The sequence below is a fragment of the Seonamhaeicola algicola genome, from assembly GCF_007997385.1.
Lineage (GTDB): Bacteria > Bacteroidota > Bacteroidia > Flavobacteriales > Flavobacteriaceae > Seonamhaeicola > Seonamhaeicola algicola.
Genome location: NZ_VOSC01000012.1, coordinates 403,699 through 461,369, shown reverse-complemented (window position 1 = coordinate 461,369; position 57,671 = coordinate 403,699). Strand labels below are relative to the sequence as shown.

The following is a 57,671-nucleotide window of genomic DNA, read 5'->3' as shown; positions in this document are numbered from 1 at the left end:
AATATATTTTCAACTTTTTTACTCTTTTTATTGCAAGCTTATTATGCTGGTTTTGGTAATATGGATTACACACTAGAGCGCCACTTTAAATATCAAGAAAGTATTAAGTTTGTGCGTAAAAACCGTGGTTTAGCTATTGGCAACGGTATAGTATTTTTATTGTGTTTATTGATTCCTGTTGTTGGTGTTATTTTAGTGTTACCACTATCAGTTACAGCAGCCTCTACCAAAACTATTCAAGCATTAAATAACAACAAACCAGAACATGTTGTTTAATTTTGATGCTTTTGAAATACACGCTATAAATATCAAAGATGCTTGGTCTATATGTAATTTTGCTGTTGCAAACGAAGATAGATTAAAACGCTTTTTTCCTATAACCCTTCAGCAAAATTTAACCCCAGAACTTTCTGAAATCTTTGTAAATAAAAAGGAAAAAGAACATGCCACTAAGTCTGAATTTTTATTCACTTTAAAACCCACTAATTCCAAAAAAATAATAGGCCTCATTTATTTAAAAGAACTTAACTGGCAAACAAAACAAGGTGAATTCGCCTATGCCATAGATTATAATTTTGAAGGCAAAGGTATCATTTCAAAATCGGTTAATTATTTATCGCAATATGCTTTTAATGAACTTGGTATTAAAACCCTTCAAATTATAGTACACAAAACCAATTTAAGTAGTGTTAAAGTAGCAAAAAACTGTAACTTTATATGGGTTAAAACTTTAGAAAATGCATACACGCCTCCTGGTGAAAACCCTCTAAACATGGAGCTTTATCAATTACAAAAGTTATAACCTACATGAATATTATTGAAAAATACGATAAACCATTTCAATACGGCGCACTGGCATTAAACCTTGTTATGGCCTACCAGTTTTTTATGCTTTGGTACCAGCCTACACCAAATGATATTGAAAAAATAAGCTCATATATTACACTCATGCTTTTTGAGTTTGTGCTGGTACACTCTGGTATTTTTATGGCTGTAATGCCAAAAAAATTATCATTATTTATATTCGTGCCTTTTTATGGTATTTTTGCACTAGCTTTTAATAGTTTTTCAAAAGACAATACTATTTTAATTCTCTATTGCTTTGTAATTTTAAACCGTATGCGTTTTGCTTTTTCAAACGTACCATTACAAATTAAAGCCAGAGTTATTTTTAATGCCATATCATCAATGGGCATTTATTTTGTATTGATTTTTGTGGTGTTAATACTGCAATCATCTATACCTTTTTTAGGTTTAACACCTGCTTTTTTAAATGAAACCAACTTTTTAAAAAATATTGATGCTACTGGCGAGTTTATTGAAAAACCACACGTTACCATGTGTTTTGGCTTTTTATATTACATAGGGCTTTCGTTGGTTGAAGTTTATTTTTTAAGAAAAAAACCACCCGAAAAAACCATTAAAAAATTCGAAACATTAAAAAATATTAAGTCTTATAAAGTTTTTAAAAACAAAGAACGTATTAGATAATGAAAGATAAATTTTACAAATACATACAAAATTTACAAAACACAATTACTGCTGGTTTAGAAGCTATTGACGGTAACGCCAAATTTGAAGAAGATATTTGGGTAAGACCCGAAGGTGGCGGCGGTCGTACACGCGTCATCCAAAACGGAAATGTGTTTGAAAAAGGCGGTGTAAATATTTCTGGTGTACACGGTAAATTACCAGATAGTATGCAAAAATATTTTGGCGTAGAAGATGCCGATTTTTTTGCATGCGGTTTAAGTCTTGTAATTCATCCAAAAAACCCAATGGTACCAACTGTACACGCAAATTGGCGTTACTTCGAAATGTATGATAAAACAGGAAATATAGTTGACCAATGGTTTGGTGGCGGACAAGATTTAACGCCTTATTACTTGTTTGAAGAAGACGCAAAACATTTTCACCAAACATGTAAAACCGCTTGCGATAAACACAATACAGCATTTTACCCAAAATACAAAGCCCGTTGCGATGAATATTTTCACAACACACATCGTAACGAAGCACGAGGTATTGGCGGATTATTTTTTGACTACTGCAAAGCAACAGATGAGATGAGTATGGAAAACTGGTACGATTTTGTAACCGAAGTTGGCAATAGTTTCCTTGAAGCTTATCTTCCTATTGTAGAAAAACGCAAAGAATTACCATACACAAAAGCACAACGCAATTGGCAAGAAATACGTCGTGGTCGTTATGTCGAATTCAATTTAGTACATGATAAAGGGACTTTGTTTGGCTTAAAAACAAACGGACGTATAGAAAGTATTTTAATGAGTTTACCACCACATGTACAATGGGTTTACAACCATAAACCGGAAGACGGTAGTGAAGAAGCAAAATTAATTGAAGTATTAAAAAAACCTATAGAATGGGTGTAGAGTTTTTGTAAGCAACATTTAACTTTACACTTTTAACTTTTTAACTTAAAAGCATGTATCCTTTAAGAAGAAACAGAAGATTAAGAACTAACGAAGCCATAAGAAGCTTGGTTAGAGAAACCATTATAACTCCAAACGATTTTTTAGTACCACTTTTTGTAGTTGAAGGCAAAGGTGTTAAAGACGAAATTGCGTCTATGCCAAACTACTATCGTTATAGCTTAGATTTACTAGAAAACGAAGTAAAAGAACTGTGGAAGTTAGGCTTAAAATCGGTATTACTATTTGTAAAAGTGCCCGATAATTTAAAAGACAACAAAGGTGCTGAAGCTTTAAACCCAAACGGATTAATGCAACGCGCCATTAAAACCGTAAAAAATGCTTGCCCCGATATGTTGGTAATGACTGATGTGGCTTTAGATCCATACTCGGCATACGGACATGACGGTATTATTGAAAACGGACAAATAGTAAACGATGAAACTGCCGAATTTCTTGCAGAAATGAGTATTTCACACGCCAAAGCTGGTGCCGATTTTGTAGCACCTAGTGATATGATGGACGGACGCATTCTTACCATTCGCGAAGCCTTAGAAGATGAAGGATTTATTAATACAGGTATTATGAGCTATTCTGCTAAATATGCATCTGCCTTTTATGGGCCATTTCGTGATGCTTTAGACTCTGCTCCTGTAGATATGGTTGATATTCCGAAGGATAAAAAAACCTATCAAATGGATTTTGGTAACCGCTTTGAAGCCATTCGTGAAACCGAAATGGATATTGATGAAGGTGCCGATATTGTTATGGTTAAACCAGGTTTATCGTATTTAGATATTCTGCGTGAAATAAAAAATGAAGTTGATGTTCCTGTGGCTGTATACCAAGTTTCTGGCGAATACGCCATGATTAAAGCTGCTGCCGAAAAGGGTTGGCTTAACCACAACCAAGTAATGCTAGAAACCACCATGGCTTTTAAACGCGCCGGTGCCAATATTATAGCCAGTTATTTTGCAAAAGATGTAGTAAAACTAATTAGTTAATAAAAAATTTAAAGCACTATAAAATTTTTTAAGGTTATAAATTTGATTTTGTAAATTAGCCACAAACAAATCAAATTCATGGCCTTACTTATTTTTTACGGCGTTATATCCATTTTCTTTTCCTTTTTATGTTCTATTTTAGAAGCTGTTTTACTAAGCGTAACCCCAACATTTGTTAATGTTAAAAAGAAAGAAGGTAAAGCCTATGCCTTAGAGTTAGAAGCCTTAAAAAAAGATGTAGACCGCCCGTTAATTGCAATATTAACACTAAACACTATTGCACACACTGTTGGGGCAATTTTGGTTGGTGTACAAGCCAAAGTAGCTTATGTTGAAATGTACGGAAGCCAAACAACATCTATTTTTGGTATAGAATTTACTGAAGAATTAATGGTTGGTGTTGTGTCTTCAATAATGACAATTTTAATTTTAGTTGCTTCTGAAATTATTCCAAAAACCATTGGAGCTACCTACTGGAAAGGGCTTTCTAACTTTACAGCAAAAGCTTTAAAAATCTTAATATTCCCATTAAAATGGACAGGCATTTTATGGTTATTACAACTTACAACCAAATTAATTGGCGGTAAAGGGCACCATGGCAGTGTTTTAAGTAGAGAAGATTTTCATGCCATGGCAGATATGGCTCATGAAGAAGGTGTTTTTCAAGAATCTGAAAGTAAAGTAATTAAAAACCTTTTAACATTTAAAGAGGTTAAAGCTAAAGATGTAATGACACCTAGAACGGTAATGAAAACCGAAAGTGAAACTACCACTGTTGAAGAATTTTTCAACAGAAATTTAAATTTAAGATTTTCTAGAATACCCGTATATATTGATAATGAAGATAACATTAAAGGCCTTGTTTTAAAAGATGAAGTTTTTAAAGAAATGGCTCTTAATAATGGCGAAAAAAAATTAGCCGAAATTAAACGAGATATTATTATTGTAGACCGTGATATGCCCATACCTAAACTGTTTGAAAACCTTGTTGAAACCAGAAACCACATGGCATTGGTTGTTGATGAATACGGTACAGTAAGCGGCTTAGTTACAATGGAAGATGTAATTGAAACCTTATTAGGACTTGAAATTATGGACGAAAGTGATAATGTTTCAGATTTACAAGTACAAGCCCGAAAAAACTGGGAAGCCAGAGCTAAAAAACTAGGCATTTTAAAAGACGAAGAATAAAACATAATGGAAAGTTGTATCATCAAATCGCCTTTGGGTTTTACCAAAATTATTGGCAATATTGATGGTATTTCATCAGTTACTGTTTTAAATTCTGAAGAAACTATTACAGATGTAATTCCTGAAACCCTTGAAGATTGTGCTACACAATTAAACGAGTATTTTAACGGTAATCGTAAAAATTTTAGTTTAAAACTAAACCCCGAAGGCACACCGTTTCAAAAAAACGTTTGGCTTGCTTTACAAAATATTCCTTATGGTAAAACCGTTTCATATTTAGAGTTATCTAAACAATTAGGCGATGTTAAAGCTATAAGAGCCGTTGCTAATGCCAATGGAAAAAACCCAATTTGGATAATTGTACCTTGCCACAGAGTTATTGGTTCTAACGGCAATTTAACAGGATATGCTGGCGGATTACACAGAAAGCAATGGCTTTTAAATCATGAAAATCCGTTTAAACAACAAACACTATTTTAAATGTATCAAAAACTAGTAAAAATATTAAGACGTTTTTTTACCGATGCACAAATTTACAAGTATGGCTTTAATTGGTCATCAATGTATAAACGTACTACCGGAAAAATTATTCGGGTTTCTGATGATTTAAGACGTGTAACCGTAAAAATACCTATTAGCTATAAAAACCGCAACTACGTAGGTTCCATTTTTGGTGGTAGTTTGTTTTCTACCACAGATCCTATTTTCATGATTCAACTTATAAATATTTTAGGCGATGATTATGTAGTTTGGGATAAAGATGCCACCATAAAATATAAAAGACCCGCAAGAGAAGATGTTTATGCTAAATTTTTAATTTCTGAAAGTGAAATAACTCAAATAATTAAAGATGTAGCCATAAATAACGAAACAGACTTTGTAAAAAAACTAAATATTGTTACTGAAAACGGTGTAATTATTGCCGAACTTACCAAAACGCTTTACATAGCAAACAAAAGCTACTACAAAGCCAAACGCAAACAAAAAGCGCAAAAAAAATAGCCTATTATTATGCGTGCATAATTTTTTAGTATATTTAGTTATTCCTAAAACTATTAACTAAAATGAGATTTATAAAAAAACTAATTAAATGGTTTCTTGTTTTTTTAGGCTTGGTAATTATTGTGCTTTATGCTACTGATACAGATTACCTAATAAAAGCCGTTAGAACTATCTATTTAACAGGACATTCAACAGCTTATTTAGAAGACTATAAAAAATTTGATAACCAACCCATAGCCATTGGTACACCACAACCGTGGCCAAATCATAAAAACTACAACACGGTTAAAGAAACAAGCACACTAAACAATATAAACAAAGCAAACGGTACCATTGCCTATGTTATCATTAAAAATGATAGTATTTGGTTTGAAAACTATTATGACGGTTTTAACGAAAACTCAAAGTCTAACTCATTTTCTATGGCCAAAAGCTACGTTTCAGGACTTTTAGGTAAAGCTATACAAGATGGTTACATAAAAAATTTAAATCAGCCTGTTAGTGATTTTTTACCTACGTTTAACCAAGGTTTAGCTGCAAAAATGACGGTAGGTCATTTATCAAGTATGGCATCAGGCACCACCTGGGATGAGCAATATTACTCACCGCTTTCAATTGTAACACGTGCCTATTTTGATGACGATTTAGAAAAAGTAATGCTAGGCCTTAAAATGGAAAAAGAACCTGGTAAAAGTTTTAAATATTCTAGTGGCGATACGCAAATGCTAGCCATGGTTATTGAAAAAGCTACAGGTAAAAAACTGTATAATTATTTAACTGAAAGCTTTTGGAAACCACTAAACTGCGAAAACCAAGCCCTTTGGCAAGTAGATAGTGAAAACCATGATTTAGTAAAAGCCTATTGCTGCATTGCCAGTAATGCCAAAGATTTTGCACGTTTTGGCAAACTTTATAAAGATCATGGCAAATGGAATGGCAAACAGGTTTTAGACTCTGCTTTTGTAGCAAAATCATTAAAACCCGTTTACCCAAATGGTAATGTTTACGGTTACGGTTGGTGGTTACAAACCATAGGAAACAAACACTTTTTTATGATGCGTGGGCATTTGGGCCAATACGTTATTGTAGAACCTAATGATAATGTTATTATTGTAAGACTTGGCCACTCAAAAGGCGTAAATAATGTTGTAGGACATTTCACTTCAGATATAAATACGTATATTGAAGAAGCTTACAAAATGCTTGGTGAATGATTAGCAAAATTAACCTTGAAAACATACTTTTTTTAGATATTGAAACCGTTCCTGAACAACCCCATTTTTCAGATTTAGATGAAGAAAAACAAGCGCTTTGGGAACAAAAATCAAAATATCAAAGAAAAGACGAGTTTACACCCGAAGAATTTTACGAACGTGCTGGTATTTGGGCTGAGTTTGGTAAAATTGTTTGTATTTCAGTTGGGTATTTCAAAATGCAAGGCGACATCAGAAAATTTAGAGTAACTTCATTTTTTGGTGATGAACCCAAAATACTTCAAAATTTTAAAAATTTAATTACAACACATTTTAGCCAAAATAAGCATTTACTTTGTGCTCATAACGGTAAAGAGTTTGACTTTCCGTACATTGCACGCCGCATGATTATTAATAATATTGAACTACCGTATAAACTCAATTTGTTTGGTAAAAAACCTTGGGAAGTTCCGCATTTAGATACTTTAGAACTCTGGAAATTTGGCGATTATAAAACCTACACATCATTAAAATTATTAACCAATGTTTTAGGTATTCCTTCACCAAAAGACGATATTGATGGCAGCGAAGTTAGAGGTGTTTACTACGAAGAAAAAAATATTGATAGAATTATTACCTATTGTGAAAAAGACACGATAGCAGTTGCTCAAATTTTCTTAAAATTTCAAGGTGCTAATATATTAACCGATGATGAAATTATTCATATTTAAAATTGCAAGTTAGCAACATCATTTTATGAAAAAAACACCTATTTTATCAATTAAAAACCTATCTATTTCCTTTGGAAAAAATGATGTAATTCATAACATATCATATAATCTATATGAAAATGAAATTTTAGGTATAGTTGGAGAATCTGGTTCGGGTAAATCGGTATCATCATTAGCTATTTTAGGCTTGTTACCCAAAGTCATTTCAAAAATAACATCGGGTAACATTTTTTATAATGAAACTGAAATAACAACACTTTCAAACAAAGCTTTTCAAAATATAAGAGGCAAAAAAATAGCTATGATTTTTCAAGAACCTATGAGTTCTTTAAACCCAACAATGACCTGCGGAAAACAAGTTGAAGAAATTTTGTTTCAGCATACTACATTATCAAAATCTGAAATTAAAACCGAAGTTATTTCGCTTTTTGAAAAAGTAAAGTTACCAACACCTCAACGCGTGTTTTCATCATACCCGCATGAAATATCTGGCGGACAAAAACAACGTGTTATGATTGCTATGGCCATTGCCTGCAAACCTGATATTTTAATAGCCGATGAGCCTACAACAGCACTTGATGTTACGGTACAAAAAGATATAATAAAACTGCTAAAAAGCCTTCAAAAAGAAACAAAAATGAGCGTTATATTTATAACGCATGATTTGGCTTTAATTTCTGAAATTGCCAATAGGGTTTTGGTAATGTATAAAGGCAATATTGTTGAAGAAGGCAATGTTACAAGCATTTTTAATAACCCGCAACACAATTATACTAAGGCACTTATAAACGCGCGCCCTTCATTACATACTCGGTTAAAAATATTACCAACTATTCAAGATTATTTGAGTAATACTATTGTAAAAACTGAAATTACAACCGAACAACGTAAACTTCAACATAAAAAATTATACAACAAACCGCCACTTTTAGAGGTTATTAATGTAGAAAAAACATACATGTCAAAATCTGGATGGTTTTCAAAACCTACAACATTTAAAGCGGTAAACAATGTTAGTTTTAAACTGTATGAAGGAGAAACTTTAGGGTTGGTTGGCGAGTCTGGTTGCGGAAAATCTACTTTAGGCAATGCTATTTTACAATTAGACAAAGCTACTGCTGGCCAAATAATTTATAAAGGAACAGATATTACAAAGCTCTCTAAAAGTGCTATAAAAAAGCTGCGAAAAGATATTCAAATAATATTTCAAGATCCTTATTCATCATTAAACCCAAGAATACCAGTTGGTGAAGCTATTTTAGAACCTATGAAGGTTCATAAACTTTACAATTCTAATAAAGAGCGTAAAGAGAAAGTTATTGAAATTTTAAATAACGTTGGGTTAAATGAAACACATTATAACCGTTATCCGCATGAGTTTTCAGGTGGGCAAAGGCAGCGTATTGGTATTGCGCGCACAATTGCTTTACAACCCAAACTTATAGTTTGCGATGAGTCTGTATCTGCTCTAGATATATCAGTACAAGCACAAGTTTTAAATTTGTTAAATAACTTAAAAGAAACCTTTGGCTTTACTTATATTTTTATTTCGCATGATTTAGCAGTTGTAAAATATATGAGCGATCAACTTTTGGTAATGAATAAAGGTGAAATTGAAGAACTTGATGATGCTGATGTAATTTATAACAATCCGCAAACAAATTACACTAAAAAATTAATTCATGCTATACCCAAAGGGTTATAGCATGAATATTTTTTTTGTTAAGTAAAACAAACTTTTAAAAAACCTCAAATTATCTTGAAGCGTTTCCTTTATTTTACTTTCGTGAAATGAAGACGACTCTATAGAAGCCGCCTCTGCCGTTGGCAGTTCAGGTAGATTTGGTTCCATATTTTTGTAGGTTAAGTTCATGATAGATTTAGGAACAAATTCAAATATTTATAATGGTTGATTTGGTTTTGCTAATATCAAACTTTTTTTCAAAATCATAGCCAAAAAACATATTTTTTCGATGAAATACACAAATACTATTCTTTTTGTAAGCTAAAAGCTATTTTAAAGTGTAATACATGTAACATAAAGTAAGTATTTAAATAGTTATCTTTGAGTAATTGAAAAATATATAATTACTAAAACCACCAACTAAACATATTAAACTAAGCCTATGAAAAAACTTTGGCAACCCTCTAAGTTATTTAAAGAGCATAGTCATTTACAAACCTACTGTAACTGGTTAAAGGACCATAAAAATTTAACATTTGACAGTTATGAGCAATTATGGCAATGGTCTATTTCAAACACCGAAGCTTTTTGGGAAAGCCTGTGGTATTATTTCAAAATAACATCGCATACGCCTTATAAAAAAGTATTATCTGGTTATAATATGCCAAATTGCAAATGGTTTGAAGGCGCTACTTTAAACTATAGTGAGCATATTTTTAAACAAATACAACCCAACAAAACAGCAATATTTTTTAAAAATGAATTAGGCAAACAAACTAAAATTACATGGGCACAATTAAAAGAAAAAGTAGCCGCCATGGCAAGCTATTTAAAAACCTTAGGCGTTAAAAAAAACGATTGTGTTGTAGCATTTTTACCTAATGTGCCCGAAGCCACCATAGCTTTTTTAGCCACAAATGCTTTAGGTGCTGTATGGTCTAGCACTTCACCAGATTTTGGTACTGAAAGTGTTGTAAACAGGTTTTCTCAAATTAAACCTAAAGTACTTATTGCTACTGATGGTTATACTTACAACAGCAAACCTTTTGATAAAACCAACACTGTAAAAGCAATTATTGCAGCATTACCAACACTTAAAAAGGTAATTATTCAGCCTTATTTAAATGAAAATGCTTTAAATTATTTTGATGAAAATTGTGAAAACATAAACACCATACTTAACAAAAAGGGTGAAGAATTAACCTTTACTCCCGTAGATTTTAATCACCCAATGTGGGTACTATACTCATCGGGCACTACAGGTTTACCAAAAGCCATTGTACACTCTCACGGAGGTATTTTACTTGAGCATTATAAATACATGGCTTTTCATAACAATGTACATGAAAACGAACGCTTTTTTTGGTTTACAACTACTGGTTGGATGATGTGGAATTTTTTACAATCGGCATTACTTATGGGTGCATCAATTGTATTATACGACGGCTCTCCAACATACCCTAATTTTGATGCGCTTTGGACGTTTACAGACAATTTACAGATAAACCATTTTGGTACCAGTGCACCTTATTTGGTTGCCAACATGAAAAAAGAATTGACTCCTAAAAAAACACATAAATTAAATACCTTAAAATCTATTAGCTCAACGGGAGCACCATTACCTACAGAAGCTTTTCATTACGTATATAACAACATTAAACATGATGTTTGGTTATGCTCAATGGCTGGTGGCACCGATGTTTGTACAGCATTTGTTGGTGGCACACCTTTTTATGCTGTACATGCCGGAGAAATTCAATGTAGGGCCTTAGGTGTTTCATTATTTGCTTTAGATGATTTAGGTAAACCTATTGAAGATAATTTAGGAGAAATGGTAATAGACAAGCCTATGCCGTCAATGCCTATTTACTTTTGGAATGATAAAGATAACAGCAGATATAAAGCCAGTTATTTTGAAGATTACCCAGGCAAATGGAGACATGGCGATTTTATAAAAATTAATTCGGAAACCAATGGGTTAATTATTTACGGGCGCTCTGATGCTACATTAAACAGGCACGGAATTAGAATTGGCACTAGCGAAATTTACAGCGCCGTTAACAAAATAAACGCTATAGAAGATGCCTTAATTATTAATCTTGAATTAGAAGGTGGTAAACACTACATGCCATTATTTGTAAAGTTAAAACAAGGTTTTAAATTAAATGATTCCGTTAAAAAAGATATTTGCAATCAGTTAAAAAACGATTATTCGCCCCGTCATGTACCCGATGAAATTATTGAAGTAGCAGATATTCCATACACCATTAGTGGCAAAAAAATGGAAGCGCCTATTAAAAAAATTCTATTAAAAATGCCCGTAGAAAAATCAATAAACATTGATGCTATGCGCAACCCTGAATGTGTAGATTTTTATATTGATTTTGCTAAAAATATATAAAAAAAGCGCTCTTTTTAAGAGCGCTTTTTTTAAAACCCATCTAAATCATCAGGTAAATCTTCTTTTACAGTATCTTCATCGGTTGTATTAGTATCTATTTTAGAACAATCAACCACTATTGATAAGTTTTTTGGAGCTTCAAAAGGTTCTTTAGAAATATCTAAAGAAGCATCGGCATAACAACTTTTCATGTAAACACCCCAAATAGGTAATGCCATTGCAGCACCTTGCCCATAAGTAATGCTTGCAAAATGAGCGGCTCTATCTTCGGCACCAACCCAAACACCTGTTACAAGGTTTGGCACCATACCCATAAACCAACCATCACTTTGGTTTTGTGTAGTACCCGTTTTACCCGCTATTGGGTTTTTAAACTCATACGGATAACCTGTTACAACTTCTCTATAATCTGCTCTATATGAATCGGCACCTTTTGTTCTTAATCTGGCACCAGAACCATGTTCTGTTACACCTTCCATTAATTTAACAGCCACATAAGCTGTTTCGGCGCTTAAAACATCACGTGTTTCAGGTTTAAATTGATATAGTATAGTACCATTTTTATCTTCAATGGTTGTTACCATTACAGGTTTTGTATAAACACCTTTATTAGCAAAAGTTGAATAGGCACCTACCATTTCATAAACACTTAAATCTGGTGTACCTAAAGCTATTGAAGGTACTGCAGGAATATCAGATTCTATACCTAATTTTCTTGCCAAATCAACTACAGGTTGTGGTCCTACTTTATCAATTAACCTAGCTGTAATGGTGTTAACCGAATTTGCAAGAGCATTTTTAAGTGTTCTTGATCCGCCATAATCATTTTCACCACCTGAGTTTCTTGGGCACCATTCTTCAGGGTTTCCAAATTTATTAGCTTCAATACAAAAGGGCGTATCAGGAAATTCATCGCAAGGCGAATAATGTAATTGGTCTATAGCTGCTGTATACACTAAAGGCTTAAATGTAGAACCTATTTGGCGCTTACCTTGCATTACCATATCATACTGAAAGTGCCTGTAATTCATGCCACCAACCCATGCTTTTACATGACCTGTTGTAGGATCCATAGACATCATACCGGTTCTTAAAAACGATTTATAATAACGCATAGAATCCCAAGGTTTCATAATGGTATCAACCTCAGATGGATTACCTTTATCCCATTTAAATACCGTCATTTTTGTTGGTTTGTGAAATGATGCTTCAATATCTTTATCAGATTTTTTTAAGTCGTATTTTAAATGTCTCCAACGTTCAGATTGTTTCATTGAACGTTTCATTAAAGCTTCAATTTCAGAATTATCAAGCTCTAAAAACGGTGCTGTTGGGTTACGTTTTGGTGTGTTTTGATGAAAAAATTCTGCTTGCAGCCTTGGCATATGTTGTTGTACAGCATCTTCAGCATATTTTTGCATTCTAGAATCAATGGTTGTATAAATTTTTAAACCATCGGTATATAAATTCCATTTAGAACCATCTGGTTGCGGATTATTTTTTATCCATTCCTTCATAAAACCATCTAAATATCCTCTAAAATATGTTGCTAAGCCTTCACGGTGCGACTCTGGTGAATAATTCAAATCTAATGCTGTTTTTTGAAGTGAATCTTTAAGTGTTTCATCTATATAATCATACTTATACATTTGTGATAAAACCACATTACGTCTGTTTTTAACACCTATTGGATTTCTATGAGGCCTTGGATTGTAAAGTGATGAGTTTTTGAACATACCCACCAACATAGCAGATTCTTTTAATGTTAATTCTTTTGGTTCTTTACCAAAATAAATACGCGCAGCACTACGAATTCCATCGGCATTATTACCAAAATCATAAATATTAAAATACTGTGCTATAATTTCTTCTTTGGTATATTGTTTTTCTAAACGGATAGCTATAATCCACTCTTTAACTTTTTGCAAAATTCTTCCAATGGTATTTTTTGAGCCTTCACCATGAAATAATTGTTTAGCTAATTGTTGTGAAATAGTACTGGCACCACCGCCACTACCCATTTTTACCACAGCACGTAAGGTACCTCTAGCATCAACACCCGAGTGTTCTTTAAATCGAACATCTTCTGTAGCTATTAGGGCATCAACTAAATGTTTTGGTAATTCATCATAGCCAATAGGTGTTCTGTTATCGTTAAAATAGAATTTACCAAGGGTTTGCCCATCAGCAGAAATAATTTCGGTAGCTAAATTGGTTCTTGGGTTTTCTAAAACAGTGTGATCTGGCATTTCACCAAACACACCCCATGATGCTAATAAAAAAATAAGAATTACTGATAGCGCTCCGGCTGAAAACAGCATCCAAAACCAACGTATGTATTTAGAAAAATCTGGTGCTGCTTCTTTTTTGTTTTGATTTTTTGTTGCCATAACCTAAGTACGTAAAATTATAAGTGCCTTAAATATTGATAGTTAATTTGAGTTTGGGTTTTCAATTCTAAATCCAACATCGGTAATACCATCTAAACTTACCACGCCATTTACTTTACCATTTTCTCTCATAGCGTGTTGTATGTTTACCGTGTATGTACCGGTTTCGTTAAATATGACGTTTTCTTTATACCAAAGTTTGTTTTCTTTAACATCGGTATAACCAGTGCCTAAAAACTTACCGCTAGGATCTGCCATTCTATACTCTAAAGTATCTTTTATGGTTTTTCCATGCGGAAAAATCATTTCTACAATTACATGTAAATTACTGTATTTGTAGGCATTAGTGTTTCTTAAATTTACAAATAAATTATACTTGTTTGTGGTATCGGGTGGCGTAATTTTAAAACTCACAATAGAATCTTTATGCCACGAATTGGGAATAGGTTTATAGCTATCAAAAACACGATTAGTATCGCATGAAATCATTAAAACAGAAACAATTAATAAAAATAACCAACTATTATTTTGCCGCATTTTTAGTGTTTTGGTTTTGAGGTTTTCGTTTGTTTTTGTTTCTATTTCGGTTACTATTACTTTTATTGCCTCTATTAGTGTTTTTAGTTTGATTGTTACTATTATTGGCGTTATTAGCGTTGTTTTTGTTGTTATTATTCTTTCTATTCCTATTGTTTTTACGTTTTCTTTTGGGTTTTGGATTATCAAAACGTGTTAAACTATCTTGCCCAACAACATTTTCAAATTCTGTTTTTGTATCTTCAGGAATATCGGCTGCATATTCTTCAAGGCTTGCAACCGTATCATTTTTTTTATTTAAGGCAATTATTTCTTGTACTTGGTCTGTGGTTAATTTATGCCACGTAGCCCATTCACCTTCATAGGCAAACCACATGTGTTTTTTAAAAATATCGGTTTTTTGGCAAACAGCTAAACCTTTTTCGGTTTTTAGTTTAACATCGGTTTTTGGAAAATCTTTTAAAGCATCTAAATACGAATCTAACTCGTAATTTAAACAGCATTTAAGCTTACCACATTGGCCTGCTAACTTTTGCGGATTTAAAGATAATTGTTGATAACGTGCTGCCGATGTACTTACCGAACGAAAATCTGTTAACCAAGTTGAACAACACAATTCGCGCCCACAAGAGCCAATACCGCCAAGTCTTGCGGCTTCTTGCCTAAAGCCCACTTGTTTCATTTCAATACGTGTGCGAAACTCTCTTGCAAACACTTTAATTAATTCTCTAAAATCTACACGCTCTTCAGCGGTGTAGTAAAATGTAGCTTTACTAGCATCACCTTGAAATTCAATATCAGAAATTTTCATTTCTAACTTTAAATCTATAGCAAACTGGCGTGCTTTTACCTTCATAGGTTCTTCTCTGTCACGCGCCTTTTGCCAAATATCAATATCTTTTTGTGATGCTTTTCGGTATATTTTTAAGCCTTCTTTTGTATTTACGGGTATGTTTTTACGCTTCATTTGTACGCGCACCAACTCGCCTGTTAGTGTTACCATACCAATGTCATGCCCTGCTTTTGCTTGGGTTGCTACAACATCACCAATACTTAGTGTTATATTTTCCGGATTATAATAATACTCTTTACGGCCGTTTTTAAAACGCACCTCCACCCAATTAAATGGTTTTTCGCCATTGGGCAATGTCATATTTGAAAGCCAATCAAAAACCGTTAGTTTGTTACAACTATCGGTTCCGCAAGTACCATTATTTTTACAGCCTTTTGGTTGGCCATCTTTAGTAGAACAGCTTGTACAAGCCATAAGTTTATATATTGAATTCGTTAATAAATAATTTATTACGAATGATGGGTTTATAATTTATTTATTTTATGCTGAAGCACTTATGATAATTTAAACGTGTTTTTTAAAGTAATATTTCAAAACTACGCTATTACCGATGTAAAGATAAGATTATTATAATTAAAATAAAGCCTCTTAAAAAAGAGGCTTTATTTTATTTTTTAAAAAGATTGGTAATGTTTCTTAAGTCTTTTTTAAAAGGTAGGTGGTCTGCACGTCCTTTTTTAAATATATCGTTACTATTACCTTGGCCTTTGCGTAGAGCTTTTTGCTCTTCATAGGGTAATGCGTGTATTTCTTTGCATGTGGTAGAGCAGCAATTATTCATTTCGGCTTTACAATCATCACACTGAATAAATAATAGGTGGCAGGCATCATTGGCGCAATTGGTATGCACATCAGCAGGTTTACCACATTGGTGGCATTGTGCAATAACGTCATCACTTATCTTTTCAGCTCTTCGTTCATCAAACACAAAATTTTTACCAATAAATTTATTTTCTAATTCGTGCTCTTTTACTTGTCTGGTATATTCAATAATGCCACCTTCTAACTGAAATACGTTTTTAAAACCTTTGTGTTTAAAATAGGCACTGGCTTTTTCACAACGAATACCACCCGTACAATACATAACAAGGTTTTTATCTTCTTTGTGTTCTTTTAAATCGTCTTCAATGATGTCTAAAGATTCTCTAAAGGTATCAACATCGGGTGTTACGGCATTTTTAAAATGGCCTATTTCACTTTCGTAATGGTTACGCATATCAACCAATACCGTATTATCATCTTCTATAAGTTCATTGAATTTTTCGGCACCAACATGCTCTCCTTTGTTGGTTACATCAAAGGTATCATCATTTAAACCATCAGCAACAATTTTATTACGCACCTTCACCTTCAGCTTTAAAAAAGACATGTTGTCTTGCTCAACAGCAATATTTAATCTGATATCTTTTAAAAAATCAATGGTATCTAAATGAGCCTTAAACTCATTAAATCTATCGGCGGGTAATGATAATTGGCCGTTAATACCTTCGGTAGCTACATAAATTCTACCTAAAACATCTAATTTATCCCAAACTAAAAAAAGTTGGTCTCTAAATTCTTGAGGGTTTGTAATTTTGGCATATTGATAGAAAGAAAGCGTTAAGCGGTCTTTACCGGCTTCTTCAATTAACGCTGCTCTTTCTTTAGCGCTTAATTTATTGTACAGTTGCATGCTATACTAATTTTTAAGGTTAAAGTCGCACTATTGCGATATAAAGATTTTTATGAGCCGCAAAGGTACATTTTTTAAGCAAAAAAGGTAATTTACAATCTAAAAAAAGCACTTTAAACCTATATTAAAGTGCTTTTTAAATTTAGAATAGCGTTAGTTTTGTTAGTAAAAAAACATGTTTTTCATAGCATTGTTTTTCCCGCTTTTAATGTAGATGCAAATTGTGGAAAAAGGTTGCGTTATAAAATTGTATTGTGACAAAAGATGTAGTATTTTAGCATACAATTTTTTAGATTTAATAGAAATGAGCAGCGAAAAAGAAGCAAAATTAAAAGCACTAAAACTTACACTAGATAAATTAGATAAAGCCTACGGAAAAGGTACCGTAATGAAAATGAGTGATGCCGCAGTAATAGATGTTGATGCTATTCCGTCTGGCTCATTAGGCTTAGATATTGCCTTAGGAGTTGGTGGCTACCCTAGAGGTCGTGTTATTGAAATTTATGGGCCAGAATCATCTGGTAAAACCACATTAACTTTACACGCTATTGCCGAAGCTCAAAAAGCAGGTGGTATTGCAGCATTTATTGATGCCGAACATGCTTTTGATAGATTTTATGCTGAAAAACTAAACGTTGATATTGATAATTTAATAATATCGCAACCCGATAACGGTGAGCAAGCCCTTGAAATTGCCGATAATTTAATACGTTCAGGCGCTATTGATATTGTGGTGGTAGATTCTGTAGCAGCATTAACACCTAAAAGTGAAATTGAAGGCGAAATGGGCGACTCAAAAATGGGCTTACATGCACGTTTAATGTCGCAAGCATTAAGAAAACTAACAGCTTCAATTAGCAAAACTAACTGTACTGTTATTTTTATTAACCAGTTGCGCGAAAAAATTGGTGTTATGTTTGGTAACCCAGAAACCACAACAGGTGGTAATGCCTTAAAATTCTATGCATCGGTTAGGTTAGATATTCGTCGTTCAACACAAATAAAAGATAGCGCTGGCGAAGTTTCTGGTAATAAAACCCGTGTTAAAGTAGTTAAAAACAAAGTAGCACCACCATTTAAAATGGCCGAGTTTGATATTATGTATGGCGAAGGCGTTAGTAAAGTTGGCGAAATTTTAGATATTGCTGTTGATAATGAAATTATAAAGAAAAGTGGCTCTTGGTTTAGCTACGGCGATACCAAATTAGGCCAAGGTAGAGATGCCGTAAAAGCCTTAATAAAAGATAATCCTGAACTTATGGATGAACTTGAAACTAAGGTTAGAGAAATTGTAGCCTCATAAAAATATTTTAAAAATCCCGATTAATTCGGGATTTTTTGTTTCGCATACGCAACCATTCAATATTACCAGCATCTAAAGGGTATAAACATGTATTTAACCCTAATATTATTTGCTATGAAAAGAGTTATTATGCTATGTTTAACACTCGTGCTTTTTGCATCGTGTAGTGTTAACGATGACGATAATTTAAACTTTAGTTTTGAAATTTTACCTGTTGAAAGTGTAGATATACCTGATGAGTTTGTTCTAGGCGAAACATACCCTATTACAATTTCATATTACAAACCCACTACATGCTACGCATTTAACGATTTTTATTATTTAAAAGAACTTAATGAACGTACTGTTGCGCCTATAAACTATGTGTTTGAGCGTAACAACTGCGAACCATTAGAAAACGAACTTGTTGAAGCCACCTTTAATTTTATTGTAACAAGCAATGGCTCATACATTTTTAAGTTTTGGCAAGGTGAAGATGATAACGGTGAAAGCCAATACTTAACCATAGAAGTACCTGTTGTAGAATAAAAATAAGTACTAACTAATACGTGTTTAAAATTGAGTTTAAACCAACTCATAGAAAATTGTAAACGCAATGATACTAAAGCACAAGGAGAATTATACAAACTTTTTGCAAGTAAGTTATTCTCTTTGTGCTTAAAGTATTCACGTAACCATGCCGAAGCTGAAGATAATTTACAAGATGCGTTTCTAACAATTTTTAATAAAATAGAACAATACAAAGGCAAAGGCTCATTTGAGGGTTGGCTAAAACGTATTACAGTTAATACCGCGCTACAACGCTACAGAAGCCAAAAAGTTTTTGATATTGTGAATGAAAATACTGTTGAAGATGTAGAAGTTGATATTGAAGAAAGCAACTATTCAATAGATTATTTATTGCAAATAATACAAGAATTACCAGACAGATATAGATTGGTTTTTAACCTTTACGTACTTGATGGCTATTCGCACAAAGACATTGCTGAGATGCTTAAAATAAATGTAGGCACCTCAAAATCTAATTTAGCACGTGCTAGACAAATTTTAAAAAAGAATATTGAAGATTATAAAATATCTGAAAGTGTACAATCATTATAAAAAATGAGTGATAAAAAACATATAGACAGATTGTTTCAAGAACGCTTTAAAGATTTTGAAGCGGCACCAAGTGATGCCGTTTGGAAACATATTGAAGCCAATTTGAACAAGAAAAAGAAAAAACGCATTATTCCAATTTGGTGGCGTTATGCTGGTGCCGCAGCACTTTTGTTACTATTACTTACCATTGGTTTTTTAACAAACAGTAATAAAAATGAAACACCTATAAAAGTTGTAGACACTGAAAAAACTAATAACAACAGCAACACACCTAAAACCAAAACACCGGCAACAAACACCCCCAACACTAGTATAGCAAACACAAATGATGAAAATGCGGTTGATAAAATGCAACCATCAAATAATACTTTAAAAAACAATTATAATAGCAATAAAAATACCCGTACAAAAAACAATATTACTTCAACCAAAAGCAGTGTTAGTAAAAAAGGTAACCTTACTAAAAACAAACAAGTAATTGCTAATAACACTACACCGCAAACCACTAAAAACAACACGCATGTTGCTAGTAGTAATGTTGTTGAAGAAAACAAAACAAAAACACTTCAAAACAATACTTCAAAAACAAGTAATATTAACAACAAAAACATTGCTAAAGCCAAAAAAAGTTCCGAAGAAAATAATACAAAACTTATTGTTGAAAATACTTCAGAAAACAAAAAAGAAACATTAACCATTGAAGAAGCTTTAGAGAAAAATAAAGAACTTTTAACCAAGGAAAACAACAAAAAAAGATGGCAAGTAGCCGCTAATGCAGCGCCTGTTTATTTTAATACTTTAGGAGAAGGCTCATCAATAGATCCGCAATTTACTAACAACGCAAAAAGTGGAGAAATTAATATGAGTTATGGTATTACTGCTAGTTATGCATTTAATGATAAAATAAAAATTCGTTCAGGTATTAACAAAGTAAACTTAGGGTACAACACCAATGATGTTGTGTTGTTTCAAACAGCAGGTATTAGCGCACAAAGTTCATTTGCAAACGTTAGTTCAAACAACAATAGCAATCGTGATTCTGATGTTGCTAATGTAGCCTCAAGTAGTGTTTCTATAATTAGCCAAACCACTTTAAAAAGTGTTCCAGAATCTTTTATAGCTTCTGAAACAACATTAAACCAATCTTTAGGCTACATTGAAGTGCCTTTAGAAATTCAATATGCCTTAATAAATAAAAAATTTGGAGTTAATGTTATTGGTGGTTTTAGTTCATTTTTCTTAAATGATAATAGTATGTATTCAGAGTCTAATACCGGGCAACGCATACTTTTAGGCGAAGCAACAAACCTTAATAAAATTAGTTATAGTGCCAATTTTGGGTTGGGTTTAAATTATAAATTTTCAGAAACATTTGATTTGAATTTAGAACCCATGTTTAAATATCAAATAAACACATTTAATAATACTTCTGGTAACTTCACACCATTTATAATTGGTGTTTATACCGGATTCGCCATTAAATTCTAGGTTTTTGGTTAGATCTGGGTAATGGTTTATTAAGCTCAAACTATTACCTAAAAAGCTGCTTTAAAATTTTGAAGCAGCTTTTTTATTAAACGCTTCTAGCTGTTTTAAAATAACATTTCTTGCGTTGGCATTCAATGTTTTAGTATTTTCAGTTGTTAAGCCCTTTGTATTAATAAATGTATGTATTTTAACACGCATTTTACCGGGGCTTCCACTAAAAAAAGTATACGAAAATCGTTTTTTATTATCAGCAAAAGTTAAAGGAACAATTGGTATTTGATGGTTAATAGCTAGCCTAAAAGCACCATCTTTAAACGTATCTAATACAATATCTTCTTCGGGCACGCCTCCTTCAGGAAAAATGCAAATACTTAAGCCTTGTTTTAACCTGCGTTGTGCTCTTAAAAACACGGCTTTTCTACTTTCAGGAGAGCTTCTATCAACTAAAATACAGGTGCGTTTATAAAAGAAACCAAATAACGGAATTTTAGCTAATTCCTTTTTTCCTACAAACACAAACGGGTTTTTAACCGAAACTAACATTAACATGATATCGGCCATAGATGTATGGTTAGCAATAAACATATAACTTTGGCCCTTTTCTGGAATTTGTTCTTTTTGAAAAGATGTTTTAAAACCCATACCTATTAAAATAAACTTTGCCCAAAACCTAGCAAGTTTAAAAAAATACGGATACCACGATTCTTTACTAATAGACAATAACAAAAAAGGAAACAATACTACTATGGGTAAAGCCACCAAAATGTAAAACCAAATACGGTAAAGTGTCCAAAAAATGTATTTAAATAACTTCATAAGTTTCAAAAGTACATAATTGTATTGAGCAATTCTATTAAAAAATTTACCTTTGCAGCTTCATAAAAAGTAAACCATGGCAAGAATACTAACTGGCATACAAAGTACAGGAACACCACATTTAGGTAATATTTTAGGCGCTATACTACCCGCAATTGAAATGGCACAAAAGCCCGAAAACGATTCGTTTTTATTTATTGCAAACTTGCATACTTTAACGCAAATTAAAGATGCTGAAACGTTACGCACCAACACCTACTCTGTTGCTGCAACTTGGCTAGCCTTTGGCTTAGATGTTGAAAAAACAGTATTTTACAGGCAAAGTGACATACCACAAGTTACTGAATTATCATGGTATTTAAGCTGCTTTTTTCCGTATCAGCGTTTAACTTTAGCACACAGTTTTAAAGATAAAGCTGATAGGTTAGAAGATGTAAACTCTGGGTTGTTTACATACCCAATGCTTATGGCTGCCGATATATTATTGTATGACGCCGAAATTATTCCGGTTGGTAAAGACCAATTACAACATATTGAAATAACCAGAGATGTTGCTTCTAGGTTTCATAGCAAAGTAGGCGATGTGTTTGTTTTACCTGAAGGAAAAATACAGGAACAAACCAAACTTATTCCTGGTATTGATGGTGAAAAAATGAGTAAAAGTAGAAACAATACCATTAATATATTTTTAAATGATAAGAAGCTACGTAAGCAAATTATGAGTATTCAAACAGACAGTACACCTTTAGAAGAACCTAAAGATTGGAGTACTTGTAATTGTTTTGCTATTTACAGTTTACTGGCTAATGAAACGCAAATAAACACCATGAAGGCCAATTACGAAAACGGTAACTATGGTTACGGACACGCAAAACAGGCATTATTTGAGCTTATTATTGAGAAATTTGCCACCCAACGCGAAAAATACCATTATTACATGGAAAATCTTGATGAATTAGAAAAAGCATTAAACATTGGTGCTGAAAAAGCTCAAGTGGTAGCTAATGCCGTTTTAAGTAAAGTTAGAAAAAAAGTAGGGTATTAAATAACCTCAAATAGTTTTCCTGGTAGTGGCCTAACAACCCCTTTTAACTCCATATTTAAAAGCGTGCTTGATACTTTAAAAATGGGTAAATTGCAGTTAAGCGCAATAATATCTAACTGCTCTTTATTATTATTTTTCAGGTAATTATAAATTGTCTTTTCAGTAGCATCAAGCTCTACAAAAAGTTGTTTTTGCACAGGCGCAGGTTTTTGCTCATTTTCAAGTTGCCAGTTTAATAAATATGGCACATCTAAAGGGTTGGTAAGCATGTGTGCCTTTTGGTATTTTATTAAGTTATTGCAGCCTATACTTTGGGCATCGGTAACTCTGCCCGGAACCGCAAAAACATCACGGTTGTATGAGTTTGCAATATCGGCAGTTACTAAGCTTCCTCCTTTTTCGGCAGATTCAATAACTATAGTGGCTTCACTTAATCCGGCAATAACTCTATTACGTTTTAAAAAGTTATTTCTATCAAAAGTATCAGTACTCCAAAAATCAGAAAAGAAACCGCCATTTTTTTCCACTTCCGTCATATATTTTTTGTGTACTTTGGGGTAAATTTGATTAAAACCATGTGCTAAACACGCTACCGTTTGTAAATTATTTTTAATAGCAGCTTTATGTGCTGTAATATCTGTGCCGTAAGCAAAACCAGATATAATTACGGGGTTGTATGGCTTAAGGGTTTCAACTAAACGCTCACAAAATTCAATACCTTTAGTCGTTATTTTTCGGGTACCAACAATACTAATTAAACGTTGGTTTTCTATATTTATATTGCCCGCTTTAAAAAGTAGAATTGGCCCATCAATACAGTGCTTTAATTTTTCCGGATAATTATCATCTTCAAAATAAAGCACATTTATATTATTATTTTTTATAAAGGCTATTTCTTTTTCAGCCTCTTTTAAATGTTCAGAGTCATGAATACTTGCTATTGTAACGCTTCCTATGCCATCAATTTTAAGCAAGTTTTGCTTTTTTTCTTTTAAAACTGCCTCCGCAGAACCACAAATTGAAATGAGTTTTTTAGCGGTTACATCGCCAATATTGGGCACATGCTGTAAAGCTAACGTGTAAAGCAAATTATTATGAGTCATTGTATGTATTTGATTATGAATTCAAAATAAAATATTTTTTTTTATGTTAATAAATAGTTAACCCTAAATTTTAAATAGCGGCATATTTTTTTAATTTTGTTTCCATGCAACTTGAAACCTACATTAGCGATTTACTTTACAGATATGAGTGTGTTACAGTGCCTAATTTTGGTGCATTTATAACACAACGCGTATCTGCACACATTGATGAAACAAACACTTTTATTGCACCTAGCAAACGTATTTCATTTAATGAACAAATTCAAAATAACGACGGACTACTGGCGCATTACATTGCCGATGTAGAAAAAATACCGTTTGAAGAAGCTAATAAAAAGGTTGAAAAACGTGTTAAATTTTTAAAATCGAATTTAACGCAAGGCGAAATACTTACTTTTAAAAACATTGGCGATATTGCTTTAAATAATGAAGGTAAATTGGTGTTTGAACCAACCTATAAACTCAATTATTTAACCGATGCCTTTGGTTTAGCCGAATTTGAATCGGCTGAAATTAGCAGAGAAGTTTACAAAAAAGAAGCTGAAGCTATTGAAAACGTAGTGCCAATTACGGTAACTACTGAAAAACGTAAATCTAAACCGTATTTAAAATACGCCGCTGTTGCTTTAATAGCATTAACACTAGGTGGTTTTGGTGTTTATAATAATTACAACCAAATAAATAACCACAATAAAATAGCCCAAGAAGACGCTATTGAACAGCTTGAAGGCCAAATACAACAAGCTACTTTTAACTTAAATACCTTACCAGCTATAAACTTAAATGTAAGCAAACAAACTGGTGGTTACCACATTGTTGCTGGTGCGTTTAGAGTTGAAGAAAACTGCAATAAAAAAATAAAACAACTTAAAGCTGCTGGTTTTAAAGCCCGCAAAATAGGTGTAAATAAATATGGTTTACACGAAGTTGCTTATGGTAGCTATGAAGATAGATTAGAAGCGCTACAAGCCTTAAGGCATATTAAAACCAACCACAATAAAGATGCTTGGTTAAAAGTAGACCCAAGTGTTAGCACTTTAAAATAACTACAAAAACTTCAGGTAACTACTGCTACGCTTTAGTTTCGTTTTAATTGTTTTATAAATCATTAAAATGATAGTACCTTTGCATGCATTAAAATTAAAGTAATGAACGCAAAAACGCCTGAACAATCTAAAACCATACTTACAGATTTAGTTTTACCAAGTGAAACAAACCCTTTAAACAACTTGTTTGGTGGTGAACTTTTAGCTAGAATGGATAGGGCTGCTAGTATTGCTGCAAGACGCCACAGTAGGCGCATTGTGGTAACAGCATCTGTTAACCATGTGGCTTTTAACAGAGCGGTTCCGGTGGGAAGTGTTGTTACGGTTGAAGCTAAAGTGTCTAGAGCGTTTACATCATCAATGGAAATTTATATTGATGTTTGGACTGAAGACCGCGAATCTGGTGAGAAAACAAAAGCCAATGAAGCTATTTATACTTTTGTAGCGGTTGATGAAACAGGGCGCCCTGTGAAAATACCTGAAATTAATCCTGAAACTGAACTTGAAAAACAACGTTTTGATGCTGCTTTACGCCGTAAACAATTAAGTTTATTATTAGCAGGCAAAATGAAACCTAATGATGCTACCGAGTTAAAAGCATTATTTGTTTAGTGTGAAGTTTAGGCATACCTTTTTATTAATTATACACTATTTAATTTCTTTGTGCGCCTGTAAATTATTCTTACGGATGTTTTTTAAAATGCCGTTGTTTTAACTGCGTTAGGGATTGCAGTGGTATCCTTTTTAAAACATTAGCTAATGCGCTACTATTATTGCTATTAAAATGGCTTTTTAGTTTAATAAACTTACCTTTTTTAATACGGTTTTAAAAAGATTTAACGTAAAGCCCGACCCCTTGCGGGTAACGCCCAAATACATATGTTTTAAACCTTTTTGTAAAACCAAGGTCTTAATAGTTGTGTAACCCAAATACATTTTACTATGAGACATTTTGTTATTTTAATTGTTACTGCGTTAATGTTTAGTGCCACATCTTGCGCTACGCATGTGCAAACACGCCGCCCAAATACAAGCGTTACGGTTGTTAAAACACCACCTAAACATTATAAAATTGTAACTGTTAGAGGTAAACGTTATTATTTTTGGAACGGAAATCATTACATAAAAACGAGAAGAGGCTACGTTTTTACAAGGATGTAATTTTACATAGCGTTAATCCAGTGTGCGGGGTTTTCTTTGTTTAGGCCTTTTGAAATAATGAATCCTAAAATTGTTTCGCCATTAGTTGGGTTTGTAAACACCTCGCCTATGGCTTGCTTTGTAGTTACTTTGTCGCCTTTTTTAACGTATATTTTAGAGAGGTTTTTATAGTAAGTCCAGTAATTACCATGGCGTATTATTAAAATGGGGTTTACGTTACGTATTTTAAGTATTTCATGAACCTCACCATTAAAAACGGCACGTGCGGTGGCGCCTTTTTCGGTTGAAATACGCACGCCGTTACTGTTTATTGTTAAAGACCTATCTATTGGTGATGGTTGGCTACCGTAACGCAGACTAACTACACCACGCTCTACTGGCCAAGGTAGTTTGCCTTTATTGGCTACAAAGTTTGAGGCTAACTTTTTTTCTTCGGGTGTGAGTGCAAAACTTTTAGAGCTGGCTGCTTTACCTGCTACTTTGTTAGATTTTGCTATGGCTGCCTTTATAATTTTGTCTATTTCGGCATCAATTCGTGCAGCTTCACGTTCTTTTTGACGTATTTGTGCGGTGTATTTTGATAAGTTTTTTCTAATAGATTGCATTAAATTTTCATGCAATGTACGTTCTGCTTCTAATGTTTTTTGTGTAACTCTATTTTCGGCAATTAGTTTGTTTTTTTCTTCTTTTTGCTTTATTAAATTGGTGTTTAGGCTTTGTAACTCTTCGGTTTTAGCTTTTATTTCTTCACCCTGTTGTTTTTGGTGATTGGTGTATTGCTTTAAGTATTGTAACCTTTTATAGGCTTGTTTAAAGTTATTTGAAGAGAGTAAAAACATTATGCGACTGTGTTGATTTTTACTTTTGTATGATTTTACAATCATAGACGCATAGTCTTCTTTAAGCTGTTTTAACTCGTCTCTTAAATTTGTTATTTTTTTTTGATTACTGTTTATTTCGTGTGTTATATAATTGGCTTGTTGGTTGGTAACTTTAATTAAATTATCTAATACGCTAATTTTATAACTAAAAGCCTCAATTTGTGAAAGTTCAGATTTTTCTTTTGATTTATTTTGGGCTCTTAACTGTGTTATTTTTTGTATTTCGCGACGTAATTCTTGACGTCTGGTTTCAAGTTCTTTACGTTTATTATTTTGCGAAAACGCTCCTATACCGCACAACAAAATGCTTAGTAAAATAACTAATTTATAAAACGGAAGTTGCTTACCCATTAAAGCTCAATTTCTTTATATCCTGATGGTATTTTAAACGGAAAACGTAAATCTTCGTTTAAAGTTACATTTTTAAACTCCAAATCTACAATAAGTTCTTGGTCTTTTTCTAAAGCTATTACTTTTACTTTTTCTGGTAAAATTTGATTGTTTACTTTTTGATACGTTAAATAATCTATTTGTAAGTGCCTAAACTTTTCAGGTTGTGATATTTGTTGCGATTTTAATTTGAATAATGCCGGATCTAACAGATAAAAAATCTCGAATAAATTGCGTTGTTTTTTTGGTTGTAATACATACGCACTATCTTGTATAGATACTTTATAATTATCTTCTTTTAAATTATAAATGGCATTGCCTAATAGTAGGTTTTGTACCTTTTCAAAGTTTAATTCTGTACCCAATAATTTACTTAAATAAGCATAATCACCTTCAAAATATGTTTTATCTAACTTGTTATAAAAACTAACCTTTTGTGGTGTTACCATAGCTTTTACTACAGAAAACGTGGCACTTAACCATAATACTTCGTTTTTTTTACTTCTGAAACTAACGGCGTGTGTTTGTGATTTTGAACCCTCAGTGTATGTAATTTTTAATGTAGATTTTAATGTTTTATAATCTGCATGTTGTTTATAATGTGCTTTAATTAGTTGTTTAGCTGATAAATTATAATTAGCCTCGCCACCACTTACTGTTTTGGCAGATTTACAACTAAATAACATTGCCATAATAAGGACAATAACTATTTGGGTACGTAATTGCATTAATTTGTGTTTTGTAATTGTTTTGCCTTATCACTAAACGTTTTTGCTTTGGTTGTATTGTTTAAAAGTGTGTAGGCTTTACTTATTTGGGTATAAAAATCGGCTTCCATTTTAGTATCATCAATAATATAATCTAAACCAATTTCTAAAGTATCAATAGCATTTTGTGGTTTGTTAAGCGCATTAAATGATACACCATTTACTAAATACAATATAGGTTGTGATGGGTAATTATTTAATGCCTGAGTACTTTTAATATTAGCTAAATCAAATTTATTTTCATCTAAATACAAAAGCAATACTTTTTTTAAAACGCTAAAATTATTAGGTTCTAGCTTTAAAGCACTTTCAAAATTTTGTAAGGCGGCAGCTTTATTATTATTTGCCAAATAATATTGCCCTAACTCAATTAATGTTTTGCTGTTATTTACACTTTCAACTAAGGCAGTAGCTTCAACCAAATCAGATTCGTATTCCGGATTTTGGCTTACAAAGCTTACAAAATCTGTAAGTACTTTTAGTTTAGCATCGGGCTTTATTTGTGTGCTTTTAACCACTGTTTTCATGGATGCTATGGCTTTTTCAGCATTATTTTCATCTAAATAAAACTTGTATAAAGCCAAATGTACCAGCTCAGACTCTGGTTTTATTTTTAATAGCTCTTTAGCTGTTTCAAAAGCCTTTTCTTTTTGGTTGTTTTCACTGTACCTGTAAATGAGCGCTAGGTAATTAGCTTCTTTATTAGGGTTGTTATCAACACGTTGCTCAAGATTTTCAATTTGATCTTGTTTGCGGCCAGTAAGTTGGTAAATTCTGTTACGCATAACATCTCTAGACATGGCAATACCGTGTTTAGCATCAAGCTCATCAAGAATTTTTAAAGCATCGTCATATTTTTTCATTCTTAGGTAAAGTGATGCTAAATCTTCTTTATAATCTGGGTGATACTCAACTAATTGTTTAACTGTTTTCATAGCTTTTTCATATTCATTTTGGGCTATGTAAAACCCGTATAACTCATCTAAAAACCACTCGTTATCAGGGTCTTTGTTTACGGCTTTTTTTAATGCTTCTTCGGCACTACCAAAATTTTTGAGTTTGTTGTAGCTTTTGCCAAGTTCAAAATATAAAACTGGTACTGAAGCGTTTAAATCTATGCATTTTAAAAGTGCTTGTACCGCCCTATCGTAGTTTTCAATGCCTTTTTGTTTCATAGCCTCATAAAACTGCTCTTGAAAAGCATCTTCAACATTACCTAAATCATCATCAGGTGTTTTGTTGAAATCTACTTGTGCCATTGAAAAATTAGGGATAACAAAGACTCCAAAAAGAATGATAACAATATGTATAAATCTTCTAATCATAAACTTTTTTCATTAACAGGTCATCAGTTACTTCTAATTTTTCAAGAACTTCAATACTTTCGCATGCATTTCTCATAGTGTCCCTGTAGGTGTTAGCTTCTATGGGAAGGTTTTTTCCTGCGTTTTCAAAGGTTTTGCTATCAGGCCATTGTGCATAAGCAATAAAAAGTAAAGGCTCTTTTTTATGCAATCTAGAGCCTAAACTTCCTTCATACTGATATATTAATTTAGTTAATGCACGCCAAGACTCTAAAAAAGATGACTCTTTATTAGACTTTACTTTAAAAGCGTAAATAACTATATACATATAAAAATTTCTATTCTAAAACGGAATAATCTCCAATACTAATACTAGTAAAATTTCCGTTATATTTTACATTATTGCCAATCATGGCGTTATCTAAATTAGCATTTTTTATAGAAGTATTGGTTTGAATTAAGCTGTTTTTAACAGTTGAATTTTCAATAACCGTACCATTACCTATTGATACATGCGGGCCAACTGTGGTATTTTTTAAAACAACGTTTTCACCAACAAAACAAGGTTCAATAATATTTGAATTTTCTAGTTTTACTGAAGAAGCCACCAATTGTTCTTCACCATCAGATTGTAAAAAGTTAAGCATTTTACCGTTGGTTAGTACTGTAATTTCTTTGTTTCCGCAATCCATCCATTCATCAACGGTACCGATTTTAAATACTTTACCATCGGCCATCATACGTTTAATACCATCATTAATTTGGTATTCGCCACCATTCATAACGTTTTCATCTAAAACTTCTTGTAGTTTATTTTTTAAAACGGCAACATCTTTAAAGTAATAAATACCAATAACAGCTTGATCACTTACAAAGGTTTCAGGTTTTTCAACAAGTTCAACAATTTCGTTATTATTATTAAGTTTTACTACACCGTAAGCTTCGGGGTTTTCAACTTGTTTTGTCCAAATAACACTATCGGCTTCAGTATCTAAATCAAATTCAGCTCTAATTAAAGTATCGGCATAAGCAATTACTGCTGGCCCTGACAATGATGGTTTAGCGCACATAATGGCATGCCCTGTACCAAGAGGTTTATCTTGACGGTAAATAGAGGCTTTGGCACCTAAACCTTTGGCTAAGGCTTCTAAACTTTTTACAACATCATCACCAAACCAAGCCGGATCACCTAATACAAAAGCTACTTCATCAATAGGCTGTTTTAAAACTTTTGCAATATCTTTTACCAAACGGTGCACAATTGGTTGACCTGCAACCGGTATTAATGGTTTTGGTACTGTTAAACTATGTGGTCTTAAACGGGAACCACGACCCGCCATTGGAACTATAATTTTCATGATAAGTTGATTCGGTTATTTGTTTATATGTTTATTCGTTTACTTCGTTCCGGTACTTCCAAAACCTCCTGACCCTCTATCTGTAGAAGATAATTCTTCTACTTCTAACCATTCAGCACGTTCATGTTTGGCTATTACCAATTGTGCAATACGTTCTCCGTTTTCAATGATAAAATCTTCATTTGAAATATTCACTAAAATAACGCCTATTTCGCCTCTATAATCGGCATCTACGGTTCCAGGAGCATTTAGTACTGTAATACCTTTTTTTGCTGCTAAACCGCTTCTTGGGCGCACTTGTGCTTCAAAACCAATAGGTAACTCAATAAATAATCCTGTTTTTACAATGGTTCTTTCTAAAGGTTTTAACGTTATAGATTCATTTATATTTGCTCTTAAATCCATGCCTGCTGAAGCAATGGTTTCATAATGTGGCAAATTATGATTCGATTTATTAATAATTTTTATCTGCATGTTATCTTTTTAATAATTGTTGTATTTGCTTTTTTTCTGAAAACCAAATAACAGTCAAAAATACAATTAACAGAGAAACTCCCACAATATAATTGGTTCTAAATTGATAGAACGACAATGCTGAAAACACTATTGAAAGTGACAAATACAGACTAATTTTTTTGAGGTTATACGGTATTGGGTAATATTTTTTTCCGAAGTAAAAAGATAATAACATCATTATTGCATAAGCTGCCAAAGTAGCAACTGCTGATGCTTTATAGCCATAACTTGGTATAAAAGCAACGTTAATTATTAGTGTTACTAAAGCACCTGCAATAGAAATATAGGCTCCAAATTTGGTTCTATCAGTTATTTTGTACCATACGGATAGGTTATGGTAAATACCTAGGCAAAAACTTGCTAGTAGTAAAACAGGTACTATCCACATAGCCTCCCAATAGGCAGAATCTCCAATAAAAATTACTTTAAGTACATCTGCAAACACTACAACACACAACAAAATTAGAGCGCCTAAAGCCACAAAAAACTCTAAAATTTTAGCATAATTTTTCTGCGGATTTGCAGTTTTTGCATGACTAAAAAAGAACGGTTCAATACCTAACCTATAGGCCGTTGCAAACAATGTCATAAACAAAGCTAATTTATAGCATGCTGAGTACATACCTATTTGTGTTTTGGCTATACTTTGAGGTAATAAATTATTTAGTAAAATTCTATCAAACGTTTCATTTATAGAAAAAGCTACACCTGCAATTAAAATAGGAAATGCGTATTTGAGCATATTTTTCCAAAGTCGCACGTTAAATTTATACTTAATTTTGAAATAAAAAGGTAACATTAAAATTAACGTTATGCCGCTTGCTATTAAATTGGCTATAAAAATGTAATTAACTTCAAAATTGGGCTTATAAATACTTGCAAAGAAATTACTTTTTTCAGCTAAATTTTCTAACCAAAGTAAAAAGAAAAGATTTAAACCAAGATTAATAGCAACATTTAATATTTTAATTAATGCATACCTAATAGGTTTAGCATTAGCACGTAACCATGCAAATGGTATTATTACCAAAGCATCAAATAACAAAATCCATATAACAAGGTTAATGTAATCTACTTTAATATCAACCAAAGTACTTATTTGATTCTGAAATAGAAATGCTAGTACAAAAAATACTAATGAACTTAATATTAAAGATACAGTAGATGTACCAATTACTGTTTTTTTATCGTCTTTATTAAAAAATCTAAAAAAAGCAGTTTCCATACCATAGGCTAAAATAACATTGAATAAAACAAAGTAAGAATATATTAAAGACACAACTCCATAATCTGCTACTGTTTTAAGCACATTAGCATCGGTATGTAGTCTTACCAAAAGAAAACTTAACATTCTTGGAAGCACTGTTGCTAAACCATAAATAAATGTTTGTTTGAATAATGTTTTTAATCCGCCCAAAAAAATGTTCTTTAATATGCCAAAATTACGTTTTTAACATCTGCTAAACAAAGATAAACTATTGTTACATACGTTGGTTTAATGAGCTGTTTGTTTGCCTTTTATTTACAATTATTTTAAAGTATTTAGTTTTATTTCCTTTTTTATAGCTTACTATACACTCATTAGCTTTTAAATTAAACGGAAATGATTCTTTTGTGCTAGTTTTTGGTAATGTATTGCCGTATTCTGCCATAGGTTTGGCACTCATAACAACATCTAAAGGTTTATTATTCTCTGTTTTAAGGGTTGCTTTGTATGTATTATCAGTTAATTTTAATTGTGTTACTTTATTTTGAAAATAAACACTATCTAATTGTATTGCTTTATTGTTTTCAACAATAATATATAGATTAATGCCAGAACCTGTAAATCTTGCTGGGTTTGACCACGTTTTATAATAAGCTTCTTTAATAAGTAATGGCGCTTTATTACTAATATGTTTTGTTGTTGTGCATTGAGAAAAGCTCATTATTGTTATTGTAATTAAAATAAAACTTAATATATATTTTAGTGTTTTCATGATGCATGAGTTATATGTTTAAATATAATAATTACAAAATGGATGCCATAAAAAAAGCCCTACCAAATTTGGTAAGGCTCTTTATACTGTGTGTATTCCTGCTTTGGCTTTGGCTTCATTCAGCGACCGCTACAAGAATGATAAATTATTAATTATTCAAAGCTTCTGCACCACCAACAATTTCTAATATTTCATTAGTAATTGCAGCCTGACGCGCTTTGTTATATGTTAACTTAAGTTGATCTCTTAATTCTGTTGCGTTATCAGTTGCCTTGTGCATAGCAGTCATACGTGCACCATGTTCACTTGCAAAAGAATCTCTAATACCTTTGTATAGTTGAGTTTTTAAAGACTTTGGAATTAACTCTTCAACAATTTCAACTTTTGAAGGTTCAAATACGTAATCTAAATTAGTGTTTGCATCAGCTTCAGAAACCACAGGCACTATTGGTAAAAACTGTTCTGTAGTTACAATTTGTGTAGCTGCATTTTTAAATCTGTTATAAACTATTTCAATTTTATCAAATTGGCCTTCAACAAATTTATCCATTAAAGTTTGTGCAATTTCAGCAACATTATCAAAAGTTAAATCTTCAAAAACAGTACTATGATTAGCTATTATTTTATTCGATTTTTTAAATGCATCATTAGCTTTTTTACCAACTGCAATGTATGAAACCTCTTGGTTTGCGTAAGTTTCATTAGTTAATCTTGTAACTTCTTTTACAATATTTGAATTAAAAGCACCACATAAACCTCTGTTTGATGTTATAGCTACAATAAGTACTTTTTTAACATCGCGTTGTTCAGCAAATTTGCTTCCAGAATCTGCATCTAAAGTAGCGCTTAAGCTTTGTAAAAGTTCTGTTAACTTATCAGAATAAGGACGCATTGCTGTAATAGCATCTTGAGCTTTCTTTAACTTTGCAGCCGATACCATTTTCATGGCACTGGTTATCTGCATTGTTGAAGATACCGATGATATTCTGTTACGTATTTCTTTAAGATTTGCCATATTTTCCGCTCCCAACCTTTCCTTTGGAAAGGTATTGATTAGTTAAAATATTAAATAAACCTCTTTTAATATCTCCCCTAAGGGGAAATTAAGAGGGGATTAAGCTTTATATTTTCCTGATAAATCTTTAGCCACAGCTGTTAAAGTATCTGTAACTTCATCAGTTAATTTACCTGCTTTTAAAGTATCTAAAACGTTTCTATGTTTTGTGTTTAAGAATTCAATATAATCTCTTTCAAATTCTTTTACTTTTTCAACAGGAACATCTTTTAATAGGTTTTTTGAACCAGCATAAATAATAGCTACCTGATCTTCAACTGTAAACGGATCGTTTTGCGCTTGCTTTAAGATCTCTACGTTACGTTTACCTTTTTCAATTACGTTTAATGTAGCAGCATCTAAATCTGAACCAAACTTAGCAAACGCTTCTAACTCACGGAACTGTGCTTGATCTAACTTTAAAGTACCTGATACTTTTTTCATTGATTTAATTTGAGCAGAACCACCAACACGAGATACAGAGATACCTACGTTAATTGCAGGACGCACACCCGAGTTGAATAAATCAGACTCTAAGAATATTTGTCCGTCAGTAATAGAAATTACGTTTGTTGGAATATATGCTGATACGTCTCCCGCTTGTGTTTCAATAATTGGTAAAGCTGTTAAAGAACCGCCACCTTTTACAATTGGTTTTAAAGACTCTGGTAAGTCGTTCATGTTTTTAGCAATTTCATCATCAGCAATTACTTTTGCAGCACGCTCTAATAAACGCGAGTGTAAGTAGAAAACGTCACCTGGATAGGCCTCGCGTCCTGGTGGACGACGTAATAATAAAGACACCTCACGGTATGCAACGGCTTGTTTTGATAAATCATCATAAACAATTAAAGCTGGCCTACCAGTATCTCTAAAATACTCACCAATTGCAGCACCTGCAAACGGCGCATATACTTGCATTGGAGCAGGATCTGATGCGTTAGCCGCAACAATTACTGTGTAAGCTAAGGCTCCTTTTTCTTCTAATGTTTTTGCAATACCTGCTACTGTAGATGCTTTTTGACCTACGGCAACATATACACAGAATACAGGCTCACCTGCATCATAAAATTCTTTTTGATTTAAGATGGTATCAATACAAACTGTAGTTTTACCCGTTTGTCTATCTCCAATTACCAACTCACGTTGCCCTCTACCTACAGGAATCATAGCATCAATAGATTTGATACCTGTTTGCATTGGCTCATCAACTGGCTGACGGTAAATAACACCTGGAGCTTTACGCTCTAAAGGCATTTCGTAAAGGTCTCCACCAATAGGGCCTTTACCATCAATTGGGTTACCTAATGTATCAACAACACGTCCTACCATTTCTTCTCCTACTTTAATAGAAGCAATTCTTTCAGTACGTTTTACTGTTGCTCCTTCTTTAATTTCTTTAGAAGGACCTAATAATACTACACCAACGTTGTCTTCTTCAAGGTTTAATACAATACCTTCAAGACCATCTTCAAACTCTACTAACTCGCCATATTGCGCATTAGATAATCCGTAAACACGTGCAATACCATCACCAACAGTTAACACAGTTCCTACTTCTTCTAATGAAGCAGATGCTTCAAATCCTGCTAGTTGTTGCTTTAAGATTGCTGATACTTCAGCTGGTTTTACTTCTGCCATCTTTTTATTTATTTTAACCCTTTGACGTTGCTATGGGCAAGTTTAATTTAATGTAAATTCTCTTTTTAATTTGTTTAATTTGTTTAGTACACTAGCATTAAATTGCTTGTCTCCTATACGTAATATAAAACCACCAATAATGTTTTCATCTACAATGTTTTCTACTTCAACAGCTTTACTGGTAAGTTCTTTAATTTTTGCTAATACTTTTATTTCAAGATCTTTAGTCATTGGTACAGCCGTTGTTACTTGTGCAACTTCTTTACCATTTAACTCATCAAATAATAATGTATATTTTTGAGCTACGCTTTCTAAAATATCAATACGTTTATTAGCTATTAATATGTTAAATAACTCAGAGCTAATGTTATTTATGCCTGAGAAAATTTGAGTTAAAGCAGCTTTTTTAACTTCTGATTTTATTACTGAACTTTTAAGTACAAGGCTTAACTCTTCATTTTCTGAAATGGTTTTTGCTATAGCAACCATATCATTGTTTACAGCATCGGCTGCTTTTTGATCGGTAGCTAAACTAAGTGCCGCTTTTGCGTATCTTACTGCTGCTCTAGACATATCTTATTTTAAACTCTTTCCTTTAGAAAAGAACTTTGTTTTTAATTAATAATTAGTTTAAAGTTGCTTCACCTAACATAGACTCTACTAATTTTACTTGCTTGTCTTTGTTAGATAATTCTTCGCGCACTACTTTTTCAGCTATTTCTATTGATAAGTTTGCTACTTGAGATTTTAATTCTGAAATAGCCGCTTTCTTTTCTGTTTCAATAGTAGCTTGTGCTTGCTCCATTAATTTTGCAGCTGCAGCATTAGCTTCTTCTTTAGCGTCTTCAATCATTTTATTTTTCATCTCACGTGCTTCTTTAAGCATTTCGTCACGCTCTGCTCTAGCTTCATTTAATAACCTTTGGTTATCTGCTTGAAGATTTTGCATTTCTTTTCTAGCATTATCAGCTTCATCTAATGCATTTTGTATACCTTCTTCACGCTCATTTAATGAGTTCAAAATAGGTTTCCAAGCAAATTTGAACATTAGAAAAAGTATAATTCCTAAAATTAAAACTTGCATAAAAAATAAGCCTGGTGAAAAATCGTTTAATAACTGCTCCATTATCTATGAATTAAATCTTTACTTTTTTGTGTTGTTTAATTTTTTAAACACTTCCTGCAACCAACCGTTGCAGGAAATTGTTTGTTGTTTTGCTTACCGAAAAATTATTTTCCTAAGATTAAAGCACCGAATGCTAAACCTTCTAATAATGCTCCGATGATGATCATCGCTGTTTGGATTTTACCAGCAGCCTCTGGTTGACGAGCAATACCTTCCATTGCTTTACCACCAATTTGACCTAAACCGATACCTCCACCGATTACTATTAATCCTGCTCCAATTAAATTGTACATACTAATTGATTTATATAATTAAACAAATTCTTATTAAAAATTAATGCGCATGCTCATGGTCATGCTCTTCTACTGCCATACCAATAAATAGTGCTGATAGCATTGTAAAAATAAACGCTTGTAAAAAGGCAACTAAAATTTCTATAACAGATATAAATAATGTTAACAATAAAGACATACCTGTTGATGCTACTGGCCCAAACTGGTTTTTTAAAGTTATCATTAATGCTATTAAGCTCATTACAACAAAGTGACCCGCTGTTATATTTGCAAACAAACGCACTAATAATGAAAATGGCTTAATTAAAACAAAACCAACAAGCTCAATTAAGGCTAATACTGGTCTTAATATTTTTGGCACACCAGGCATCCATAGTGTGTGCGCCCAAAAGTCTTTACTTCCGTTAGTTAAATAAATTACAGCTGTAAATATTGCTAAACATGCTGTTACTGCAATTTGCCCTGTAACATTAAAACCAAGTGGTGTTAACCCTAATAAGTTTAATATCCAAATGAAAAAGAATACTGTTAACAAATAAGGCATGAATTTTTTATACTTTTTCTCACCAATGTTTGGTCTTGCAATATCATCTCTAACATACAATACTAATGGCTCTAACAAACGCCCTACACCTGTTGGTATAGCACCTTTTTTGTAACCTCTAGCTAATGAACTAAACCCAAGCAACATTAACAAGCCCGCTAACAACATACCAAATACACTTTTAGTTATAGAAAAATCTAAAACTTTGTGTGCATTTGTTGCATGATGATGAGCATCAAAAACAACGTGGTCTGCACCTTCATTTAATTCATAAATTTTACTGTGAATTTTAACCAATTTTACATCACCTTTTTCAACAATAACATGGCCGTCATCATTATGATGAAATTCTGAAGACATGAACGTTTTCAAGCCTTTGCTTGTCCAAACAATTACCGGTAACGGAAAACCAACATGCTTACGCTCACCTGCATCATTTGTATATGAATACAATGCAAAGTCATGCGAATCTGCTAAGTGATGTTTAATATAAGCGTTAATGGATTCTGGTGTGTTTACCTGTCCTTCTTTTGTGTCTGTTGAGCCACCTGAAGCAGCAAAACATGTTAATGAAGAAAATACTACAGCTAGTATTGTAAAAAATTTGATAGATTTTGTTGCTATCATCATACCTTTAGTTATGGTCCTTAAATTTTTCGTGCAAAGGTACACAATTAATTATAACTACAAACCCTTTTTAATCTTTGTTTTTTTTTGGTTTATTTTTTCTGAATCTATTTGTTATTTAATAGTTTAGAAATAGCAACTGTTTCGGCAATTAAAAAAAGAAATAACGGAATTACTAATGAAAATCTTTCGGGCTTGGTTAAAGGCTCATTGGTAAATATAGTAGACTGAAAAATAAGTACAAAAAAACCTATTTTTAAAAATATTGATGCTAAAAATGCGTAACCTGCTTGGTTTGGTAGTTTTGCTGATACAACTTCAACAATACTATACACAAAAATGGCAGATACCGCATAGTATAAATACACCTTAAGTAATGAAAACACTAAAGCAATTTCATTGGCATTTAACACATAACTATGTATAAAGTAAAAAGCAATAAATAGCACTACTATGGCTAAAGCAAAAAATGCTACACGCTTAATCATTATTTTTATTTGATATTTTGGTTACTTGAATTATTACAGATATCATGGCAAAAAAAACTGCCACAAGTGTAACTATTTTTGTGTATAATGCGTTGTTATTTGGAAATTTAACATCTAACCAGCCACCTAATTTTGAGCCTAAATAAATTGTTAAGCCCATTTGAATGGCCATTGTGGTAAACCTTAAATATACATTAAGCTGTTTTTTCGGTTTTGGATTTTTGTCCACCGTTCATATCTTTAACCGTTCCTTTCATTGCACAGGTTACGTTAAATGTAGCGCCTGGTTCTACGGCTAGTTTTCCTGCAATAACTTCGCCTTCAATAAGTGCTGTAGATTTTAATGTTAACGTACCAGACAATGCTAATTTACCAGAAAATTTCCCTTCAAAATAAGCATCAGTACCTTGCAATGTACCTTTAATAAAACCTGCTTTACCAACTACTATTTTACCTGTAGTTTTAATATTACCCTCAATAAGGCCGTCAATTCTAAAATCTCCTTCACTGCTTAAATCACCAACTATTTTTGTGCCTTGAGCAATAATATTTTGACTAGATGTGCTTTCTACCATTTTATTTTTTTTATTTTCTGAAAACATAAAACTGCATTTAGTTATTATATACGCTTAAATAAGTATTTAAGTTTTTATGAATTTGTATTATTTGATAATTTGCTGATGCCATAGCAATATAAGGTTGTTTTATTTTTTTAGCATCTTCTTTAGTTAATAACTGATTAAATGTTTTGGCTACTTGCCCGTTTTTTAAACCATGAACCACTACAAAAGTTGTATTAGAGTTATAAACATCAATTGACGATGTTAGTTTGTAATACTTAATATTTTTAAGCACCTCATTTAAGGTTTTTTGAAATGTTTGCACCGTTTGGGGTGTACTATTTTCAAATTTAAAAATAACTTTGTAATGGCCAGATAAATTGTTTGTTTCATCAACAAACGCTTTATTTTCTATTTTGGGCAACACGTTGCTTTCAATATCTTGCGCGTGTAAACCTTCGGGCGTATTAGCATAGGTTACTGCTATGTAATTAATAGCTTTTTTATAGGCTTCATAACCGTTAAGCCTACCTAAAGCAGTTGCTTTTAAAAGCTCAAACTTTGGCACAATAGCATCGCCATCATATAAATTAATATATTCTTCGGCTTTTGAAATTACGGTTGCATACGCTTGGTTTCCATGCTTTTCATATAAACTTTCGTATAAACTTTCTGGACTGTTTTTATCTTTTTCTGACAGTAAATCAGGATTCATTAAAATAGTTGCGTATCTAGATTCTGGATATTTTGTAATAATATCGTTTTTAGCAATTTCGGCTTCGTCATGTTCACCTAAAGCTTCATAAATTTTATATAAATTATATTTTGAAGGAAGCACCAAACGCTCTTCAGGATTACTTTGTAACAGGTTTTGAAACTTACTTTTTGCCAGTTCAAACTCTTTAAATTTTTCCTTGTAAATTAAACCTAGTTGGTAGTATGCATAATTGCGTTCTTTTGAAATACTATCTATTTCTTTAGCTTCTGAAGGTATTTGTGATACATAAAACTCTGGATTGTAACGCGCCTCATCAGTTGTTGCTACCAACGCATTATTACCAGCGGTTGTATTTATAGCACCGCCTGCACCACTTTTGTTAGACCAACGCCAATTGTCTTCTAAAGCCCTGTTACCCCAAATTTTTACAAACTCATTTTTACCAAAAGCTACCGTTGTTGGGTTATAAAAATAAAAAATAGCGGCTTGCCCTGGCAATCCACCTGGACCACTTGGGCGAATACTATTGTTTGAAGTAATTAAACCACTATTACGTTGTAAGGCTTCTTGTTTTTCAAGCGCTTCTTTTTCGGCTTCGGCTTGTTGTTTTAATGTTTCAATGTAAGCTTCAAAATAAGCCGTTTTTTCGGCAGCTGTTAAGTTTACCAAATGTAAAATACTATCGTTTACTTGTGCAATGGCTTCGTAGTGAATAACATCATCTAAATTATCTCTTTTACGTTTAATTACACGGTATGGTTTAGAGTTTAAAACCAAATTAGCCATGGTACTATCATAATACAAACCAGCATCTTTATATAAAGATTTTTCAAAATGCATATCGCCTAATATTTGATAATTTCTGGCGTTTAATATTTTATCTTTTGATTTTTCTTGCAATGACTTATTGAAATATTTTGATGCAATAGAATCTGATTGATGTTGTAAATGAAACGCTCCTATTTGATGATATATTTTATCTAGAAACGGCCTGTTTTCTCTGTTTTTTTCTAAATCTGAAAGCAATTCTAAGGTCTCAAATTTATTATCGGTTTCAGCATTAAAGTTTTTAACTTTTTCTAAGTGTGCCGAAATCATGTAAATTCTGGGTGTTCTTCGGTTAAGCTCAATAACTTTATTGAAAGCTATGTTTGCGCTATCTTTATAACCTAACTGATTGTATAATTGCCCCTGAATAAACCTATAACGGCCACGTTCATCATTACTTTTTGTGGCATTGGCAGCAATTTCAAGTTGCGTTATGGCACTATCTACAGATTTTGTGTTTATATAAGCCTGCGCTAACATTGATGTAGCATCGGCTAAATCTTGCCCTTCTAAATCTTCTTGATATAGCAAACGCTTTAGATTTGTTATGGCAAGTTCATTATTATCTAACCTAATGTTTGTTTTTTCTCTCCAAACTTTGGCTTGGTTTATTTTATCACTGGCAGGATATTTATATAATATGTAATTAAAAGCCTCTAGTGCAGGTATAAAACGCTGATCAAAATAACGTGCTTTACCTAAAAGTAAATATGCCTCATCCATTTGTGGGTTTTTTTCTTTACCCTCAATGTTCATGCTATGCTTTTGTATGGCTTTTACCGCTTTTTCTTCGGCTCTTGTAAAGTCTTGATTTTTTGATTGCCCTGGCAAAATAACCTCATCAGATATTTGCATACGCTCAATGGGCAGTACATTCCAATAATCATCAAAATAACCTTGATTTAAACTATTTCTACCTTGCTCTAAAGCATTGTACCCATTATAAAGCGCATTAAACTCTGCCGTTACAGCATGAAAGTTTCTACTAATAAATTTGTCTTTTTTTCTGGAGCAACTTACTATTAAAAAAACCGCTAGAAAAAAGACAGATGTAACTTTATAAGATGTGTTCACCGTTGGTTATTTTAGTCTAAATACATAACTAATTTACATAGCTATTATTATATGATAGACGTAAAAATAAACATCTTTTCTAATAAACCTATAAATAATACTAAAGTTCTAGCCCGCAAAGTGTGCTTCTAGTTCTTTTAGGGTAGCTTCACTGGTTTGTATGTCTTTTACAATTTGGCCTTTTTCTAACACCACTATACGCTCGCAAACATCGGTAACATGTAGTAAATCATGACTAGAAATTAATACAGTCACACCTTTTGTTTCGGCTAAATTTTTAACAATGCCTTTTAAGCGTATTTGTGTTGTAGGATCTAGGTTTGCAAAAGGTTCATCTAAAATAATTACTTCAGGATTTCCTATTAAAGCAGCTACTATTCCTGCTTTTTTTTGGTTTCCTTTACTTAAATCTCTTAAATATTTTTTTTGCCCTAAAATTTCGCCGTGAAAGAAATCTTCATACTGAGCCACCAATGCATCTACATCTGCTTTGTTTTGCCCTCTTAATTCGCCTATAAAGTAAAAATACTCTTCAGGTGTTAAATAGCCAATTAAAAAGCTTTCATCAATAAACGCCGATGTAAAAGGTTTCCAGTCTTCGCTTTTATCAACTTGCATATTATTGTTTATAATATGCCCTGTTGTTGGTTGTATTAAATCTAGCAGCAAACTAAAATACGTGGTTTTACCTGCACCGTTATTACCTACAAGACCAAAACTTTGACCTTTGGGTATTTCTAAAGTTTCAATATTTAAAACCTGTTTATTATTATATTTTTTTGAAAGGTTTGATGTAGTTATCATAGTTAGTTTGTATTAACTTTCTTGATTAAATGCAGCAATCATTTGGTATTTTGATGCTGTATATTTTTTTGTAATAAGTTTCATTAATTTTGGGTGTAGCACAATGCCAATTATACCCATAACACCAATAACAGTGCAAGCAACTTCAAAATTTATTAGAAAACAAATAAGTGCAAATAAACCCAATGGCAAAAGCAATAATGGTATACCAATAAGCCATTGTACTGCACCTGTGCCTTGGTAATTAAACGCTGCCTTTTGATCTAAATTTATTTTTTTCCTATTAAAAGAACCTCCCCACATTATTACATGCGTATTAACCCCAATGTTATAAATAGCCGCCACAAAATGCGCTATTAAAACCTTATACCCAAAGTAAACATAGGGTATGCCTAATACAAAAAGTGCTACAACACTAAAAGCCATTAAAGTAAATTTAGATTTTAAGTATTGTTCATATTTAATATTTTGGCTCATTAACAATTTGTAATAACCGCTATCCCAGGCGGGAATAAACTGCCCAAAACTTATTAAAAATATACCTGTAGAAAATACACCAATAAGCATAAAAAACCACGTGGCGTTTTGATATACTGGCTGCGGATAAAAGAACAAACCATATAACAAGCCCATAACCAAAATCCAAACAGATGATTTTGTGCGTTTATTACGCAAAATCATTTTTAAATCTAATTGAAGAAAAGGCGCAATATCACCAAAATTTTTAGTCCACTCTAAATTTGCAGCATTTACTTCTTTTATTTTTTCTTTTAAACCGCTATCTAAAAATAATTTTTTGTGAAGCAAATTAAAGTTAATACCATACACTACGCCTAAAATTACAACGGGTGTTATTAGGTATAGTGGATTGTGAGCAATACCCATTACTGCAGATGACAGTAAGCTTGATAAGTTAATAATATTAAAATGATTTAAGCCAAAAAGTACACCTGTTAATATTATTATGGGTAAAAAAGACAGTTCGGTTTGTGCCGATAAACTTTCTAAAATAAAATTTAAAAAATTGTTTATTAAAATAACAAGTATAAGTACTAACCACCAAACAATAACAGTTTGCACACTTTCATTTCCATTAATCATTAATGTTATACCAAAAGGAATTATGGTTAATAATGGCAAAAAATTAGCAAATGATACTATAGACTTTTTTAAAACATAGTTTACAATACTGCTGCGTTTTATTGGTGTTGTTAGCAACGGCTTAACGCTCATTACAGGCAACTTTTGGAAAAAGAACCTAAAGAGTAAATCGGCTAAAATCCAGAAAAATATAAAACTATTAAATGCTACAAACGGACTTATATTTGGGTGTGTTTTACCAAGAATTTTAATCATGAAAAAACCAGCAAACGAAAATATAATTGCAAAATACAACAAGAAAAAACCCATGAGTATTTTTATAGCAATACTTTTACCTAAAGTAGCCGACCTAAAAAATGCCTTCCACTCTAAGTTTAAAAAATGTTTTATCATAGCTTAATTATATTTTTGTGCAATAGCTTGTAAATCCATTCCCCATGATTGCCCAACCATCATAGCTTTTTGTGTTAAGCCCAATTGCTTTTCGGCAAGTTTTTTACCCAATTTGGTATTGTAAAATGCGGTTAGTTCTTGTATGTCTTCTTTAGTAAACTCTTGCATGTATAAATCGGCTAATTTTTCATATAAACCACCTAAAGTTGCAGTAGCTTCTTTGGTATAATCGGCCTTTTTATCATCACTAACCATTACACCTATTTGGCTAATAGCGTTTTCAAAGGCTGCACCAGCACCTGTTAGTTTTATAAACTCTATAGTTTCGTTTTTAAAAGTTGTAGTATCTTGGGCATTAACGTGAATTGATAATGCTAAAAAAAACAGGCAAATAAAAATAGATTTTTTCATGAGTATTATATGTTAAAATGTTAGATGTATAAGGTTAGTAAGTCTTTTTTAGTAATTGTTACAAGTTTAACTGTTATTTACAAATCTACTTAGTTATTTTTGTACAAAAAATATAAGCATGTCATCATTTCATTCACTTAGCATAAAAAACATAATTAAAGAAACCGCTAACGCCATTAGTATTAGCTTTAATGTTCCTGAAAATTTAAAAGATACTTTTGCTTTTAAAGCAGGCCAATACATTACTTTAAAAACCACAATTAATGGTAATGAAGTAAGACGCGATTATTCTTTATGTGTTGCACCAAACAGTAATGAATTAAAAGTTGCTGTTAAAGAAGTGAAAGATGGTACCTTTTCAACATACGCAAACAACCAGTTACACGCTGGAGACACACTTGAAGTAGCACCACCAAACGGCCGTTTTATATTTGAGCCAAATAACAAAACCACAAAAAACATTGCCCTTTTTGCTGCCGGAAGTGGCATTACTCCTATTTTAAGCATCATTAAATGTGCTTTACAAGAAGAGGTTAATAGTAAAATTATTTTGGTTTACGGTAACAAAACCACTCAAGACACCATGTTTTTAAATGAGCTATTAGAACTTCAACACGCTTATAAAAACCGTTTTTCTATTCAATTTGTGTTTAGCCAAAAGGATGAAGAAAATGCCCTTTTTGGTCGTATTGAAAAAAGCACCGTTAACTACGTTATGAAAAACAAGCATAAAGATGTTGATGTTGATGCGTTTTACCTATGCGGTCCAGAAGCTATGATACATACCGTGAAAGATGTGTTAACGGAAAATGGTATTGATAACTATAAAATTCATTTTGAATTATTTAAAGCCGCCAAACCAGAAGCTAAAAACGATACTAATGTTTCTAATGGACATACCAAAATAACGGTTATTGTTGATGATGAAGAAACCACTTTTGAAATGCCACAAAAACAAACAATTTTAGAGGCTGCTTTAGATAATGATTTAGATGCCCCTTACTCTTGCCAAGGCGGTATTTGCAGCAGTTGTTTAGCTAGAGTGAAAGATGGTGAAGCAACCATGCGACAAAACAATATTTTAACAGAAAATGAGGTTGCCGAAGGTTTAATTTTAACCTGTCAAGCGCACCCAACATCAACTTCTATTGTAGTTGATTATGATGATGTGTAATTAAACCAAAACACTTTTTTACTACTTTTCTTTCAAAAAACATTACCCTAATGCTAAAATAGAATAGCATTAGGGTAATATAGCTTATGTTTTCATGAGTTCTATATTTTAGCTTAGTATTTATATTTTTTTAATAAAATTAGCTACATGTAAAAATTTTAGTTACTTTTAATTTCATAAAAGAAACTTGTTTCAAATTTGAACCACAAATAATTAATTACTTTTAAATAAAAAGGAAAAACCTATTTAATAAATTAAATTCACAAAAAAAACAATTTATTAAAACCACATTCTTATATTTACGTAGTTATTATTTGTAATTACACATGTTTTTAAGTGTATTATTAAATTATAAACAAAAACAAAAACAAAACTTAAACTAAGCTATTATGACACTACAATTAATTATGCCTGTAAAAGCAAGCAAAGAACAAAAAAAGAAAACGTAGTAAATAACGTTTCTTCTAAAAAAACACTTATGCTTTAAGTGTTTAAAATTTACCACAAACATTTAAGTATCACTAATACTTAGCAAAATATACGCTACCCTTTTTTAAAGGTATTTTGTGCGTATACCTAATTCAATTTAAACTAAAATAATTATGAAAAAACAATTTACTAAGCTATTTAGGATTGGTTTGTTTTACGGACTAGTTCTAGCCCTTATGAGCTTTCAGGAAATTTCAGCCCAACAAACAGTTAATGGAACTGTTGTTGATGAAGCTGGAGTTGGCATACCTGGAGCCAATGTTATTGTAAAAGGTACAACTAAAGGAACAGTAACAGATTTTGACGGTAATTTTAGCATTAGCGCTTCGTCTTCCGATGTGCTCATGGTATCATTTTTAGGTTACATAACTCAATCTGTACCTGTTGGAAACAAAACATCAATTAATGTTACATTAGCCGAAGATGCTGCTCAACTTGATGAAGTAGTGGTTATTGGTTACGGTACTGCCAAAAAAAGTGATTTAACAGGTGCGGTATCTCAAGTAAGCGCAAAATCATTTGAAAAACAACCGTTAACACGTGTTGAAGATGCTTTAGGCGGTAGAGCTGCTGGTGTTACAGTTGCAAGACAAGGCGGTGCACCTGGAGCCGCTGTAAAAGTTCGTATTCGTGGGGTTAACTCTATTAACGGAGACAACAGCCCTTTAGTAGTTATTGATGGTATTATTGGTGGAGATTTAAGCACCTTAAACCCAAATGACATTGCAAGTATGGATGTATTAAAAGATGCTTCAGCCACTGCAATTTATGGTTCTAGAGGTTCTAACGGTGTTATTATTGTTAGTACAAAAAAAGGTAGAGGTAAAGCTAAAATTGATGTAGACTATTTTACAACCGTAGCATCAGTTCCTGAATATTTACCAACACTTGGTGCTGCAGATTTTGCACGTTTAGAAAATGCCAGAAGAACTCGTGTAAACGGAACACCAATTTTTTCTGATGGTGAAATTGAAGCATTTGATATTCTTGGTGGCACTAATTATCAAAGAGAATTATTTCAAACAGGCATTTCAAACAACGCTCAACTTTCTGTAAGTGGTTCTGAAGGAAACATAGATTACTTCCTTTCAGGTAACTACGTAGACCAAGAAGGTATTGTAAAAAACACAGGATATGAAAGATACTCTTTAAGAGCTAACATTAATGCAAAAATTAATGAAAAATTAAAAGTTGGTTTAAACACTTTTGCTACGAGAGCAACTATTTTAAATGATTTAACAACCTTAAATCGTTTTCAAGGAAGTTTAATAGTAAAAGCACTTTCATGGGACCCAACCACACCAATTTTTGATCAAAACGGTAATTACAACAGGTTTTCAACACAATCTTTAGCATCATTAAGTGCTAATCCTATTGAAGATATTAATACTACCAATGTACAAGGCATTAATGATAGGTTAAACGTAAACGTTAATATTAGTTATGATATTACTGACAACTTAAACTATACATTATTAGCAGGTGTTTCAACTATAAATAATGATACTGAAACATATAGATTAGACCACCCCTTAAATGACGTTGGCTTTAATTCTGCAAAAAACACAAACCACCAAATTAGTAATATTTTAACTTGGCAAAAAGTTTTTAATGATAAGCATGATGTTAAAGTTACTGGTGTTTATGAGTTTTCAGGAAACGAATCTAGATTTAACAGTTACGGCGCAAACAATTTATCTATTCCATTAGGTTTTTACTTTGCTGAGTTAGCAGCTGCTACCAACATAAACAATGCCTTTGGTAATTCATCTATTGAATCTGTAATGGGTAGGTTAGAATATATTTTTAACAATAACTTTTATGTAACTGGTACTTTTAGAGCTGATTCTTCATCAAAATTCCGCGACGGTAACCGTACAGGGTACTTCCCATCAGTGTCTGCACGTTACAGTTTAAACAACTTGCTAGATAACAATACTGTATTTACTGGTTTAAGTTTAAGAGCTGGTTGGGGTCAAGTTGGTAATCAAAACATAGCAAACTACTCAACATATCCATCAGTAGAAGTTACAAACGCTAGCCGTTATGCCTTTGATGGAGCTACTGTATCTGCCGGTTCAGCACCCGGTAGTTACGGAAATCCTGATTTAACTTGGGAAACCACAACCCAAACCAACGTGGGTATAGATATTGGCTTGTTTAATGGCAGAGCTAATCTAACACTTGATGGTTACGTTAAAAATACTACTGATTTACTTTTAGATGTTCCTGTGCCAGATACTAATGGCGGTGGTTTTATTCGTCAAAATATAGGTGAAGTTGAAAATAAAGGTATTGATGTTACTTTATCTGGATCTATCATTCAAAATGAAGATTTTGTTTGGGATTCGTCCTTTAACCTTTCTTATTCAACAAACGAAGTATTAGATCTTGGTGGTGTTGATGACATACAAGGCACTTTTGACAGTGTTGATGGTAAAAGCAGAACTTGGAATAGAATACAAGTAGGCGAACCTTTAGGACAATTCTGGGGAGCAACATTTCTTGGCACTTGGAAAACATCTGAAGCTGCTGAAGCAGCAGAACTTGGCTTAATGCCTGGTGATGCTAAGTATGCCACTGATGAAGAGGGTAACATTACATTTGGCGCTATTGGAAACGGTACACCTACCACCTCATGGGGTTTTAATAACACATTAACTTATAAAAACTGGGATTTAAACATTTTATTTCAAGGTGTTGCTGGTTTTGAGGTATTAAACGCTGTTCAAGGTATTCTAGTTGGTAACACTGGTAATCAAAGAAGTTTTTTAGCAACTGAACAATTAAACCAATGGACTTCAACTAATGAAACAAATATTCCTGCTGGCGGAGAAAACGAAATTGGTTCTACCAGATACGTTGAAAAAGGAGATTTTGTAAGACTTAGTAACCTTTCTTTAGGCTATACTTTTAATGATGTAATTGAAGGTGTAAACTATTTAAAAGTTTATGCTTCAGGACAAAATTTATTTCTAATTACAGATTACAGCGGTTATGATCCTGAGCACACATCTAGACCCGCTAATAACGCAGGAAATGTAGACGTTGCTGCTGGTATAAACGTAGGTGCCTACCCTAACCCAAGAACATTTTCATTTGGTGTTAAAATAGGGCTATAATATCAGTTTAATTAAATTAAAAAAAGTATATATCATGAATAAAAAAGAAATATTAAAATGGCTAAAGCCCACATCAATACTTATAGCATTTGCTATGGTATTTACGGGTTGTGCCGATTTAGAAGAGGATCCAACCATAGACTACTCATTGGCCCCTGGAACCTATAGCCAAATAGCAGAGTTAGAACTAGGTGTAACAGGTATTTATGGCCGATTAAGAAATGCATCACAATGGTCTACATTTTTTGTACACGGTTGGGCTGGTGATGATATTACAACGCATAAAGTAAGTAATAAAGCTGACTTTAGAGAATTTGATCAAAGACAAGTGTCTGCAACAAATGGGCGTATAGCAAACAACTGGCGCGACATTTACGCTATGGTAAGAGCTGCTAATGCCGTTTTAGAAGGTATTGAAGGTGTTCAGTTCACAGATGCAGACAAACAAGACAGGTTAATTGGTGAAATTTACTTTTTAAGAGGTGCTATGTTTTTTCATTTAACACGCATGCATGGTAGAATTCCGCTGCCTTTAACTTCTGTTCCTGATTTTGAAATAGGACTTGCAACACAAGAGGAAGTATACCAACAAATTGAATCTGATTTACTTCAAGCAGAAATTTTACTACCTGAAATATATCCAGGTGTTTTAGATGGTGCTCCAAGACCAAATTCCGGTTCAGCAAGAGCATTTTTAGCACGCTTATACTTAGACTGGGCTGGTTTTCCTGCCAAAGACAACTCTAAATACGCACTTGCAGCTTCAAGCGCTAAACAAGTAATAGATAACGCCGCAACACATGGTTTTGGTTTAGTAGAAGATTTAGAAGATTTATGGTTGCTAAATAATAGATTTAATGACGAAAGTATATGGACAATTGCTTACAATGCCGATAACAATTTATTTAATCGTAAATACGGAAAACTGGGCAACCCTTCCGATTTAGGCGGATGGCAAGAAACTTTTGCCGAAATACGATTTTTTGAAGACTTCCCTGAAGGCCCTAGAAAAGAAGCAACTTATAGAACTGAACATGACTGGGAAAACTTTACAGACCAACAAACACCAGTTTTCAAAAAAATTGCTGGTCCTGCAGGCGATATACCTTTAACTGATTTTAATACTGATAGAAATGACTTTATAATGCGCTACGCCGAAGTACTTTTAATTTATGCTGAAGCCTCTGGTCGTTCAGGAAATGTAACACCTGCTGCATGGGAAGCTTTAAATAAAATTAGAAGAAGAGCAGAAGGTTTACCATTTAACACTCCAAACCCATCAGTTGATGTTACAAGTGGCGATATAGCTGAACTTGCATTTACAGAACGAAAATGGGAATTTGCCGGAGAGTGGTTGCGCTGGAATGACTTAGTAAGAATGGAGCGTGTACAAGATGCACTATCTAACAGAAACCCACAAAGTTCATTTAACAGCCAAGGGCAATTACTACCTGTACAAAACGCCATTTTAGGCTCATTAGGTACAGATAACTATTTTGCTCCTGTACCAGCTAATGAAGTATTATTAAATCCTAATTTAGGAAATTAAACATTAAAAACTACAAAAAAGCGGTAAGCAAAACTTACCGCTTTTTTTATTCTTTTTAAGCAATATTCACTTCATTTTAAATAGTAAAAAAAGTATATTCGTTATCAAGCTTAAAACATAAAACTTCGCCATGTTTACACTTAAAAACACCCCCTTTAGCTATAATTTAGTTATATCTATTTTTGCTTTATTACTTACAGCTTGTAACCAAAAACATACATCGGCTAAATTAAGCTCTGTAAACAAAAAGCTTTTTTCTGTTTTACCATCAAAACAAACAGGTATAACTTTTGTTAATAAACTAACTGAAACTCTAGATCATAATTACTATCAGTACAACTATTTATATATAGGTGGCGGTGTTGCTGCTGCAGATTTTAATAACGATGGATTACAAGATTTATTCTTTATTTCTAACAGCAATGAAAATAAACTATACCTAAATAAAGGCAATTTAGCATTTGAAGATATTACTACAAAAGCAGGCATTATTAAAACTGAAGGGTTTAATACTGGCGTTTCTGTTGCCGATGTGAATAATGATGGTTTTTTAGATATTTACATAGCCAGAGGTGGTTATAAAGATGATGCTAACAAGTTTGAAAATTTACTTTATATAAACAACGGTAATTTAACTTTTACTGAAAGCGCAAAGAAACTGGGTTTAAACGATGCAAACAGAACAATACAGGCTACATTTTTTGATTACGATAATGATAACGATTTAGACGTTTACGTTTCAAACACACCGGATATTACAGGTAAAACTAAAATATTAGATTTACAAAAGGTACTTTCAGACCCCAAAACAAAATTGCTTAAAGGTTCAGATAGGCTCTATGAAAATGATGGCACAGGGCATTTTACTGATGTATCAGAAAAAGCAGGACTATTATTTGATATAGGCTTTGGCTTAAACCCTCAAGTAGGCGATATTAATAACGATGGCTTTTTAGATATTTATGTATGTAACGATTTTAATTTTCCAGACTTAGTTTACATAAACAATGGAAATGGCACATTTTCCGAAGAGCGAAACAAGGTTGTAAAACACATGTCTTTTAACAGTATGGGCAGTGACATGGCAGACATAAACAATGATGGTTTGTTAGATATTATGACTTTAGATATGAATCCGCAAGATTATGTAAGATCTAAAACCACCATGGCCATGACATCTATTTCTACTTTTGAAAACATGGTTGCTAACAATTACCACTACCAATACATGCATAATATGCTGCAAATAAACAACGCTAACGGCACTTTTTCTGAAATAGCTAAAATGGCCGGTATTGCTGATACTGATTGGAGTTGGTCTATACTTTCAGCAGATTTTGATTTAGATGGCTACAACGATGTTTATGTAACAAACGGCGTTTTTAGAGACGTTATGGATAGAGACGCTTTAAGTAATACTATGAAAGAACTACGCGCCAATAACAGAAAACCCACAAAAGAAGACTTTTTACGCTACACCAAAATGCTTCCGCAGCAAAAACTAAACAACTATTTTTATAAAAATAATGGTAATTTAACTTTTGAAGATACCTCGTTTAAATGGGCAGACTCCTTATCTACCTTTTCAAACGGCACTGTATATACAGATTTAGATAATGATGGCGATTTAGATATTGTTGTAAATAATATAAATGATGAAGCAACCATACTACAAAACAACGCCATAGAACTAAATAACGGAAACTTTATAAAAATTAACTTAAATGGTCCCGAAACAAATAAATATGGCTTAGGCGCCACTGTAAGCTTGCACCAAAAAAATGGCAAAATACAAACGCGGCAATTAGTAAATACCAAAGGTTTTTTATCTTCAGTATCAAACACACTTCACTTTGGCATTTCAAAAAAAGACAGCATTGAGAAAATAATTGTAAAATGGTTAGATGGTAAACAACAAACGCTAAAAACCATTAATTTGAATGCTTTAAATACTATTTCATATAGCAACGCAACTTTACCTAATAACTTAAAAAATGAGGATATACCCTTACTAACAAATGTAAACACTAATTACAAACACACAGATCCATACTTTAATGATTTTGATTTGCAAGTGTTACTGCCTCATAAATTATCTCAAACAGGGCCTGCACTTTGTAAAGGCGATGTTAATAATGATGGATTAGAAGATGTTTTTATTGGCGGCGGAAAAAACCAATCTGCTAAAATATTATTAAGCACTAAAGCTGGGAGTTTTAAAGAAATTTCAAGTGTTTTTAATGCTGATAAAACTTTTGAAGACCAAAGCGCTTGTTTTTTTGATGCTGATAATGATGGTGATTTAGACCTTTATGTAGTTAGCGGTAGTTACGAGTTTTTTAGAACACCAACCCTGTTACAAGATAGACTGTACATAAACAATGGAAATGGAAATTTCAAAAGAGATTTAAATGCACTACCAAGTTTTAAAATATCTGGAAGTGTAGTAACAGCGGCCGATTTTGATAATGATGGTGATACCGATTTATTTGTTGGTGGCCGCGTTATTCCTGGCAAATACCCTAACCCACCAATAAGTTCTATTCTAATTAACAACAATGGTAAATTCACTATTGAAACTGATGCTGTTGCTCCTCAACTTAAAAACATTGGCATGGTAACAAGTGCTGTTTGGGAAGATATAAACAATGATAATACCCTAGATTTAATTGTAACTGGTGAATGGATGGGTATTGAAGTATTTTTAAATAAAAACAATACTTTAATTAAAAGTGAAAACTATGCATTATTGGCCAAACATGTTGGTTGGTGGAATAAAATAGTAGTTACAGATATTGATGGTGATGGCGATAAAGACATAATTGCTGGTAATTTAGGTTTAAACTATAAGTTTCATGCCTCAAAAGAAAAACCTTTTAAAATTTATGCCACAGATTTTGATTTTAATGGTACTGAAGATGTAATACTTGCTAAAGAATACAAAGGGCAAGAAGTACCTGTAAGAGGCAAAACTTGTATGACGCAGCAATTACCACATTTAGCTCAAAAAATTCCTAATTACAATGATTTTGCAAGCAGAAATCTTGAGGGTATTTTAGGCAAGCGCTTAAATAGCGCGTTAAGTTATGAGGCAACAGAATTTAGGTCTGGTATATTTGTAAATAATGGTAGTAACGGATTTTCTTTCAAGCCTTTTGAAAATATAGTACAAACATCACCAATTAATAGCATTGTTTTACATGATTTTAATAATGATAATACACTTGATATTTTAGTAGCTGGCAACAATTACCAATCTGAAGTTGAAACAACCAGAGCCGATGCTGGTACAGGCCACATTTTAATTAATGATGGCAAAGGTAATTTAACACGTTTAAACTATAAAACAAGCGGTTTGTTTGTTGATGGAGATGTTAGAAACGCTGTTTTAATAAATAATTCTTTAATTTTTATTGCCAACAATAACAGCACACACAATATTTATAAACTAAACTAACGTGCGCTTTTTTTAATATAATGTTCTCTAGGTGTTAGCCTTACTAAACTTGGCTTTTTAATAAGCGTAATTAATAATTTAAAATCGTTATTGGTAAATTGTGTAACATCTTTGGCAAAGTAATAGTCTTCAATATCCTTAATGCCTTTAAATTCTTTAGTGAACTGAAAATTTTTTAACGCCCAATTTAAACACTGTTTTTGCGTGGTTTCTTCTTCAAGTTTCCAAGCTAAAACATACGCTTTTTTGTTTGAAATTTTGGTTGTATCTGTATCCTTTCGGCTATATTTTGATACAATTGAAGCCAAAATACTTGGACTTTTTGTAAACCCATCAGAAAAATAACCTTTAACTATTTGTTCGTTTAAACTTGTATTTAAGGCATTTGGGTATTCTTCTTCATATAATTTATAAAAGGCATTGGGTAAATCTTCAGCTTGCTTAATGGCAGTAATTAGCGTATTAAATTCTTGTTCAGTTAGTACATCTTTCCAGGTACTTTTTAAATAAAAATAAGATATTACAATACCCAAAATAACAACTACAATAGCATAACAAGTACCTTTGAATAGTTTTTTTAAATGTTTCATAGTAAATTATAATATACTTTTAAGTGTATTTACAACTACACTAGGCGTTATGGTAGCCGCTGCCTTTTCATAACCTTCAGGAAATTTATTTCCATAAATTGATGTTGGTATCTTTGGAAATTTTGCTCTATCAGGTGTTAACAAATAATCAAAGGGTTGATTAAACGGCGCAAAACCTGCATACGGATGCGTAACACCCCAAATTGTTATCACTTTTACACCCAACATAGCAGCAATATGGGCATTTCCAGAATCCATTGAAAGCATCACATCTAAATTTGAAATAAGATCTAACTCTTCATTTAGTGTTAACTTACCAGCCAAATTTGTTACGTTTTCAAAACTATTTGCCATGTTATTTAAAGCATCCATTTCTTTTTTTCCACCACCAAACAAATACACTTTATAATCTTTTGAAAGTGCTTGTATTACCTCTTTCATAAGGGCTAACGGATACATTTTACCTTCATGCGCTGCAAAAGGTGCAATGCCAATTTGTTTTTGTTTAAAAGTGCCTAAAACCGCTTTACAGTTTTTATTTAAAGTTGATTTTTCAGGAAAATTAGGGTTACTTAAATCTATTTTAAAACCTAAATTTTGAAAAACATCGGCATACCGCTGGTGTGTTGTTTTTAATTGATGAAAAATTTTACCTGTTGTTAATGCTTTTTTTTCAGGTCGGCCTTTATTAATTTGTTTACATGGTTTTCCTATTAAAAATAACTTTAGAATGTTACTACGTAAAACATTATGCAAATCGGCTACGGCATCAATATGTAATGCTTTAATTTCTTTTGAAAGTTTATAAAGCCCTAAAATGCCTTTGTGCTTATTTTTCAAATCGGCCGAGAGCACTTCAACCTGTTTTAAATCTCTAAAAAAAGGTGCAAAAAAACCCCGAGTTAAAACAGTTATTTTAAGCTCGGGATATGCTTGTGTTAATGCTCTTAAAACCGGCACTGTCATGGCAACGTCTCCCATGGCAGAAAGACGAATTACAAGAATATGTTTGGGCAGATTAGGCATTAATTTGTAATGTAAATCAAAATAGCTTCAAAAATTAATATGCTTTGTTTAAGCTTACACTAACGTTGAGTTGAAGCCCTCTAAATTGGTAATATTATTTTTGAGAACGTAAAACAGGGTTTAGTTCATCATCATTATACATTTTCATTTGTTTGTAAACTTTCATGTACTTATCGCCCTTTTCAATATCGCTTAAAAGCGTATCAATAGCCGTTGATAAATCTACACGTTGTTCTAACAAAACGTTCAACTTTTTTTGGCAAGCTGCTCTATGATCTTCAGAAGCATCGGTACGTGTTGCTTCTTCATTCATATGATAAATTTTTAAAGCTAAAATAGATAACCTATCTACACCCCAAGCAGGACTTTCCGTATTAATTGTTGCATTATCCTTTGGTGTTACATGGCTGTATTTTTCTAAAAAATAACTGTCAATGTATTCTACCATATCCGTTCTATCTTGGTTTGATGCATCAATTTGTCTTTTTAATTTAAGTGCAGCAACAGGATCTATTTGTGGGTCTCTAATTATATCTTCATAATGCCATTGTACAGTATCAATCCAACATTTTCTGTACAATAAATGCTCTAGTAAATTGTCTTTAGTGTACTTGTTTGTAAATGGTTGATCTACGGTATCAATTTTATGATATTCTTCAATAACTTCTTGAAAAATTTTATTGGCTTTATCTGTAAACATAATGTATTAATTTAATGCGCAAATATACTTTAATTTAATAACTTTACTTACTAAACAATACACGGGTTTATGCAGCTTCATAACATTTCAAAAGAAAACTCAATACTAAATACTTTTATTGCAGAAATTAGAGATAAAACTATACAAAATGACCGTATGCGTTTTAGAAGAAATATTGAGCGTATTGGTGAAATTTTAGGTTATGAGTTAAGTAAAACCTTTAACTATAAACCCAATACAGTTGAAACACCTTTAGGAAACAGCTCCGTTAATTTAACCACTAATAACGTTGTTGTGTGTTCAATTTTAAGAGCTGGTGTGCCTTTACACAATGGTTTACTAAATTATTTTGATGATGCTGAAAATGCTTTTATTTCTGCCTACAGGCATCATAAAGAAAATCCTGAAAGTTTTGAAATTGTAGTTGAATATTTGGCTTGCCCTAATTTAGAAGGTAAAACGCTTATTTTAGCAGACCCAATGTTAGCCACTGGGCAATCTATGGTTGCAACTTATGAAGCTTTAAAACCTTTTGGAACACCAAAGCAAATTCA

The 57,671-nt window shown here is 32.5% G+C and carries 56 protein-coding genes (2 of these 56 only partly in view); 25 read left to right on the top strand and 31 right to left on the bottom strand.

What is annotated here, in order from left to right; genetic code table 11:
- From FUA26_RS04505 to FUA26_RS04455, 11 genes are all read left to right on the top strand, one after another.
- Positions 1-276 carry the final stretch of an EI24 domain-containing protein gene (locus FUA26_RS04505; RefSeq protein ID WP_147132137.1) on the top strand. 480 nt of this gene lie to the left of the window's left edge, so only the last 276 of its 756 coding nucleotides appear in the window; its start codon lies beyond the left edge, outside the window; the stop codon is at positions 274-276.
- Positions 266-802, top strand: a complete 537-nt coding sequence (locus FUA26_RS04500; RefSeq protein ID WP_147132133.1) for a GNAT family N-acetyltransferase — start codon at positions 266-268, stop codon at positions 800-802. The genes FUA26_RS04505 and FUA26_RS04500 overlap by 11 nt, the downstream gene beginning before the upstream one ends.
- A 5-nt stretch (positions 803-807) precedes the next feature.
- Positions 808-1,491 (top strand): hypothetical protein, encoded by a 684-nt coding sequence (locus tag FUA26_RS04495; protein WP_147132131.1) that lies wholly within the window; start codon positions 808-810, stop codon positions 1,489-1,491.
- Positions 1,491-2,393 (top strand): oxygen-dependent coproporphyrinogen oxidase, encoded by a 903-nt coding sequence (gene hemF / locus FUA26_RS04490; RefSeq protein WP_147132128.1) that lies wholly within the window; start codon positions 1,491-1,493, stop codon positions 2,391-2,393. The genes FUA26_RS04495 and hemF overlap by 1 nt, the downstream gene beginning before the upstream one ends.
- A gap of 53 nt (positions 2,394-2,446) precedes the next feature.
- Positions 2,447-3,436, top strand: coding sequence for a porphobilinogen synthase (gene hemB / locus FUA26_RS04485; RefSeq protein ID WP_147132125.1), 990 nt, complete (start codon positions 2,447-2,449; stop codon positions 3,434-3,436).
- A 78-nt stretch (positions 3,437-3,514) separates the two neighbouring features.
- Positions 3,515-4,627: a CNNM domain-containing protein gene (locus FUA26_RS04480; protein WP_147132122.1), complete on the top strand. Its 1,113-nt coding sequence runs from the start codon at positions 3,515-3,517 to the stop codon at positions 4,625-4,627.
- Between the two features lie 6 nt (positions 4,628-4,633).
- Positions 4,634-5,107 (top strand): methylated-DNA--[protein]-cysteine S-methyltransferase, encoded by a 474-nt coding sequence (locus FUA26_RS04475; RefSeq protein WP_147132119.1) that lies wholly within the window; start codon positions 4,634-4,636, stop codon positions 5,105-5,107.
- Positions 5,108-5,629 carry a DUF4442 domain-containing protein gene (locus FUA26_RS04470; RefSeq protein ID WP_147132117.1) on the top strand — a complete coding sequence of 174 codons (522 nt, stop codon included), beginning with the start codon at positions 5,108-5,110 and terminating at the stop codon, positions 5,627-5,629. It begins immediately after the preceding gene.
- A 62-nt stretch (positions 5,630-5,691) separates the two neighbouring features.
- On the top strand, positions 5,692-6,843 hold the full coding sequence (locus tag FUA26_RS04465) for a serine hydrolase domain-containing protein (RefSeq protein WP_147132114.1): 1,152 nt from the start codon (positions 5,692-5,694) through the stop codon (positions 6,841-6,843).
- Entirely contained in the window at positions 6,840-7,553 is a 714-nt protein-coding gene (locus FUA26_RS04460) for a 3'-5' exonuclease (RefSeq protein ID WP_147132111.1), read from the top strand. Before FUA26_RS04465 ends, FUA26_RS04460 begins: the two co-directional genes overlap by 4 nt.
- 25 nt (positions 7,554-7,578) lie before the next feature.
- Positions 7,579-9,258: an ABC transporter ATP-binding protein gene (locus FUA26_RS04455; protein ID WP_147132108.1), complete on the top strand. Its 1,680-nt coding sequence runs from the start codon at positions 7,579-7,581 to the stop codon at positions 9,256-9,258.
- Here the strand turns inward: FUA26_RS04455 and FUA26_RS15640 are convergent.
- Complete coding sequence (locus FUA26_RS15640; RefSeq protein ID WP_186826862.1) at positions 9,253-9,405, bottom strand: hypothetical protein; 153 nt, start codon at positions 9,403-9,405, stop codon at positions 9,253-9,255. The two genes, FUA26_RS04455 and FUA26_RS15640, sit on opposite strands and share 6 nt — an antisense overlap.
- A 274-nt stretch (positions 9,406-9,679) precedes the next feature.
- On the opposite strand from FUA26_RS15640, the gene FUA26_RS04450 reads away from it, so the two are divergent.
- The gene (locus FUA26_RS04450; protein ID WP_147132105.1) at positions 9,680-11,638 is read left to right on the top strand and encodes an acetoacetate--CoA ligase; all 1,959 of its coding nucleotides are present in this window, start codon (positions 9,680-9,682) and stop codon (positions 11,636-11,638) included.
- Between the two features lie 29 nt (positions 11,639-11,667).
- Here the strand turns inward: FUA26_RS04450 and FUA26_RS04445 are convergent, their stop codons facing one another.
- From FUA26_RS04445 to trhO, 4 genes are all read right to left on the bottom strand, one after another.
- Positions 11,668-14,028: a penicillin-binding protein 1A gene (locus FUA26_RS04445; RefSeq protein WP_147132102.1), complete on the bottom strand. Its 2,361-nt coding sequence runs from the start codon at positions 14,026-14,028 to the stop codon at positions 11,668-11,670.
- Between the two features lie 42 nt (positions 14,029-14,070).
- Positions 14,071-14,565, bottom strand: a complete 495-nt coding sequence (locus FUA26_RS04440; protein ID WP_147132100.1) for a gliding motility lipoprotein GldH — start codon at positions 14,563-14,565, stop codon at positions 14,071-14,073.
- On the bottom strand, positions 14,552-15,832 hold the full coding sequence (locus FUA26_RS04435) for a PSP1 domain-containing protein (RefSeq protein WP_147132097.1): 1,281 nt from the start codon (positions 15,830-15,832) through the stop codon (positions 14,552-14,554). The genes FUA26_RS04440 and FUA26_RS04435 overlap by 14 nt, the downstream gene beginning before the upstream one ends.
- A 193-nt stretch (positions 15,833-16,025) precedes the next feature.
- Positions 16,026-17,090: an oxygen-dependent tRNA uridine(34) hydroxylase TrhO gene (gene trhO / locus FUA26_RS04430; protein WP_147132095.1), complete on the bottom strand. Its 1,065-nt coding sequence runs from the start codon at positions 17,088-17,090 to the stop codon at positions 16,026-16,028.
- 304 nt (positions 17,091-17,394) lie between these two features.
- Here trhO and recA point away from each other — a divergent pair, with 304 nt between their 5' ends.
- From recA to FUA26_RS04410, 4 genes are all read left to right on the top strand, one after another.
- Complete coding sequence (recA, locus tag FUA26_RS04425; protein ID WP_147132092.1) at positions 17,395-18,393, top strand: recombinase RecA; 999 nt, start codon at positions 17,395-17,397, stop codon at positions 18,391-18,393.
- A gap of 114 nt (positions 18,394-18,507) precedes the next feature.
- A complete protein-coding gene (locus FUA26_RS04420; RefSeq protein ID WP_147132089.1) occupies positions 18,508-18,921 on the top strand; it encodes a hypothetical protein in 414 nt (137 codons plus the stop codon).
- Between the two features lie 30 nt (positions 18,922-18,951).
- Positions 18,952-19,494 (top strand): RNA polymerase sigma factor, encoded by a 543-nt coding sequence (locus tag FUA26_RS04415; RefSeq protein WP_147132086.1) that lies wholly within the window; start codon positions 18,952-18,954, stop codon positions 19,492-19,494.
- Positions 19,495-19,497: 3 nt separating this feature from the next.
- Positions 19,498-20,982, top strand: coding sequence for a hypothetical protein (locus FUA26_RS04410; RefSeq protein ID WP_147132083.1), 1,485 nt, complete (start codon positions 19,498-19,500; stop codon positions 20,980-20,982).
- Between the two features lie 60 nt (positions 20,983-21,042).
- Here the strand turns inward: FUA26_RS04410 and FUA26_RS04405 are convergent, their stop codons facing one another.
- Positions 21,043-21,798, bottom strand: a complete 756-nt coding sequence (locus FUA26_RS04405) for a lysophospholipid acyltransferase family protein (RefSeq protein WP_147132081.1) — start codon at positions 21,796-21,798, stop codon at positions 21,043-21,045.
- A 76-nt stretch (positions 21,799-21,874) separates the two neighbouring features.
- On the opposite strand from FUA26_RS04405, the gene trpS reads away from it, so the two are divergent.
- Positions 21,875-22,843 (top strand): tryptophan--tRNA ligase, encoded by a 969-nt coding sequence (gene trpS, locus FUA26_RS04400; RefSeq protein ID WP_147132078.1) that lies wholly within the window; start codon positions 21,875-21,877, stop codon positions 22,841-22,843.
- Here trpS and dprA read toward each other — a convergent pair.
- Positions 22,840-23,946, bottom strand: coding sequence for a DNA-processing protein DprA (gene dprA, locus FUA26_RS04395; protein ID WP_147132075.1), 1,107 nt, complete (start codon positions 23,944-23,946; stop codon positions 22,840-22,842). The genes trpS and dprA overlap by 4 nt on opposite strands.
- Positions 23,947-24,050: 104 nt before the next feature.
- Here dprA and FUA26_RS04390 point away from each other — a divergent pair, with 104 nt between their 5' ends.
- The 3 genes from FUA26_RS04390 (at position 24,051) to FUA26_RS04380 (ending at position 26,153) form a co-directional block, all read left to right on the top strand.
- The gene (locus FUA26_RS04390; protein ID WP_147132071.1) at positions 24,051-24,992 is read left to right on the top strand and encodes an HU domain-containing protein; all 942 of its coding nucleotides are present in this window, start codon (positions 24,051-24,053) and stop codon (positions 24,990-24,992) included.
- Between the two features lie 102 nt (positions 24,993-25,094).
- A complete protein-coding gene (locus FUA26_RS04385; RefSeq protein ID WP_147132068.1) occupies positions 25,095-25,604 on the top strand; it encodes an acyl-CoA thioesterase in 510 nt (169 codons plus the stop codon).
- 330 nt (positions 25,605-25,934) lie between these two features.
- Positions 25,935-26,153 carry a hypothetical protein gene (locus FUA26_RS04380; RefSeq protein ID WP_246109068.1) on the top strand — a complete coding sequence of 73 codons (219 nt, stop codon included), beginning with the start codon at positions 25,935-25,937 and terminating at the stop codon, positions 26,151-26,153.
- Between the two features lie 2 nt (positions 26,154-26,155).
- Here FUA26_RS04380 and FUA26_RS04375 read toward each other — a convergent pair whose 3' ends face one another.
- The 21 genes from FUA26_RS04375 to FUA26_RS04275 form a co-directional block, all read right to left on the bottom strand.
- Complete coding sequence (locus FUA26_RS04375) at positions 26,156-27,385, bottom strand: murein hydrolase activator EnvC family protein (RefSeq protein ID WP_147132066.1); 1,230 nt, start codon at positions 27,383-27,385, stop codon at positions 26,156-26,158.
- A complete protein-coding gene (locus FUA26_RS04370) occupies positions 27,385-28,152 on the bottom strand; it encodes a DUF4292 domain-containing protein (protein WP_147132063.1) in 768 nt (255 codons plus the stop codon). The genes FUA26_RS04375 and FUA26_RS04370 overlap by 1 nt, the downstream gene beginning before the upstream one ends.
- On the bottom strand, positions 28,152-29,516 hold the full coding sequence (locus FUA26_RS04365; RefSeq protein WP_246109067.1) for a tetratricopeptide repeat protein: 1,365 nt from the start codon (positions 29,514-29,516) through the stop codon (positions 28,152-28,154). Before FUA26_RS04365 ends, FUA26_RS04370 begins: the two co-directional genes overlap by 1 nt.
- Entirely contained in the window at positions 29,509-29,823 is a 315-nt protein-coding gene (locus FUA26_RS04360; protein WP_147132060.1) for an antibiotic biosynthesis monooxygenase family protein, read from the bottom strand. Before FUA26_RS04360 ends, FUA26_RS04365 begins: the two co-directional genes overlap by 8 nt.
- Positions 29,824-29,833: 10 nt before the next feature.
- Positions 29,834-30,853, bottom strand: a complete 1,020-nt coding sequence (locus FUA26_RS04355; protein WP_147132057.1) for a sugar phosphate nucleotidyltransferase — start codon at positions 30,851-30,853, stop codon at positions 29,834-29,836.
- A gap of 39 nt (positions 30,854-30,892) precedes the next feature.
- Positions 30,893-31,327, bottom strand: a complete 435-nt coding sequence (gene dut / locus FUA26_RS04350) for a dUTP diphosphatase (protein ID WP_147132054.1) — start codon at positions 31,325-31,327, stop codon at positions 30,893-30,895.
- A gap of 1 nt (position 31,328) precedes the next feature.
- Positions 31,329-32,786 (bottom strand): lipopolysaccharide biosynthesis protein, encoded by a 1,458-nt coding sequence (locus FUA26_RS04345; protein WP_147132051.1) that lies wholly within the window; start codon positions 32,784-32,786, stop codon positions 31,329-31,331.
- Between the two features lie 64 nt (positions 32,787-32,850).
- A complete protein-coding gene (locus tag FUA26_RS04340; protein WP_147132048.1) occupies positions 32,851-33,348 on the bottom strand; it encodes a hypothetical protein in 498 nt (165 codons plus the stop codon).
- 148 nt (positions 33,349-33,496) lie between these two features.
- Positions 33,497-34,363, bottom strand: a complete 867-nt coding sequence (atpG, locus tag FUA26_RS04335; protein WP_147132045.1) for an ATP synthase F1 subunit gamma — start codon at positions 34,361-34,363, stop codon at positions 33,497-33,499.
- Between the two features lie 99 nt (positions 34,364-34,462).
- Positions 34,463-36,043, bottom strand: a complete 1,581-nt coding sequence (atpA, locus tag FUA26_RS04330; RefSeq protein WP_147132042.1) for a F0F1 ATP synthase subunit alpha — start codon at positions 36,041-36,043, stop codon at positions 34,463-34,465.
- Positions 36,044-36,085: 42 nt separating this feature from the next.
- Positions 36,086-36,616, bottom strand: a complete 531-nt coding sequence (gene atpH / locus FUA26_RS04325; RefSeq protein ID WP_147132040.1) for an ATP synthase F1 subunit delta — start codon at positions 36,614-36,616, stop codon at positions 36,086-36,088.
- 52 nt (positions 36,617-36,668) lie between these two features.
- A complete protein-coding gene (locus FUA26_RS04320; RefSeq protein ID WP_147132037.1) occupies positions 36,669-37,169 on the bottom strand; it encodes a F0F1 ATP synthase subunit B in 501 nt (166 codons plus the stop codon).
- A 104-nt stretch (positions 37,170-37,273) separates the two neighbouring features.
- Complete coding sequence (atpE, locus tag FUA26_RS04315) at positions 37,274-37,462, bottom strand: ATP synthase F0 subunit C (protein WP_004569351.1); 189 nt, start codon at positions 37,460-37,462, stop codon at positions 37,274-37,276.
- 40 nt (positions 37,463-37,502) lie between these two features.
- Positions 37,503-38,636 carry a F0F1 ATP synthase subunit A gene (atpB, locus tag FUA26_RS04310; protein WP_147132034.1) on the bottom strand — a complete coding sequence of 378 codons (1,134 nt, stop codon included), beginning with the start codon at positions 38,634-38,636 and terminating at the stop codon, positions 37,503-37,505.
- Between the two features lie 104 nt (positions 38,637-38,740).
- On the bottom strand, positions 38,741-39,121 hold the full coding sequence (locus FUA26_RS04305) for a DUF6168 family protein (protein ID WP_147132031.1): 381 nt from the start codon (positions 39,119-39,121) through the stop codon (positions 38,741-38,743).
- Positions 39,114-39,350 (bottom strand): AtpZ/AtpI family protein, encoded by a 237-nt coding sequence (locus FUA26_RS04300; protein WP_262712120.1) that lies wholly within the window; start codon positions 39,348-39,350, stop codon positions 39,114-39,116. The genes FUA26_RS04305 and FUA26_RS04300 overlap by 8 nt, the downstream gene beginning before the upstream one ends.
- The gene (locus FUA26_RS04295) at positions 39,316-39,723 is read right to left on the bottom strand and encodes a bactofilin family protein (RefSeq protein ID WP_147132026.1); all 408 of its coding nucleotides are present in this window, start codon (positions 39,721-39,723) and stop codon (positions 39,316-39,318) included. The genes FUA26_RS04300 and FUA26_RS04295 overlap by 35 nt, the downstream gene beginning before the upstream one ends.
- 10 nt (positions 39,724-39,733) lie before the next feature.
- Positions 39,734-42,301, bottom strand: a complete 2,568-nt coding sequence (gene porW / locus FUA26_RS04290; protein WP_147132024.1) for a type IX secretion system periplasmic lipoprotein PorW/SprE — start codon at positions 42,299-42,301, stop codon at positions 39,734-39,736.
- Positions 42,302-42,409: 108 nt separating this feature from the next.
- A complete protein-coding gene (locus FUA26_RS04285; protein ID WP_147132022.1) occupies positions 42,410-43,105 on the bottom strand; it encodes an ABC transporter ATP-binding protein in 696 nt (231 codons plus the stop codon).
- A gap of 12 nt (positions 43,106-43,117) precedes the next feature.
- Complete coding sequence (locus FUA26_RS04280) at positions 43,118-44,599, bottom strand: DUF5687 family protein (RefSeq protein ID WP_147132019.1); 1,482 nt, start codon at positions 44,597-44,599, stop codon at positions 43,118-43,120.
- A gap of 3 nt (positions 44,600-44,602) precedes the next feature.
- Positions 44,603-45,010: a DUF2059 domain-containing protein gene (locus FUA26_RS04275; protein ID WP_147132017.1), complete on the bottom strand. Its 408-nt coding sequence runs from the start codon at positions 45,008-45,010 to the stop codon at positions 44,603-44,605.
- 118 nt (positions 45,011-45,128) lie between these two features.
- On the opposite strand from FUA26_RS04275, the gene FUA26_RS04270 reads away from it, so the two are divergent.
- The 4 genes from FUA26_RS04270 (at position 45,129) to FUA26_RS04255 (ending at position 54,801) form a co-directional block, all read left to right on the top strand.
- Positions 45,129-46,184, top strand: coding sequence for a ferredoxin--NADP reductase (locus FUA26_RS04270; RefSeq protein WP_147132014.1), 1,056 nt, complete (start codon positions 45,129-45,131; stop codon positions 46,182-46,184).
- 602 nt (positions 46,185-46,786) lie between these two features.
- The gene (locus FUA26_RS04265) at positions 46,787-49,795 is read left to right on the top strand and encodes a SusC/RagA family TonB-linked outer membrane protein (RefSeq protein WP_147132011.1); all 3,009 of its coding nucleotides are present in this window, start codon (positions 46,787-46,789) and stop codon (positions 49,793-49,795) included.
- A 34-nt stretch (positions 49,796-49,829) separates the two neighbouring features.
- Positions 49,830-51,344, top strand: a complete 1,515-nt coding sequence (locus FUA26_RS04260; RefSeq protein ID WP_147132008.1) for a RagB/SusD family nutrient uptake outer membrane protein — start codon at positions 49,830-49,832, stop codon at positions 51,342-51,344.
- A 130-nt stretch (positions 51,345-51,474) separates the two neighbouring features.
- The gene (locus FUA26_RS04255; protein WP_147132005.1) at positions 51,475-54,801 is read left to right on the top strand and encodes a VCBS repeat-containing protein; all 3,327 of its coding nucleotides are present in this window, start codon (positions 51,475-51,477) and stop codon (positions 54,799-54,801) included.
- On the opposite strand, the gene FUA26_RS04250 is transcribed toward FUA26_RS04255, so the two are convergent.
- The 3 genes from FUA26_RS04250 to FUA26_RS04240 all read right to left on the bottom strand — a co-directional run bounded on the left by FUA26_RS04250 (position 54,798) and on the right by FUA26_RS04240 (position 57,117).
- Positions 54,798-55,391: a transglycosylase domain-containing protein gene (locus FUA26_RS04250; protein WP_147132002.1), complete on the bottom strand. Its 594-nt coding sequence runs from the start codon at positions 55,389-55,391 to the stop codon at positions 54,798-54,800. The genes FUA26_RS04255 and FUA26_RS04250 overlap by 4 nt on opposite strands.
- A 6-nt stretch (positions 55,392-55,397) precedes the next feature.
- Positions 55,398-56,417, bottom strand: a complete 1,020-nt coding sequence (locus FUA26_RS04245; protein ID WP_246109066.1) for a glycosyltransferase family 9 protein — start codon at positions 56,415-56,417, stop codon at positions 55,398-55,400.
- Between the two features lie 94 nt (positions 56,418-56,511).
- On the bottom strand, positions 56,512-57,117 hold the full coding sequence (locus tag FUA26_RS04240) for a DUF4254 domain-containing protein (RefSeq protein ID WP_147131999.1): 606 nt from the start codon (positions 57,115-57,117) through the stop codon (positions 56,512-56,514).
- Positions 57,118-57,186: 69 nt separating this feature from the next.
- On the opposite strand from FUA26_RS04240, the gene upp reads away from it, so the two are divergent.
- Positions 57,187-57,671: the 5' portion of a uracil phosphoribosyltransferase gene (gene upp, locus FUA26_RS04235; protein WP_147131997.1), read on the top strand. The gene runs 175 nt beyond the window's last position; the window shows 485 of its 660 coding nt (coding positions 1-485); it begins with the start codon at positions 57,187-57,189; its stop codon lies beyond the right edge, outside the window.

Excerpts from the sequence above, each read along its gene's own strand:
- FUA26_RS04260 (WP_147132008.1), top strand. The coding sequence starts at position 49,830 with ATGAATAAAAAAGAAATATTAAAATGGCTAAAGCCCACATCAATACTT.
- hemF (WP_147132128.1), top strand. The coding sequence starts at position 1,491 with ATGAAAGATAAATTTTACAAATACATACAAAATTTACAAAACACAATT.
- FUA26_RS04250 (WP_147132002.1), bottom strand. The coding sequence starts at position 55,391 with ATGAAACATTTAAAAAAACTATTCAAAGGTACTTGTTATGCTATTGTA.
- FUA26_RS04460 (WP_147132111.1), top strand. The coding sequence starts at position 6,840 with ATGATTAGCAAAATTAACCTTGAAAACATACTTTTTTTAGATATTGAA.
- FUA26_RS04475 (WP_147132119.1), top strand. The coding sequence starts at position 4,634 with ATGGAAAGTTGTATCATCAAATCGCCTTTGGGTTTTACCAAAATTATT.
- trpS (WP_147132078.1), top strand. The coding sequence starts at position 21,875 with ATGGCAAGAATACTAACTGGCATACAAAGTACAGGAACACCACATTTA.
- hemB (WP_147132125.1), top strand. The coding sequence starts at position 2,447 with ATGTATCCTTTAAGAAGAAACAGAAGATTAAGAACTAACGAAGCCATA.
- FUA26_RS04465 (WP_147132114.1), top strand. The coding sequence starts at position 5,692 with ATGAGATTTATAAAAAAACTAATTAAATGGTTTCTTGTTTTTTTAGGC.
- FUA26_RS04440 (WP_147132100.1), bottom strand. The coding sequence starts at position 14,565 with ATGCGGCAAAATAATAGTTGGTTATTTTTATTAATTGTTTCTGTTTTA.
- FUA26_RS04265 (WP_147132011.1), top strand. The coding sequence starts at position 46,787 with ATGAAAAAACAATTTACTAAGCTATTTAGGATTGGTTTGTTTTACGGA.
- FUA26_RS04495 (WP_147132131.1), top strand. The coding sequence starts at position 808 with ATGAATATTATTGAAAAATACGATAAACCATTTCAATACGGCGCACTG.
- FUA26_RS04435 (WP_147132097.1), bottom strand. The coding sequence starts at position 15,832 with ATGGCTTGTACAAGCTGTTCTACTAAAGATGGCCAACCAAAAGGCTGT.
- FUA26_RS04340 (WP_147132048.1), bottom strand. The coding sequence starts at position 33,348 with ATGAAAACACTAAAATATATATTAAGTTTTATTTTAATTACAATAACA.
- FUA26_RS04360 (WP_147132060.1), bottom strand. The coding sequence starts at position 29,823 with ATGTATATAGTTATTTACGCTTTTAAAGTAAAGTCTAATAAAGAGTCA.
- atpG (WP_147132045.1), bottom strand. The coding sequence starts at position 34,363 with ATGGCAAATCTTAAAGAAATACGTAACAGAATATCATCGGTATCTTCA.
- FUA26_RS04405 (WP_147132081.1), bottom strand. The coding sequence starts at position 21,798 with ATGAAGTTATTTAAATACATTTTTTGGACACTTTACCGTATTTGGTTT.
- atpB (WP_147132034.1), bottom strand. The coding sequence starts at position 38,636 with ATGATGATAGCAACAAAATCTATCAAATTTTTTACAATACTAGCTGTA.
- FUA26_RS04295 (WP_147132026.1), bottom strand. The coding sequence starts at position 39,723 with ATGTTTTCAGAAAATAAAAAAAATAAAATGGTAGAAAGCACATCTAGT.
- FUA26_RS04445 (WP_147132102.1), bottom strand. The coding sequence starts at position 14,028 with ATGGCAACAAAAAATCAAAACAAAAAAGAAGCAGCACCAGATTTTTCT.
- FUA26_RS04450 (WP_147132105.1), top strand. The coding sequence starts at position 9,680 with ATGAAAAAACTTTGGCAACCCTCTAAGTTATTTAAAGAGCATAGTCAT.
- FUA26_RS04365 (WP_246109067.1), bottom strand. The coding sequence starts at position 29,516 with ATGATTAGAAGATTTATACATATTGTTATCATTCTTTTTGGAGTCTTT.
- dut (WP_147132054.1), bottom strand. The coding sequence starts at position 31,327 with ATGCAGATAAAAATTATTAATAAATCGAATCATAATTTGCCACATTAT.
- FUA26_RS04455 (WP_147132108.1), top strand. The coding sequence starts at position 7,579 with ATGAAAAAAACACCTATTTTATCAATTAAAAACCTATCTATTTCCTTT.
- FUA26_RS04480 (WP_147132122.1), top strand. The coding sequence starts at position 3,515 with ATGGCCTTACTTATTTTTTACGGCGTTATATCCATTTTCTTTTCCTTT.
- FUA26_RS04270 (WP_147132014.1), top strand. The coding sequence starts at position 45,129 with ATGTCATCATTTCATTCACTTAGCATAAAAAACATAATTAAAGAAACC.
- FUA26_RS04280 (WP_147132019.1), bottom strand. The coding sequence starts at position 44,599 with ATGATAAAACATTTTTTAAACTTAGAGTGGAAGGCATTTTTTAGGTCG.
- FUA26_RS04410 (WP_147132083.1), top strand. The coding sequence starts at position 19,498 with ATGAGTGATAAAAAACATATAGACAGATTGTTTCAAGAACGCTTTAAA.
- atpA (WP_147132042.1), bottom strand. The coding sequence starts at position 36,043 with ATGGCAGAAGTAAAACCAGCTGAAGTATCAGCAATCTTAAAGCAACAA.
- FUA26_RS04285 (WP_147132022.1), bottom strand. The coding sequence starts at position 43,105 with ATGATAACTACATCAAACCTTTCAAAAAAATATAATAATAAACAGGTT.
- dprA (WP_147132075.1), bottom strand. The coding sequence starts at position 23,946 with ATGACTCATAATAATTTGCTTTACACGTTAGCTTTACAGCATGTGCCC.
- FUA26_RS04320 (WP_147132037.1), bottom strand. The coding sequence starts at position 37,169 with ATGGAGCAGTTATTAAACGATTTTTCACCAGGCTTATTTTTTATGCAA.
- trhO (WP_147132095.1), bottom strand. The coding sequence starts at position 17,090 with ATGCAACTGTACAATAAATTAAGCGCTAAAGAAAGAGCAGCGTTAATT.
- FUA26_RS04240 (WP_147131999.1), bottom strand. The coding sequence starts at position 57,117 with ATGTTTACAGATAAAGCCAATAAAATTTTTCAAGAAGTTATTGAAGAA.
- FUA26_RS04355 (WP_147132057.1), bottom strand. The coding sequence starts at position 30,853 with ATGAAAATTATAGTTCCAATGGCGGGTCGTGGTTCCCGTTTAAGACCA.
- atpH (WP_147132040.1), bottom strand. The coding sequence starts at position 36,616 with ATGTCTAGAGCAGCAGTAAGATACGCAAAAGCGGCACTTAGTTTAGCT.
- FUA26_RS04420 (WP_147132089.1), top strand. The coding sequence starts at position 18,508 with ATGAAAAGAGTTATTATGCTATGTTTAACACTCGTGCTTTTTGCATCG.
- FUA26_RS04380 (WP_246109068.1), top strand. The coding sequence starts at position 25,935 with ATGAGACATTTTGTTATTTTAATTGTTACTGCGTTAATGTTTAGTGCC.
- recA (WP_147132092.1), top strand. The coding sequence starts at position 17,395 with ATGAGCAGCGAAAAAGAAGCAAAATTAAAAGCACTAAAACTTACACTA.
- atpE (WP_004569351.1), bottom strand. The coding sequence starts at position 37,462 with ATGTACAATTTAATTGGAGCAGGATTAATAGTAATCGGTGGAGGTATC.
- FUA26_RS04370 (WP_147132063.1), bottom strand. The coding sequence starts at position 28,152 with ATGCAATTACGTACCCAAATAGTTATTGTCCTTATTATGGCAATGTTA.
- FUA26_RS04245 (WP_246109066.1), bottom strand. The coding sequence starts at position 56,417 with ATGCCTAATCTGCCCAAACATATTCTTGTAATTCGTCTTTCTGCCATG.
- FUA26_RS15640 (WP_186826862.1), bottom strand. The coding sequence starts at position 9,405 with ATGGAACCAAATCTACCTGAACTGCCAACGGCAGAGGCGGCTTCTATA.
- FUA26_RS04385 (WP_147132068.1), top strand. The coding sequence starts at position 25,095 with ATGAACGCAAAAACGCCTGAACAATCTAAAACCATACTTACAGATTTA.
- FUA26_RS04255 (WP_147132005.1), top strand. The coding sequence starts at position 51,475 with ATGTTTACACTTAAAAACACCCCCTTTAGCTATAATTTAGTTATATCT.
- FUA26_RS04470 (WP_147132117.1), top strand. The coding sequence starts at position 5,108 with ATGTATCAAAAACTAGTAAAAATATTAAGACGTTTTTTTACCGATGCA.
- FUA26_RS04390 (WP_147132071.1), top strand. The coding sequence starts at position 24,051 with ATGCAACTTGAAACCTACATTAGCGATTTACTTTACAGATATGAGTGT.
- FUA26_RS04275 (WP_147132017.1), bottom strand. The coding sequence starts at position 45,010 with ATGAAAAAATCTATTTTTATTTGCCTGTTTTTTTTAGCATTATCAATT.
- FUA26_RS04305 (WP_147132031.1), bottom strand. The coding sequence starts at position 39,121 with ATGATTAAGCGTGTAGCATTTTTTGCTTTAGCCATAGTAGTGCTATTT.
- FUA26_RS04375 (WP_147132066.1), bottom strand. The coding sequence starts at position 27,385 with ATGGGTAAGCAACTTCCGTTTTATAAATTAGTTATTTTACTAAGCATT.
- FUA26_RS04500 (WP_147132133.1), top strand. The coding sequence starts at position 266 with ATGTTGTTTAATTTTGATGCTTTTGAAATACACGCTATAAATATCAAA.